The sequence below is a fragment of the Proteus sp. G2609 genome, from assembly GCF_963896135.1.
Lineage (GTDB): Bacteria > Pseudomonadota > Gammaproteobacteria > Enterobacterales > Enterobacteriaceae > Proteus > Proteus mirabilis.
This window is the reverse complement of sequence record NZ_CAWQNB010000036.1, coordinates 1-57,671: the sequence shown is the minus strand read 5'-3', so window position 1 is coordinate 57,671 and position 57,671 is coordinate 1. Positions and strand designations below refer to the sequence as shown.

Annotated in this window: 49 protein-coding genes, 5 tRNA genes, 1 rRNA gene and 1 other annotated feature (1 of these 56 running past the window's edge); of the genes, 42 read left to right on the top strand and 13 right to left on the bottom strand. The window is 39.5% G+C overall.

All coding sequences use genetic code 11. The features are described 5' to 3' along the window. A protein-coding gene (fadE, locus tag AACV01_RS11115) for an acyl-CoA dehydrogenase FadE (RefSeq protein ID WP_112842966.1) crosses the window boundary here: on the bottom strand, nt 1-2,183 show its 5' portion. It extends 265 nt beyond the left edge of the window; only the first 2,183 of its 2,448 coding nucleotides appear in the window; the start codon lies at nt 2,181-2,183; its stop codon lies beyond the left edge, outside the window. Nucleotides 2,184-2,421: 238 nt separating this feature from the next. On the opposite strand from fadE, the gene lpcA reads away from it, so the two are divergent. Then, on the top strand, nt 2,422-3,000 hold the full coding sequence (gene lpcA / locus AACV01_RS11110) for a D-sedoheptulose 7-phosphate isomerase (RefSeq protein ID WP_004244807.1): 579 nt from the start codon (nt 2,422-2,424) through the stop codon (nt 2,998-3,000). Nucleotides 3,001-3,058: 58 nt separating this feature from the next. Continuing rightward, on the top strand, nt 3,059-3,826 hold the full coding sequence (locus AACV01_RS11105) for a class II glutamine amidotransferase (protein WP_004244806.1): 768 nt from the start codon (nt 3,059-3,061) through the stop codon (nt 3,824-3,826). Here the strand turns inward: AACV01_RS11105 and AACV01_RS11100 are convergent. Beyond that, on the bottom strand, nt 3,797-4,549 hold the full coding sequence (locus AACV01_RS11100; protein WP_036919910.1) for a L,D-transpeptidase family protein: 753 nt from the start codon (nt 4,547-4,549) through the stop codon (nt 3,797-3,799). The two genes, AACV01_RS11105 and AACV01_RS11100, sit on opposite strands and share 30 nt — an antisense overlap. A 415-nt stretch (nt 4,550-4,964) precedes the next feature. Here AACV01_RS11100 and AACV01_RS11095 point away from each other — a divergent pair, with 415 nt between their 5' ends. The 8 genes from AACV01_RS11095 to nqrM all read left to right on the top strand — a co-directional run bounded on the left by AACV01_RS11095 (nt 4,965) and on the right by nqrM (nt 12,147). Beyond that, nucleotides 4,965-6,305 carry a Na(+)-translocating NADH-quinone reductase subunit A gene (locus AACV01_RS11095; RefSeq protein ID WP_004247390.1) on the top strand — a complete coding sequence of 447 codons (1,341 nt, stop codon included), beginning with the start codon at nt 4,965-4,967 and terminating at the stop codon, nt 6,303-6,305. A gap of 3 nt (nt 6,306-6,308) precedes the next feature. Further along, complete coding sequence (locus AACV01_RS11090; protein ID WP_004244803.1) at nt 6,309-7,547, top strand: NADH:ubiquinone reductase (Na(+)-transporting) subunit B; 1,239 nt, start codon at nt 6,309-6,311, stop codon at nt 7,545-7,547. Further along, nucleotides 7,540-8,325 carry a Na(+)-translocating NADH-quinone reductase subunit C gene (locus tag AACV01_RS11085; protein WP_004244802.1) on the top strand — a complete coding sequence of 262 codons (786 nt, stop codon included), beginning with the start codon at nt 7,540-7,542 and terminating at the stop codon, nt 8,323-8,325. The genes AACV01_RS11090 and AACV01_RS11085 overlap by 8 nt, the downstream gene beginning before the upstream one ends. Continuing rightward, a complete protein-coding gene (locus tag AACV01_RS11080; RefSeq protein ID WP_004244801.1) occupies nt 8,318-8,947 on the top strand; it encodes an NADH:ubiquinone reductase (Na(+)-transporting) subunit D in 630 nt (209 codons plus the stop codon). Before AACV01_RS11085 ends, AACV01_RS11080 begins: the two co-directional genes overlap by 8 nt. 5 nt (nt 8,948-8,952) lie before the next feature. Next, nucleotides 8,953-9,549, top strand: coding sequence for an NADH:ubiquinone reductase (Na(+)-transporting) subunit E (gene nqrE, locus AACV01_RS11075; RefSeq protein ID WP_004244800.1), 597 nt, complete (start codon nt 8,953-8,955; stop codon nt 9,547-9,549). A gap of 16 nt (nt 9,550-9,565) precedes the next feature. Continuing rightward, the gene (gene nqrF / locus AACV01_RS11070; RefSeq protein WP_004244799.1) at nt 9,566-10,792 is read left to right on the top strand and encodes an NADH:ubiquinone reductase (Na(+)-transporting) subunit F; all 1,227 of its coding nucleotides are present in this window, start codon (nt 9,566-9,568) and stop codon (nt 10,790-10,792) included. 85 nt (nt 10,793-10,877) lie between these two features. Continuing rightward, nucleotides 10,878-11,900 (top strand): FAD:protein FMN transferase, encoded by a 1,023-nt coding sequence (locus tag AACV01_RS11065; protein WP_004244798.1) that lies wholly within the window; start codon nt 10,878-10,880, stop codon nt 11,898-11,900. A gap of 19 nt (nt 11,901-11,919) precedes the next feature. After that, on the top strand, nt 11,920-12,147 hold the full coding sequence (gene nqrM, locus AACV01_RS11060; protein WP_004244797.1) for a (Na+)-NQR maturation NqrM: 228 nt from the start codon (nt 11,920-11,922) through the stop codon (nt 12,145-12,147). Between the two features lie 156 nt (nt 12,148-12,303). Here the strand turns inward: nqrM and AACV01_RS11055 are convergent, their stop codons facing one another. After that, the gene (locus AACV01_RS11055; protein ID WP_004244796.1) at nt 12,304-12,516 is read right to left on the bottom strand and encodes a CsbD family protein; all 213 of its coding nucleotides are present in this window, start codon (nt 12,514-12,516) and stop codon (nt 12,304-12,306) included. A 93-nt stretch (nt 12,517-12,609) separates the two neighbouring features. Then, on the bottom strand, nt 12,610-13,482 hold the full coding sequence (locus AACV01_RS11050; RefSeq protein ID WP_004244795.1) for a glycerophosphodiester phosphodiesterase family protein: 873 nt from the start codon (nt 13,480-13,482) through the stop codon (nt 12,610-12,612). Between the two features lie 235 nt (nt 13,483-13,717). Between AACV01_RS11050 and dinB the strand changes: the two genes are divergently transcribed. Continuing rightward, on the top strand, nt 13,718-14,773 hold the full coding sequence (dinB, locus tag AACV01_RS11045; protein ID WP_020945310.1) for a DNA polymerase IV: 1,056 nt from the start codon (nt 13,718-13,720) through the stop codon (nt 14,771-14,773). 75 nt (nt 14,774-14,848) lie between these two features. Here the strand turns inward: dinB and AACV01_RS11040 are convergent, their stop codons facing one another. Then, nucleotides 14,849-17,011, bottom strand: a complete 2,163-nt coding sequence (locus tag AACV01_RS11040; RefSeq protein ID WP_161682923.1) for a TonB-dependent siderophore receptor — start codon at nt 17,009-17,011, stop codon at nt 14,849-14,851. Nucleotides 17,012-17,260: 249 nt separating this feature from the next. Beyond that, nucleotides 17,261-18,718, bottom strand: a complete 1,458-nt coding sequence (locus AACV01_RS11035) for an aminoacyl-histidine dipeptidase (protein ID WP_004247394.1) — start codon at nt 18,716-18,718, stop codon at nt 17,261-17,263. A 354-nt stretch (nt 18,719-19,072) separates the two neighbouring features. Between AACV01_RS11035 and gpt the strand changes: the two genes are divergently transcribed. The 19 genes from gpt (at nt 19,073) to luxS (ending at nt 37,246) form a co-directional block, all read left to right on the top strand. Beyond that, nucleotides 19,073-19,534 carry a xanthine phosphoribosyltransferase gene (gpt, locus tag AACV01_RS11030; RefSeq protein WP_004244790.1) on the top strand — a complete coding sequence of 154 codons (462 nt, stop codon included), beginning with the start codon at nt 19,073-19,075 and terminating at the stop codon, nt 19,532-19,534. A 232-nt stretch (nt 19,535-19,766) separates the two neighbouring features. Continuing rightward, nucleotides 19,767-21,017, top strand: a complete 1,251-nt coding sequence (gene frsA / locus AACV01_RS11025; RefSeq protein ID WP_004247395.1) for an esterase FrsA — start codon at nt 19,767-19,769, stop codon at nt 21,015-21,017. A gap of 71 nt (nt 21,018-21,088) precedes the next feature. Further along, entirely contained in the window at nt 21,089-21,490 is a 402-nt protein-coding gene (gene crl, locus AACV01_RS11020) for a sigma factor-binding protein Crl (protein ID WP_004244788.1), read from the top strand. A 112-nt stretch (nt 21,491-21,602) separates the two neighbouring features. Continuing rightward, the gene (proB, locus tag AACV01_RS11015) at nt 21,603-22,706 is read left to right on the top strand and encodes a glutamate 5-kinase (protein WP_004247396.1); all 1,104 of its coding nucleotides are present in this window, start codon (nt 21,603-21,605) and stop codon (nt 22,704-22,706) included. Between the two features lie 11 nt (nt 22,707-22,717). Further along, nucleotides 22,718-23,971, top strand: a complete 1,254-nt coding sequence (gene proA, locus AACV01_RS11010) for a glutamate-5-semialdehyde dehydrogenase (RefSeq protein ID WP_004244786.1) — start codon at nt 22,718-22,720, stop codon at nt 23,969-23,971. Between the two features lie 144 nt (nt 23,972-24,115). Then, nucleotides 24,116-24,628: a shikimate kinase AroL gene (gene aroL / locus AACV01_RS11005; protein ID WP_004244785.1), complete on the top strand. Its 513-nt coding sequence runs from the start codon at nt 24,116-24,118 to the stop codon at nt 24,626-24,628. A 103-nt stretch (nt 24,629-24,731) separates the two neighbouring features. Beyond that, a complete protein-coding gene (gene aas, locus AACV01_RS11000; RefSeq protein WP_017628345.1) occupies nt 24,732-26,891 on the top strand; it encodes a bifunctional acyl-ACP--phospholipid O-acyltransferase/long-chain-fatty-acid--ACP ligase in 2,160 nt (719 codons plus the stop codon). Then, entirely contained in the window at nt 26,891-28,093 is a 1,203-nt protein-coding gene (lplT, locus tag AACV01_RS10995; protein ID WP_046335088.1) for a lysophospholipid transporter LplT, read from the top strand. Before aas ends, lplT begins: the two co-directional genes overlap by 1 nt. A 32-nt stretch (nt 28,094-28,125) precedes the next feature. After that, nucleotides 28,126-28,632 (top strand): nicotinamide-nucleotide amidase, encoded by a 507-nt coding sequence (gene pncC / locus AACV01_RS10990; protein WP_012367572.1) that lies wholly within the window; start codon nt 28,126-28,128, stop codon nt 28,630-28,632. 107 nt (nt 28,633-28,739) lie between these two features. Further along, on the top strand, nt 28,740-29,807 hold the full coding sequence (gene recA, locus AACV01_RS10985; protein WP_004247401.1) for a recombinase RecA: 1,068 nt from the start codon (nt 28,740-28,742) through the stop codon (nt 29,805-29,807). A 901-nt stretch (nt 29,808-30,708) separates the two neighbouring features. Beyond that, nucleotides 30,709-33,336, top strand: coding sequence for an alanine--tRNA ligase (gene alaS, locus AACV01_RS10980; protein WP_004244779.1), 2,628 nt, complete (start codon nt 30,709-30,711; stop codon nt 33,334-33,336). A 217-nt stretch (nt 33,337-33,553) separates the two neighbouring features. After that, the gene (gene csrA / locus AACV01_RS10975; protein ID WP_004244778.1) at nt 33,554-33,742 is read left to right on the top strand and encodes a carbon storage regulator CsrA; all 189 of its coding nucleotides are present in this window, start codon (nt 33,554-33,556) and stop codon (nt 33,740-33,742) included. A 465-nt stretch (nt 33,743-34,207) separates the two neighbouring features. Beyond that, nucleotides 34,208-34,300: transfer RNA gene (locus AACV01_RS10970), tRNA-Ser, on the top strand. A gap of 9 nt (nt 34,301-34,309) precedes the next feature. Further along, a tRNA-Arg gene (locus tag AACV01_RS10965) sits at nt 34,310-34,386 on the top strand. Between the two features lie 89 nt (nt 34,387-34,475). Then, nucleotides 34,476-34,552, top strand: a tRNA-Arg gene (locus AACV01_RS10960). Nucleotides 34,553-34,603: 51 nt separating this feature from the next. Next, nucleotides 34,604-34,680 (top strand) — tRNA-Arg (locus AACV01_RS10955). Between the two features lie 43 nt (nt 34,681-34,723). After that, nucleotides 34,724-34,800 (top strand) — tRNA-Arg (locus AACV01_RS10950). A 184-nt stretch (nt 34,801-34,984) separates the two neighbouring features. Then, nucleotides 34,985-36,565, top strand: coding sequence for a glutamate--cysteine ligase (gene gshA / locus AACV01_RS10945; protein ID WP_004244777.1), 1,581 nt, complete (start codon nt 34,985-34,987; stop codon nt 36,563-36,565). Between the two features lie 165 nt (nt 36,566-36,730). Further along, nucleotides 36,731-37,246: an S-ribosylhomocysteine lyase gene (gene luxS / locus AACV01_RS10940; RefSeq protein WP_004244776.1), complete on the top strand. Its 516-nt coding sequence runs from the start codon at nt 36,731-36,733 to the stop codon at nt 37,244-37,246. A 128-nt stretch (nt 37,247-37,374) separates the two neighbouring features. Here luxS and AACV01_RS10935 read toward each other — a convergent pair whose 3' ends face one another. Beyond that, on the bottom strand, nt 37,375-38,649 hold the full coding sequence (locus AACV01_RS10935; protein WP_049236330.1) for an HlyC/CorC family transporter: 1,275 nt from the start codon (nt 38,647-38,649) through the stop codon (nt 37,375-37,377). A gap of 35 nt (nt 38,650-38,684) precedes the next feature. Then, nucleotides 38,685-39,485, bottom strand: a complete 801-nt coding sequence (locus AACV01_RS10930; RefSeq protein ID WP_004244774.1) for a cytochrome C assembly family protein — start codon at nt 39,483-39,485, stop codon at nt 38,685-38,687. A gap of 172 nt (nt 39,486-39,657) precedes the next feature. Here AACV01_RS10930 and ffh point away from each other — a divergent pair, with 172 nt between their 5' ends. From ffh to tyrA, 7 genes are all read left to right on the top strand, one after another. After that, entirely contained in the window at nt 39,658-41,019 is a 1,362-nt protein-coding gene (gene ffh, locus AACV01_RS10925) for a signal recognition particle protein (RefSeq protein WP_017827485.1), read from the top strand. A gap of 137 nt (nt 41,020-41,156) precedes the next feature. Continuing rightward, nucleotides 41,157-41,405, top strand: coding sequence for a 30S ribosomal protein S16 (gene rpsP, locus AACV01_RS10920; protein WP_004244772.1), 249 nt, complete (start codon nt 41,157-41,159; stop codon nt 41,403-41,405). Between the two features lie 18 nt (nt 41,406-41,423). After that, a complete protein-coding gene (rimM, locus tag AACV01_RS10915) occupies nt 41,424-41,969 on the top strand; it encodes a ribosome maturation factor RimM (RefSeq protein WP_004244771.1) in 546 nt (181 codons plus the stop codon). 39 nt (nt 41,970-42,008) lie between these two features. Further along, nucleotides 42,009-42,761 carry a tRNA (guanosine(37)-N1)-methyltransferase TrmD gene (gene trmD / locus AACV01_RS10910; protein ID WP_004244770.1) on the top strand — a complete coding sequence of 251 codons (753 nt, stop codon included), beginning with the start codon at nt 42,009-42,011 and terminating at the stop codon, nt 42,759-42,761. 52 nt (nt 42,762-42,813) lie between these two features. Beyond that, complete coding sequence (rplS, locus tag AACV01_RS10905) at nt 42,814-43,167, top strand: 50S ribosomal protein L19 (protein ID WP_004244769.1); 354 nt, start codon at nt 42,814-42,816, stop codon at nt 43,165-43,167. A gap of 451 nt (nt 43,168-43,618) precedes the next feature. Next, a complete protein-coding gene (locus tag AACV01_RS10900) occupies nt 43,619-44,713 on the top strand; it encodes a 3-deoxy-7-phosphoheptulonate synthase (protein WP_004247405.1) in 1,095 nt (364 codons plus the stop codon). A gap of 35 nt (nt 44,714-44,748) precedes the next feature. Next, a complete protein-coding gene (gene tyrA / locus AACV01_RS10895; protein ID WP_094960251.1) occupies nt 44,749-45,873 on the top strand; it encodes a bifunctional chorismate mutase/prephenate dehydrogenase in 1,125 nt (374 codons plus the stop codon). A 104-nt stretch (nt 45,874-45,977) separates the two neighbouring features. Here the strand turns inward: tyrA and AACV01_RS10890 are convergent, their stop codons facing one another. After that, complete coding sequence (locus AACV01_RS10890) at nt 45,978-46,151, bottom strand: hypothetical protein (RefSeq protein ID WP_162837331.1); 174 nt, start codon at nt 46,149-46,151, stop codon at nt 45,978-45,980. Nucleotides 46,152-46,180: 29 nt separating this feature from the next. Beyond that, on the bottom strand, nt 46,181-46,336 hold the full coding sequence (locus AACV01_RS10885) for a hypothetical protein (protein WP_162837332.1): 156 nt from the start codon (nt 46,334-46,336) through the stop codon (nt 46,181-46,183). Between the two features lie 388 nt (nt 46,337-46,724). On the opposite strand from AACV01_RS10885, the gene AACV01_RS10880 reads away from it, so the two are divergent. Then, the gene (locus tag AACV01_RS10880; protein WP_036973372.1) at nt 46,725-48,065 is read left to right on the top strand and encodes an anaerobic C4-dicarboxylate transporter; all 1,341 of its coding nucleotides are present in this window, start codon (nt 46,725-46,727) and stop codon (nt 48,063-48,065) included. A gap of 93 nt (nt 48,066-48,158) precedes the next feature. Here AACV01_RS10880 and pheA read toward each other — a convergent pair whose 3' ends face one another. The 3 genes from pheA to bamD all read right to left on the bottom strand — a co-directional run bounded on the left by pheA (nt 48,159) and on the right by bamD (nt 50,966). Next, the gene (gene pheA, locus AACV01_RS10875) at nt 48,159-49,316 is read right to left on the bottom strand and encodes a bifunctional chorismate mutase/prephenate dehydratase (RefSeq protein WP_046335090.1); all 1,158 of its coding nucleotides are present in this window, start codon (nt 49,314-49,316) and stop codon (nt 48,159-48,161) included. 36 nt (nt 49,317-49,352) lie between these two features. Beyond that, nucleotides 49,353-49,471, bottom strand: a sequence feature (Phe leader region). A 155-nt stretch (nt 49,472-49,626) separates the two neighbouring features. Beyond that, entirely contained in the window at nt 49,627-49,962 is a 336-nt protein-coding gene (gene raiA / locus AACV01_RS10870; protein WP_004244763.1) for a ribosome-associated translation inhibitor RaiA, read from the bottom strand. Nucleotides 49,963-50,231: 269 nt separating this feature from the next. Further along, complete coding sequence (gene bamD / locus AACV01_RS10865; protein ID WP_012367573.1) at nt 50,232-50,966, bottom strand: outer membrane protein assembly factor BamD; 735 nt, start codon at nt 50,964-50,966, stop codon at nt 50,232-50,234. Nucleotides 50,967-51,096: 130 nt separating this feature from the next. Here bamD and rluD point away from each other — a divergent pair, with 130 nt between their 5' ends. The 4 genes from rluD to AACV01_RS10845 all read left to right on the top strand — a co-directional run bounded on the left by rluD (nt 51,097) and on the right by AACV01_RS10845 (nt 57,649). Beyond that, nucleotides 51,097-52,074 (top strand): 23S rRNA pseudouridine(1911/1915/1917) synthase RluD, encoded by a 978-nt coding sequence (gene rluD / locus AACV01_RS10860; RefSeq protein ID WP_004244761.1) that lies wholly within the window; start codon nt 51,097-51,099, stop codon nt 52,072-52,074. Beyond that, the gene (gene yfiH, locus AACV01_RS10855) at nt 52,075-52,806 is read left to right on the top strand and encodes a purine nucleoside phosphorylase YfiH (protein WP_046335091.1); all 732 of its coding nucleotides are present in this window, start codon (nt 52,075-52,077) and stop codon (nt 52,804-52,806) included. A gap of 145 nt (nt 52,807-52,951) precedes the next feature. Then, entirely contained in the window at nt 52,952-55,528 is a 2,577-nt protein-coding gene (gene clpB / locus AACV01_RS10850) for an ATP-dependent chaperone ClpB (RefSeq protein ID WP_004244758.1), read from the top strand. Between the two features lie 578 nt (nt 55,529-56,106). Next, nucleotides 56,107-57,649: ribosomal RNA gene (locus tag AACV01_RS10845) — 16S ribosomal RNA — on the top strand. The last annotated feature ends 22 nt before the right edge of the window (nt 57,650-57,671 follow it).

Genomic DNA, 57,671 nt, shown 5'->3' with positions numbered 1-57,671 from the left:
GCTTCTTCCATTAAACCATGAGGATTGTGCTCACTGGGTGTGAGGAATTGCCCTTTACCAATACGATCACGGGTTTCAGAAGGTTGTTGGATAATTTGAGCCACTTTACTATCTAACTTATCTGAAGGCAGTTTCTGCACTTTACCCAGAGGGAAAATAATGGCGCGCAGGGCTCCTGCAATAAAACGATTTGGGAAATTGCGTAATAGCTCATCAATGGCATTTTCTGCTTGGTATAAACACTCTTTAATACTCCAGTGTACCAGTGGTAAATCAGCGGTATTACGACCTTCATCCTCATAACGTTTTAGCACCGCAGAGGCGAGGAAAATATGACTTAAAATATCGCCAAGTCTTGCAGAAATACGTTCACGACGTTTTAAACTACCACCTAAAACCCCCATGGCAACATCAGAAAGTAACGCCATGTTGGCACTGAGCCGGTTAATTTGTTGGTAATAACGACGAGTTTCATCTTTTGTTGGCGCGGTACTTAAGCGACCATTAGTGAAACCTAACCAAAGGCTACGTAATGTATTACTGGCAACATGGCCTAAGTGACCAAATAAGGCATGATCAAAGTCGTGTAAGTTGTTATCTCTAGCCGCTGCAATTTCATCTAAAACATAAGGGTGGCAACGAATAGCCCCTTGTCCATAAATGATCATGCTACGAGTGAGAATATTAGCGCCTTCCACCGTAATGGCGATGGGGGAGCCTTGATAAGAGCGAGCCACAAAGTTAGAAGGGCCAAGACAAATCCCTTTTCCACCAACAATATCCATTGCATCAATAATCCCGCGTTGCGCTCTATGGGTACAATGATATTTTACGATTGCAGAAAGTACGGCAGGCTTTTCTCCTAACATAATACCTGTGGTAATTAAGGTTGAAGCTGCGTCCAAGAGATAAGCATTACCAGCAAGGCGCGCTAATGGTTCTTCAATTCCTTCCATCTTCCCGATAGGAAGCTTAAATTGACGACGAATTCGAGAGTAAGCACCTGTTGCCATTGCTGCACTTTTTAAGCCTCCAGTGGAGTTAGATGGCAGTGTGATACCACGACCGACTGAAAGACATTCCACCAGCATTCTCCAACCTTGGCCTGCCATTTTTGGACCACCGATAATAAAATCGATAGGAACGAAAACATCTTTACCACGAGTGGGACCATTCATAAAAGGAACATTGAGTGGGAAATGGCGATGACCAATTTCTACCCCTTTTACGTCGGTTGGAATTAAAGCACAAGTAATACCGGGATTTTCATTATCACTCAGTAGATGGTCTGGATCGCGAAGTTTAAAAGCGAGTCCTAATACTGTGGCTATAGGTGCTAAAGTAATATAGCGTTTATTCCATGTGAGACGAATACCAAGGACTTGCTCACTTTGCCACTCCCCCATACAAACCACACCACTATCGGGGATAGCGCCAGCATCAGAGCCTGCTTCAGGGCTGGTTAATGCAAAGCATGGAATTTCATCACCTTTGGCTAAACCAGGTAAGTAACGTTTTTTCTGCTCATCAGTACCATAATGTTGCAATAACTCACCTGGACCTAATGAATTAGGTACACCTACAGTGATGGCGAGAATACCTGAAACACCCGCGAGCTTTTGCAGTACACGAGATTGTGCATAGGCAGAAAACTCTAATCCGCCATACTCTTTTTTGATAATCATCGCAAAGAAGCGATGGTCTTTTAAATATTGCCAAATCTCAGGAGGTAAATCAGCTAGTTCATGTGTGATTTGGAAATCATTGGTCATGCGACAAACTTCTTCAACTGGACCATCGAGAAAAGCTTGTTCTTCAGCGGTAAGTTGTGGCTTAGGATAATTGTGAAGTTGTTTCCAATCTGGTGCTCCACGGAATAATTCACCTTCCCACCATGTTGTTCCCGCATCAATGGCCTCTTGCTCTGTCTTAGACATAGATGGCATCACTTTTTGGAAAGCCTTTAGTGCAGGGGCAGAAATATATGCTTTGCGAATAGAAGGAAGAGTGAATGGTAATAATATCAATGCAACGGGCAGTAATAGCCAGTAGCTCCAGATATTGGCTAAACCCATCACGAAAGTATAAGCAATAAGTAAGATACTGCTTACTACAAGGCTGTATTTTCGGTAACTAAGTATACCGATGAGAACTAAGAAAAGCACAATACTGAGTAGGGTCATAATAAAACTCCTGTATTTGCAAGACATCAGAGGTCAGACCTGTTATGTGTTATTTAGATCTAATGCAGTCACCAAGTTTTAGCAATATTTTTACATTCTAATTACAATGTAGCTCACAAATTATTCGTAAATGAGAGAAGTTAGCATTTGTAGGTAAAGAGGTGCTTCTTTCGTATCATTGGATCCGTTACACTGAGAAATAGATATTTTTTGATCCCTTTTCTGGAGTAAAAATCCTATGTACCAAGATCTTATTCGTGGCGAATTAACTGAAGCGGCAGATACACTCTCTCGTTTTTTACAAGATGATGCGAATATTGAAGCCATTCAAAAAGCAGCTGTATTATTAGCAGACTCATTTAAAGCAGGCGGCAAAGTTTTATCCTGTGGTAATGGGGGATCACACTGTGATGCCATGCATTTTGCAGAAGAATTAACGGGGCGCTATCGTGAAAATAGACCCGGTTATCCTGCTATCGCAATTTCTGATGTGAGCCATATTTCTTGTGTGAGTAACGACTTTGGTTATGAATATGTTTTTTCACGTTATGTGGAAGCGGTAGGTAAAGAGGGTGACGTATTACTGGGGATCTCAACTTCCGGTAATTCAGGCAATATTATTAAAGCCATTAGTGCCGCTCGTGAAAAAGGTATGAAAGTTATTACTCTAACAGGTAAAGATGGCGGAAAAATGGCAGGGAGTGCAGATATTGAAATTCGTGTCCCTCATTTTGGTTATGCCGACCGTATTCAAGAAATCCATATCAAAGTTATTCATATTCTGATCCAGCTGATTGAAAAAGAAATGGAAAAATAACGATATAGTAATATTGCCTTATATGAATAATTAAAGCGTGAGTAAGTAGGAGCGGGCGATGTGTGAATTGTTGGGCATGAGTGCAAATGTACCCACTGATATCAATTTTAGTTTAAGTGGCCTCATTCCTCGTGGTGGTAAAACTGGCCCTCATAAAGACGGCTGGGGTATCACCTTTTATGAAGGATTAGGATGTCGTACATTTAAAGATCCACAAGCTAGTGCCGTTTCACCCGTCGCTCGTTTTGTACAAGAATACCCCATTAAATCACATGCTGTCATTGCGCATATTCGCCAAGCTAATCGAGGTAATGTCAGTTTAGAAAATACGCATCCTTTTACCCGTGAACTGTGGGGTAAAAATTGGACTTATGCTCATAATGGACAACTTAAAGGTTATCAATCACTGGATACAGGGCGTTTTAGAGCGGTAGGACAGACTGATAGTGAAAAAGCCTTTTGCTGGATATTAAATCAGCTTGAAAAGCGTTACCAGAGAACACCATCTAATTGGCCGGCTGTCTTTCGTTTCATTGCTATTTTAGCTGATCAATTGCGGCAAAAAGGTGTGTTTAATATGTTGTTATCCGATGGCCGGTTTGTTATGGCATATTGTTCAACTAATTTACACTGGATAACCCGTAAAGCTCCTTTTGGTAAGGCCAAATTGCTGGATCAAGATATTGAAATTGATTTTCAGCAACACACTAAAGCGGATGATATTGTGTCGGTAATATCGACATTACCCTTAACAGGTAATGAATCTTGGCAAAAAATCCCTGTTGGTGAGTTTGTTTTATTTGATCGTGGGTTGCGAATTTTGTAACCATTTACTATCGATACTTTTAGCTAAATTTAATGTGGAAATAGCCTCACGATTATTCACCAAATAGCGACCGTTTTTTACACTAATTGCTGGGATCTTTTTGTATTCTTCCACATATTGGTAAGCAGGTGCTAACTGTTGCCAAAAATCCATATTGGCAGAGTATTGGAATTTTTTCATATTTTCGGCCGTCATTTTAAAAGGGAAAATATGAATATTAATGCTCTGTTGGCCATTTTTCAGCGCAAGTTCGGCATATTGGTAGATTTCATCCATCACAGTATCGGTCATTGCGTAGCAACCCACTGATTTACAAGCACCGTGGATCATCAAGAAATCACCGGTATAACCTTGCTCTTGATCGTATTGATTAGGAAATCCTAGGTTAATTGCTCGATAAAACCGACTATTTGGGTTAAGCTGAGTTTGATTAACTTGATAAAAGCCTTCGGGACTTTTTAAATCACCTTGATATTTCTTCGGACCTAATCCTCCCGAATAGCTACAAATGGGATAAGTACGTATTTTCTCTAATTGTCCATCCTGTTTTTCTATATACAGTTCTAGTAAGTTTTCTTCTTTAAATATTTGAATATAGATGGGCTCTCCTGTACTTTTTTTAACAGGTTTGATAAGAAATTTTGAACTATTTTCGGCATTAACAAATAATGAGGTTAATATTATTGTTAAAAATATGATTAATTGTTTTGCGTGACTGGTCATGGTTTTATCAAAAAAAAGGCTTAAAATTTGTTGATAAACTAGATTGTAGATTGCAATGAAGCAATCAATTTGTAAATTTAAATCTACTATGGTTTCTTTTCTATTACAAAATATTCTGTATAAAACTTAATCGTTGGTCGAGAAATGTGATATTTTAATTCGGTTTATGCGAATTGTTAACGTTTCAGTCAAAATAATATTCCCATTTGCTTGAGCTAAATCACTCGAATAGTCAGACAGGCTGAAACTGAGATGATAAAATTCAGATCGGCAGAATAAGAGAAAATAGTAACAATTATCGGAGATAAATAACTTAGGGTATCAAACTACCTTAAGGTGTTTTTATTACAGAGTCGCTACATTTTCGGGGTGAATTTGTAGCTTAGGGTTTAACTGATAAACTTGTGCAAATCTTATGATTAAAATTAAAAAAGGACTCGACCTCCCAATTGCAGGAGCGCCTGCCCAAGTGATAGAAGACGGACCCGCGATTCGACACGTAGCTTTGCTAGGTGAAGAATATGTCGGAATGCGTCCTTCTATGATGGTTTCGGAAGGTGAGCATGTTAAAAAAGGGCAGGTTCTTTTTGAAGATAAAAAGAACCCCGGTGTAATATTCACAAGCCCTGCGTGTGGTAAAGTTGTTGCCATTAACCGCGGTGAGCGCCGTGTACTTCAATCCGTTGTTATTGAAGTTGACGGCGATGAAGAAGTCACTTTCGACAGTTATGATAGCTCATCACTTTCAGAATTGACCCGTGAACAGGTAGAAACAAACCTAGTAAATTCAGGTTTATGGACAGCGTTAAGAACACGTCCATACAGTCGTTCCCCTAAATTAGGAACCACGCCGGTGGCAATTTTTGTCACTGCGATGGATACTAATCCATTAGCGGCAGATCCTACTGTGATCATTGAACAAAACGAGCAGGCTTTTAACGATGGTCTGATTGTTTTAAGTAAATTAACAGAGGGTAAGGTGCATGTTTGTCATGGTGAAAAAGCACCGGCTAAACTCAATGATGGACAAATTAGCTATAACCAATTTGTTGGCCCTCATCCTGCGGGATTAGTGGGTACTCATATCCATTTTTTAGAGCCAGTCAGCGCGAAAAAAATGGTATGGCATCTTAACTACCAAGATGTTATTGCGATAGGGTATCTCTTTACTACAGGCTCTTTATATACCGAGCGTGTTGTTGCATTAGCGGGACCTCAAGTTAAAGCCCCTCGATTATTACGTACCTGTTTAGGTGCTGATCTTTATGAATTAACGAAAGATCAATTAGTCGATGGTGATAATCGTATTATTTCTGGCTCTATTTTATGGGGTTGGAAATCGGACGAAGCGCATCACTATTTAGGCCGTTTTCATAACCAAGTCTCTGTATTACGCGAAGGTCGTGAAAAAGAGTTATTTGGTTGGGGTTATCCAGGTACTAATAAATTCTCCATTACACGTACCACAATTGGTCACTTCTTAAAGAACAAACGTTTTGCATTTACAACCACAATGAATGGTGGTGAACGTTCAATGGTGCCAATTGGTAACTATGAGCGTGTTATGCCATTAGACATTATGGCAACACATTTGTTACGTGATTTGATTGTCGGTGATACTGACAGTGCTCAAGCATTAGGTTGTTTGGAATTGGACGAAGAAGATTTGGGATTATGTACTTATGTTTGTCCAAGCAAATATGAGTATGGCCCAGCACTGCGCCAAGTATTGACCAAAATTGAGCAGGAAGGGTAACTCATGGGGTTGAAAAATTTATTTGAAAAAGTAGAGCACCATTTTGAGCCCGGTGGTAAATACGCCAAGTGGTATGTACTCTATGAAGCGGTCACAACGGTTTTTTATACGCCGGGTACGGTGACACGTAATGGTTCGCATGTACGCGATACCATCGATCTAAAACGTATGATGATCCTTGTTTGGTTATCTGTTTTCCCAGCGATGTTCTGGGGAATGTATAACGTTGGCCAACAAGCGATCCCTGCTCTTAATCAGTTGTATAGTGGTGCTGAGTTACAGCAAGTGATTGCTTCTGATTGGCACTATGCACTTGCACAGTATTTAGGTGCATCATTGACACCAGATGCTGGGTGGGGAAGTAAAATGCTCCTTGGAGCAACTTACTTTTTACCTATCTATCTTGTTGTATTTGCGGTAGGTGGTTTCTGGGAAGTGTTATTTTCCCTTATTCGCGGACATGAAATTAACGAAGGTTTCTTTGTTACTTCTATTCTGTTTGCGTTAATTGTGCCACCCACATTACCATTATGGCAGGCTGCTTTAGGTATCACCTTTGGTGTCGTAATTGCAAAAGAGATTTTTGGTGGAACAGGACGTAACTTCTTAAACCCCGCATTAGCAGGGCGTGCTTTCCTCTTTTTTGCTTATCCGGCACAAATTTCAGGTGATCTTGTTTGGACTGCCGCTGATGGTTTCTCTGGTGCAACCCCTCTCTCTCAATGGTCTGTTTCTGGTCAAAGTGCATTGTTAAATAATGTCACTCAGCAGCCTATTTCTTGGATGGATGCATTCCTTGGAAATATCCCTGGTTCTATTGGTGAAGTCTCAACACTGATGATCCTAATTGGCGGCGCAATCATTTTATTTGCTCGTATCGCATCATGGCGCATTGTTGCCGGTGTGATGGTGGGTATGATTGCAATGTCATATCTGTTTAACTTGATTGGTTCTGACTCTAACCCATTATTCTCAATGCCTTGGCACTGGCACCTCGTATTAGGTGGCTTTGCATTTGGTATGATGTTTATGGCAACCGATCCGGTATCAGCTTCATTCACTGATAAAGGCAAATGGGCTTACGGTATTTTAATTGGCGTAATGGCTGTGCTAATCCGTGTCGTCAATCCGGCTTACCCAGAAGGAATGATGCTAGCAATCTTATTCGCCAACTTATTTGCACCGCTGTTTGACTATGTGGTTGTTCAGGCGAATATTAAGCGGAGAAAAGCTCGTGGCTAAAGAAAAAAACAAAGATAGCGTCGGAAGAACGTTCCTCGTTGTATTTATTCTATGTCTTGTTTGTTCCGTGGTAGTGGCTGGCTCTGCTGTTGGACTTAAATCTAAGCAAGAAGAGCAAAAGCTACTGGATAAACAACGTAATATTCTAGATGTTGCTGGTTTATTGGTGCCTAAGATGAGCGCCAGTGAAGTACTCAAAGTTTACGATACACGCATTAAAGCTAAGATTGTAAACTTCAAAACTGGCGAATTGACAGACAGTAAAGGCGACTTTGATTTAAATAGCGAACTACGTAGCGATGAAACTTCTATCGCACTATCACCTGAAGAAGATATTGCAAAAATTCGTCGTCGTGCCAATACCGCAGAAGTTTACTTTGTTCTTGATGATCAAGGTAAAACCCAAGAAGTGGTACTGCCCGTCTATGGTTCAGGCCTATGGTCGGTCATGTATGCCTTTGTTGCGGTAGATATTGATGGTGTAACAGCGAAGGGGATTACCTATTATTCTCATGGTGAAACGCCGGGGCTAGGTGGAGAAGTTGATAATCCGCAATGGAAGGCACAGTGGAAAGGTAAACGCTTACTGAATGAAGAAGGTGTGCCTGCTATTAAAATCGTACGTGGCGGGGCATCAGATAGTCCTTATGGTATTGATGGCCTTTCAGGTGCAACCTTAACCTCTAACGGCGTTCAACATATGTTCGATTTTTGGTTAGGTGATAAAGGTTTCGGCCCATTCCTGAAAAAAGTTCGTGAAGGAGAGATCAATGGCTGATACAAAAGAGATCAAACGCGTTTTACTCGGGCCGTTGTTAGATAATAACCCGATTGCCTTACAGGTATTAGGGGTCTGTTCTGCATTAGCAGTAACAACCAAGCTTGAGACGGCATTAGTAATGACCATTGCGGTAACATTAGTGACGGCATTCTCAAACTTCTTTATTTCACTGATCCGCAACTATATCCCCAGCAGTGTACGTATTATTGTGCAAATGGCGATCATTGCTTCATTAGTAATTGTGGTAGACCAAGTTTTACAAGCGTACGCTTATGAAATATCTAAACAGCTTTCTGTTTTCGTTGGTCTTATCATTACTAACTGTATCGTGATGGGACGCGCTGAAGCCTATGCGATGAAGTCACCACCTATCGAAAGCTTTATGGATGGTATCGGTAATGGCCTAGGATATGGGGTTATCTTGATCCTTGTTGGATTTTTACGTGAGCTATTTGGTTCAGGTAAATTATTTGGCATTACGGTGATGGAATCTATCCAAAACGGCGGTTGGTATCAACCTAATGGCTTATTCCTATTAGCGCCAAGTGCTTTCTTTATTATTGGCTTGCTAATTTGGGGATTACGTACATTAAAACCTGCACAGGTTGAAGAGGACTAATTGCCATGGAACATTATATAAGCTTATTTGTTCGTGCTGTTTTTATTGAAAATATGGCACTGGCGTTCTTCTTAGGGATGTGTACTTTCCTTGCGGTATCTAAAAATGTAAAAACAGCATTTGGATTAGGTATTGCGGTAACCGTTGTTCTGGGTCTTTCTGTACCTTTGAATAACTTGGTTTACAACTATGTACTACGCGCGAATGCATTAATGGAAGGTGTTGATTTAAGTTTCTTAAACTTTATCACTTTCATTGGTGTGATTGCGGCACTGGTACAGATCCTCGAGATGATTTTAGATCGCTACTTCCCTTCGCTATATAACGCATTGGGGATCTTCTTGCCACTGATCACTGTTAACTGCGCTATTTTTGGTGGTGTGTCCTTTATGGCACAACGTGACTATAACTTTAGTGAATCTATTGTATATGGTTTCGGCTCTGGAATTGGCTGGATGTTAGCTATCGTATTACTGGCTTCTATTCGCGAAAAAATGAAATACGCGGATGTACCGTCAGGTATGAAGGGATTAGGAGTTACTTTTGTCACCACAGGGTTGATGGCATTAGGTTTCATGTCCTTCTCTGGTGTTCAGCTATAAAGGGTGAGAAGAACTCATGGATATAATTATTCTAGGTGTTGCGATGTTTACCCTGATTGTATTGGTGCTAACTGCATTGATTTTGTTTGCAAAATCAAAGTTAGTCAATACAGGGGATATTGAAGTTGAGGTGAATGGAGATCCTGAAAAAAGTTTCCATGCGCCAGCCGGTGATAAATTACTCAACGTATTATCAAACGAAGGTATTTTTATCTCATCTGCATGTGGTGGTGGTGGCTCTTGTGGTCAATGCCGCGTAAAAGTACTTGAAGGTGGTGGAGATATTCTTCCTACTGAGCTTTCTCATATTAATAAGCGCGAAGCTAAAGAAGGTTGCCGTTTAGCTTGTCAGGTTAACGTTAAAAATAATCTGAAATTAGAGCTACCCGAAGAGATCTTCGGGATTAAAAAATGGGAATGTGAAGTTATCTCAAATGATAACAAAGCCACGTTTATTAAAGAGTTGGTATTAAAAATTCCTGAAGGTGAAGTGGTACCTTTCCGTGCTGGGGGCTTTATTCAGATTGAATGTCCTCCTCACACAGTGCGCTATGAAGATTTTGATGTTCCTGAAGAGTATCGTGAAGATTGGGATAAATTTAATTTATTCCGCTATGTTTCTGAAGTTAAAGAGACCACAGTGCGTGCATACTCCATGGCGAACTACCCTGAAGAGCATGGCATTATCATGTTAAACGTGCGTATTGCGACACCGCCACCACGTAATCCTGATGTGCCACCGGGAATTATGTCATCTTATATCTGGTCATTAAAACCGGGTGATAAAGTGACAATTTCAGGACCATTTGGTGAATTCTTCGCGAAAGAAACTGATGCGGAAATGATCTTCATTGGTGGTGGTGCTGGTATGGCACCAATGCGTTCACATATTTTTGATCAGCTAAAACGCTTACATTCTAAACGTAAAATTAGCTTCTGGTATGGTGCTCGTTCTGTGCGTGAAATGTTCTATACAGAAGATTTTGATATGCTGGCTAAAGAGAATGAAAACTTTACTTGGCATGTTGCGCTGTCAGATGCATTACCGGAAGATAATTGGACGGGTTACACCGGCTTTATTCACAATGTGCTCTATGAAAACTACCTTAAAGATCATCCAGCACCAGAAGATTGTGAATTCTATATGTGTGGACCACCAGTGATGAATGCTGCGGTGATCAAAATGCTTAAAGATTTAGGCGTAGAAGATGAAAATATTATGCTGGATGACTTTGGTGGTTGATTTTTCTCATAAAGTAGATAAAGCATAACAGTATGAAATGACAAGCGCCCACTAATGTGGGCGCTCATGATCAGAAGAGAGATATATGTTAAAAAGAAAGATGATGCATGGGATCTTGATGCTATGTGCACTGGTTTTCTTATCAGCCTGTGGTGAAAAACAGCAGGTGTTAGAAGGCGAAACGATGGGAACTTACTATTCAATTAAATATGTTCCTAGTAGTGATTCACCTTCACAAAGCGTCTTACAAACAGAAATCGATCGTATTCTTGAAGAAGTGAACGATCAAATGTCAACGTATCGTCCTCAATCTGAATTAAGTCGTTTCAATCAAAGTCGTGAAATTAATACGCCATTCCCAGTTTCACCCGCTACTGCTAAAGTCGTTAGTGAAGCGATACGTATTAATAAAATTACGGATGGGGCTCTAGATGTTACTGTTGGGCCTTTAGTCAATTTATGGGGATTTGGCCCTGAAGGACGTTTTACTCATCAACCTTCAGCCGATGAACTAGCTAAACGTAAAAAATGGACGGGAATTGATTACCTTGCAGTGGAAGGTAATACATTAATTAAAAAAATACCTGAGCTTTATGTTGATCTCTCTTCTATTGCTAAAGGTTACGGTGTTGATGCTGTTGCCGAATATTTGATTTCTCAAAATATTACCAATTATATGGTTGATATTGGTGGTGAGGTGAGAACACAAGGTGTTAATGGTAATGATAAACCTTGGCGCATTGCGATTGAAAAACCTGCTAATGATGGCACCACACAGAGCGTACAATTAATTATTGAACCGGGTGATAATTCGATTGCGACATCGGGGGATTATCGTAACTATTTTGAAGAAGATGGCGTTCGTTTTTCTCATACGATTGATCCTACAACAGGTCGTCCAATCAAACATAACCTTGCCTCTATTACCGTAATTGTACCTACTTGTATGAGTGCTGATGGTTTATCAACAGGGTTAAATGTTCTGGGGCCTGAAAAGGGCTTAGAGGTAGCAAATAAATTAAATATTCCTGTTTTTATGATAGTTAAAACTGAAAATGGGTTTGAAGAGCGTTATAGTAAGGCATTCGCCCCATTCTTGAAAAAGTAGAATTTAAGGAGAGAAGGTTATGTTAAAAATATTTCTTTTTGCCTTCATCTTGTTCTTACTGGCATTCTTTGGAATGGCTTTAGGATATATTGTTAAACGTAAAAGTATTCAGGGCAGTTGTGGTGGTTTAGGCTCTATTGGTATTGAGAAAGAGTGTGATTGTCCTGAACCTTGTGATGCTCGTAAAAAAAGAATGGCGAAAGAAGCTGCTCGCCAAGAGCTATTGCAAAAAAACCGCATCTTATAGTTTGGTTATCGATGCATTTTTTTGCTAACGATAGATTTATCAAGTAATAGCTAAAATAAAAGAGTGACGTATATTTTATACGCCACTCTTTTTTGTTTAGAAAAATCGCTTTCAGATAAGGATATTAAGCTTTTTAATAGCGTGATTAAGTCGCTGCTACTTCCAAGGATAAGGGTTACTGCCTTCCCACTCTAATACTTCTTTTTTTGCCTCATCATAAGAATAACCATAATGCTCTTGGAGTTTCCCTATCAGTTGCTCTCTGGTTCCTTCAATAATATCCAGTTCATCATGGGTGAGTTTTCCCCATTTTTCTTTCACTTTTCCTTTAAATAAATTCCAGTCACCAGAAGCTTTATTATTTAACATCTTATTCCACCTAACTTATTTCTGTTTATTGACACTATTAAGTGTAGAAGAGAAATGTATTAAGGTAAAAAAGCGCCAATGTCGCAACGATGTTTACTCTTTTCTGAATGCTTTTATTTTAGCTGGAGAATCAACCATAACTGCATCAGCACCTAATTCTACTGCTTGCAAATAATCTTTCTCAGTATTGATACCGAATAAAACGATATGCGCATTACCCCCCGCACGAAAACAAGACATCGCATCTTTGTCCCAACTTAATACAGCCGCTGAACGAGCTTCACCTAAGGTATATTTTTCAACCACCTCAACTTTTCTGTGCAGTTCAAGGCCATACCAACGTGTGATATCAAGATTTTCTGGCAGTAAACAGATATGCCCCATAGTAATATTGGCTAAGATATCGCGGGTAACATCACGACTTTCAAAGCGTTGTACGTTATCAGGTAACGCATCTAAAAAAGCACTATTGGTAGAATAAACACGCGTTCTCTCTAACGCATTATGTTTGCTTAATACCGAAGCTAATGCTTTGCCTTGTATAACGGGATCGGCATCAGGTGATTTTAAGTCAATATAGAATTGTGTTTTAGGAAATTGAGTCAGAATATACTCCAATGTCGGGATAGTAACCCCTTTATTGCGATATGGAAATTGTTGTGCTTCCCCATATTTATATCCTGCATCCCATTGCGCCAATTCTTTGGCAGTAAAGGTTGAAATTGCCCCTTGACCATTAGTGAGGCTTTTTAGATCACTTGGACGATAAAGAACAGGGACATTATCTTTAGACAGTTGAACGGTTATCCAAATTGCATCAGCTTGATTGCTTAGTGCTGTTTTGATAGCAATTTCGGTATTTTCAGGTGCATCCGCTGTGCCACCTCTGTGTGCAATAATTTTAGGAGAAGCCATAACAAATACTGAGTAAAAGAGGAATGAAATTGCAATAAATATTTTGATCATATAACTCTATTTCCTTGTTTTATATTTGATTTTCAAATAATTACGATAAAAATAAAAAGAGCAGAATAAGTTAAAAGTAATCTATCATTACTGTGTGACATTTCTATAAACAAACGTACTTAATTAAAATAATAATCACTAATATCACTTAAAATAGGTATAGATCAGGGAATAAAAATTGTAGTTAATGGTTATTTACTGTATATTTAAACAGTAAATAGCGTGAGGTGATTGTATGCGGAAAATTATTCATGTCGATATGGATTGTTTCTATGCTGCGATTGAAATGAGAGATAACCCTACATTAAAAGAGATCCCTATTGCAGTCGGTGGTAATGCTTCTCGTCGAGGTGTTATCTGTACTGCTAATTATCCTGCTCGCCGTTTTGGTGTCCGTAGTGCCATGTCAACGGCTACGGCATTAAAATTATGCCCTCATTTAAAAGTATTGCCCGGTCGCATGGCATTATATAAAGAGACTTCAGCTAAAATTCGTCAAATATTTGCCCGTTATACAGATTTAATAGAGCCGCTTTCATTAGATGAAGCTTATCTTGATGTGTCTGATAGCAAACACTGTCACGGCTCTGCCACATTGATAGCGCAACAGATCCGCCAGCAAATTTTTGCTGAACTTAACCTCACGGCTTCCGCCGGTATTGCACCGATTAAGTTTCTCGCCAAAATAGCATCTGATTTAAATAAACCAAATGGACAATATGTGATCACCCCTGAGCAGATGGATGACTTTATTTTAAAATTACCATTAAATAAAATTCCAGGAGTAGGAAAAGTCACCTTTGCTCGATTACAAGAGATGGGATTAGAAACCTGTGCTGATGTTCGTCGTGCTGATGTTATTTCCTTAGTGAGAAATCTAGGTAAATTTGGGCAAAGCTTATGGGAGCGTAGCCATGGTATTGATGAGCGATTAATCAATCCTGAACGTTTAAGAAAATCTGTTGGTGTTGAGCGCACACTGGCTGAAGATATTGATTCATGGGATGAGTGTTTAGCATTGCTTGATGGATTATATGATGAATTAGAAAAACGATTAAGCCGAGTGAAACCTGATCTTAGAATTGCGAGACAAGGGGTTAAATTAAAATTTGATGATTTTCAGTTAACCACCCAAGAGCATTCTCATCCTATTTTAGAAAAAACGGATTTAATTGATATTGCTTATCAGGCATGGCATGAACGTCGAAATGGCAGGGGAGTAAGATTAGTCGGTTTTCATGTCACGTTGCAAGATCCACAAATGGAACGACAACTTCTTTTAGCATTATAAGTATTAAAAACCATAGCGAGCATCAAGGCGCACTATGGTTAATGTATTTAAATATACTTTTTAATTAATAGATGATCACCAGCGGTAATTTATTGTTGCTGTCATGGTTCTGCCAATGCCATAAAAACAGGCAGTTTCACCCGCACAAGAGGCAACATAGTGTTTGTTGGCAATATTATTCATATTTAGTTGAACTTCAGCCCCTTTTAAAGAGGAGGATAACTCGCCTAAAGAATAACCTACCATGGCATCATACAAAGTGACTGCAGGTACACTAATCGTATTTTTAGTGTCACCTTGAGATACACCGATATATCTCACACCAAAGCCCGCTTTAGCACCATTAAATAGCCCTGATGTTTCATCATACTGTCCCCAAAATGATGCCATATGTTTAGGAACCCGTGGTAATTCTTTTCCTTGTGTACCTGCGGTGATGGTTTTTCTCACTTCAGTATCGGTATAAGCATAGCTACTAATAAATGATATATTTTCAGTTAATTGGCTATTAATTTGCGCTTCAATACCACGGCTTCTAATTTCACCTACTGGCTCAAAATAGGCTTTTTCAGCGTTATAGTTAGTCACATTACGTTGTTGTAATTGGTAAATAGAGAGTGTTGCTAATGTCTGTTCATTTGGGGTGAGGTATTTTATTCCTGCTTCTAATTGACGTCCTTCACTTGGCTCAAATGGTGCACTACCCGGAGCTCTTCGTGTCTGTAAATTAGGTTCAAAAGAGGTGCTATAACTAATATAAGGTGAAATACCATTATCAAAGGCATAGAGTAGACCCACTCGACCGGTTAGCTTCTGGTCGTCTTGTTGGTCTTTGCTGCTTTTGATGTGATCATAGGTACGAACTTGCGCCCAATCTTGGCGTAATCCCCCTAATAAGATCCAGTTTTTCCATTGGATCTGATCTTGCAAATAGATCCCTAACTGGTCGTGTTTTTTTAATTGATTTGTCACCGGTTTTTGTAAACTGATATCAATAGGATAATGATAATTAGGATTTCGCCAATCCAAATCATATTCTGGGCCCATCGCTTGCAATAAATTGTCTTTATTTTTACTCCATTGATAATCAATACCTATAATTACTGTATGCGCTAATTTTTCAGTATCAAAATCAGCTTGTAGTCGAGTATCAATACCAAATGTATCTGTTTCTCGTTTTTCTTGTTGAGCTCGGCGTTCAAGAATATAAGGGTTATCTTTTCTTAATGAACCAAAAACAAGATATTTATATTTTTGTTTGATATGGCTATAACGGGCATTTTGGATCAATTTTAATCTATCATTAAATTCATGTTCAAATTCATAACCAACGCCATATTGTTGGCGCCATGATTGGTGATAATCAGCATTATTTACATTGAAATCAAATGGAATGGTGCCTTCGGGTGTTTTTTTGACCGTACCATAAGCTGGCAAAAAATTACGGTATCCCGCTTCGGGCTCTTGTTGAATAAAACTTAATAACGTTAAACGTGTCTGCTCATTTGGCAAAAAAGTGATGGCAGGGGCAAGGGCAAATCGTTCTTCTTTATAGTCTTTAATTTGAGTATGTTGTGTTTTTGCTAATCCATTAAGGCGATAGAGAATACGATTATCATCACTTAATGAGCCTGCAAAATCAAAAGCTGTCTCTGCTAATTTATCATTTCCTACACGTGCTTGAATATGATTAATGGTTGTTGAAGTGGGTCTTTTGCTGGTCATTGCCACAAGACCACCTGGATTTAATTGGCCATATAGAACAGAAGACGGGCCACGGATCAGCTCAACTCTCTCTAATAGCCAAGGGTCAATGGCTCCTGTAGAAGATGAGGCTCCCATACCATAACTAAGTCCATCAAGAAAACGGGGGGCATAGCTATATCCACGAATAAAGATTTCATCATTTCGGTTTGAACTGCCGCGATATTCAGTGAAAACGCCAGGTGTATACCGCAATGCTTGAGAGACAGAACTGACATCTTGCGCATCCATCTGGTCACGTGTAATGACACTGATTGATTGTGGTGTCTTATCTATATCACTAAGTATTTTATTTGTTGATAGTGTTTTTGTTGCCACTAAACCTGAAATTGGTCCTTGCGGATCTTGTGAGGGGGATGCGGTAACAATGATTTTATCAGGTGAATTTTGTGTCATTGCGGCATGAATTTGTAACGATAACAGACTGAAGGGGAGAGCAAGTAATAGGTTGGTAGCAATAATTTTTTTAGACACTGTTGATCCCTTTAAATTTTTAATTTTTCTTTACCTAAAATGCGGTAATGGTGAAAATACCATTATGTAAATATTAATACTAATGATAATTATTATTATTCTATAAATTATTTTTATTAGTATTAATTTTTTATCACAAAATAGTATAAGAATTGGCTTTTATAAGGTGGGTTGGGAATAAGTTATAGGGAGATAAAATAACAAAAAACCCGCCTATTAAGCGGGTTTGATAACTGTTTTTAAGTAGAATTATTTAGCCGGGATCGCTTTTAAAATGGCAGTCAGTAACTGCCAGTATTGGCCGACACTCTTAATGTGTACTCGCTCGTCCGGTGAATGTGCACCGCGAATGGTTGGCCCAATAGAAACCATATCCATATCTGGATAAGGTTTTTTGAATAGACCGCACTCAAGACCTGCATGGATCACCATAATATTTGGCACTTTATCAAATAGTTGTTGATAAGTGTCGCGTACTAAGTGCATAACCGGTGAATCCGCATCAGGTTTCCAGCCAGGATAACCACCTTTGGTTTCGATATCTGCTTGAGCAAGTTTGGCTAATGCTGTCAGCATGCTAACAACATAAGTTTTACCGCTATCAATCAGAGAGCGAATTAAACATAGGATTTCTACTTTATCGTCAACAATACTCACTACACCGACGTTTAATGAGGTTTCAACCACACCTTCTACATCATCACTCATGCGAATAACACCATTTGGCATGGCATTAAGTAAATTGATAGTGCGAGATTGACAATCAGCAGTAAATACTGGTTTTTCGGTGCTAGTATCTGTTAATTCGATAGCTAGATTTTTTTCAGCAATGGCTAATTCACTTTTTAATAGCGCTTCAAATTCTGTGGTAATGCTATTTAATTGAGTCGCTTTATCCGCAGGAATAGCAAAAATAATATGCGCTTCACGAGGGATAGCATTACGCAGTGTACCACCATGGAAATCAATTAATTTTAGTGCTAATTCATCCGCATGTTCAGCAAGGAAACGCGCTAATAATTTGTTTGCATTACCTAAACCTAAATGAATATCACCACCTGAGTGGCCGCCATTTAGGCCTTTTAGTACCAGTTTTTTGACGATATGGTTTGCAGGAATAGTTTCATAAGTGAGGTCTACCGTGGTTTTAACATCAATACCACCGGCACAACCCATATAGATTTCGCCTTCTTCTTCTGAGTCTGTATTAATCAGAATATCTGCTTGTAACCAACCAGGCTGTAGTCCAAAAGCACCATCCATTCCAGTTTCTTCTGTCATGGTTAACAATACTTCTAAGGGGCCATGTTTAACAGTATCGTCAGCTAATACAGCAAGTGCAGAAGCCATACCAACACCATTATCTGCACCTAATGTGGTGCCTTTCGCTTTTACCCATTCACCATCAATATAAGGTTGGATAGGATCTTTGGTAAAGTCGTGTTCGGTATCGTTATTTTTTTGTGGCACCATATCTAAGTGCGCTTGTAAAACGACTGTTTTACGATCTTCCATACCTTTGGTGGCAGGTTTACGGATTAAAATATTTCCTACCGCATCGCGCTCAACAGATAAACCTTTTTCTGTCGCCCAAGCCATAATGTGGGACGCTAAGGCTTCTTCATGGTATGAAGGGTGTGGAATTGAACAAATTTTTGCAAAAATATCCCATAATGGTTGTGGGGATAGAGTAGATAGTTCAGACACGATGGATCTCCTCTAACAGCATCTGTGTTATGAATAGCCTACCGCTTTCTTAAGGGTTAGCTTTATTATTCTGAGCGTTATTCGCCAAATATAATTGAGAATATCACTTTCTTTTGATGAATGCGTCATTCTCTTACGTATCTATCTAATAATTTGGATTTCTGTGTTGGTGTTCGCTTTTTTATTGCGTATTTTTTTAGACAAAAAAAATACATATCAGGAAAAATGAGGATTATCTCGACCATTTTTATGTTTTCTCTGGTTTTTGAACGCTCAAATCACTATAATCTCGCGCAACCTTTTTTTCCGCAAAAAAGCTTCTCTCGAATTTCAAGTAGCTAGGATCACAATATTATGAGCGAAAAATATGTTGTAACGTGGGATATGTTGCAAATACATGCCCGTCAATTGGCACAACGTTTGTTACCAGTCGAACAATGGACAGGCATTATTGCCGTCAGTCGTGGTGGATTAGTTCCTGCCGCATTACTTGCTCGTGAATTGGGTATCCGCCATGTGGATACTGTCTGTATTTCTAGCTATGATCATGACCATCAACGTGACCTCAAAATCTTAAAAAAAGCAGAAGGTGATGGTGAAGGTTTTATCGTTGTTGACGATTTAGTTGATACAGGTGGCACCGCAAAAGTTATCCGTGAAATGTATCCGAAAGCACATTTTGTCACTATCTTTGCTAAGCCAGAAGGGCGTCCGTTAGTTGATGATTTTGTGGTTGATATTCCACAAAACACCTGGATTGAACAACCTTGGGATATGGGCGTTATGTTTGTTCCCCCTGTTTGTGATAAAAAATAATTTATCTTAATCAGTTAATCCAAATATATTGATAAAATCCTCGTTTATTGAACTGACCCCAGTTCCTATGCGAGGATTTTTTATATCGGCTTTATTTTTGATGATCTTACGCTTTTCCTATCTCTTCGTGCTGATGTTGATCTGCTATTCCACTGTAGAAGTGAAATCCATGTTATGATATGAGCAGAATTTTGAGCCTCATTATACGATACACACTGATTTGAAGAGTGATATGGCAAATAATACAAATCTTTCTGAAACGTTATTTAAACCTCGTGCTAAACATGCGGAAACCTCAACGTTAATACAGTACACACACCCTAAATCTAATATTGATTCGTACTCTGTACTTAATGGGATGAGCCAGCAAAATTGGTATCGCACAATTCAACGTCTACAGTGGATCTGGCGAGGTATTTCCCCCATAGAGATCGAAGAAGTATTAAGTCGCATTGCTATTTTTGATGCGCCACGCAGTGATGATAAATTTATTGATACAGTCGTTGGTTATCGACGTGGCAACTGGTCATTTGAATGGTCTCATCAAGCAATGATTTGGCAACAAAAAGCGTTACGAGAGACCTCAGAGGAAGCAGCCGCTGATTGTTGGTTACGAGCGGCAAACCTTTATAGCATTGCTGCTTATCCATTTATTAATGGCGATTTTCTTGCTGATCAAGCGGTAGTATTGGCGATGAAAGCTTTTGAAAATGCCATGAAATTCTCTTCATTTGAAGTAAAAAAACTGACGTTTAAATTAACAGGTAAAGGAACTACTAGTGGATTTTTACATCTACCTAAAGGGTGTAAAGGACCTTATCCAACAGTCATTTTTTGTGGTGGATTAGATAGTTTACAAAGTGATTATGTTAACTTTTTTAGGCGCTACTTATCACCAAAAGGTATCGCGATGTTAACCGTAGATATGCCATCTATCGGTTATTCTGTTAAGCAGAAACTCAGCGAAAATACCTGTCAATTGCATGGCGATATTTTACAGCAGTTGGGAGATATTCCATGGATTGATCACACTCGGGTGGGCGTAATGGGATTTCGGTTTGGTGCCAATATTGCGGTGCGTTTAGCCTATCTTTATCCAAAATTGATTAAAGGTGTTGTGGCATTAGGGCCATTAATTCATGCCTTTTTTACTCAAGCGGAATTACAGAAGAAAATCCCCATTATGTATCTTGATGTACTGGCGAGCCGCTTAGGATTATTAAATATAGATGAAAACAATCTCAGACTATCGTTAAGTAGTTATTCACTGAAAAACCAAGGGTTGATTGGTCGTCGTATGCCAGTGCCGATGATGAGTGTTTATTGGAAAGGGGATGAAATTAGTCCTAAAGAGGATTCGCAGCTCATTGCTCGCTCTTCTATGGATGGCGATATAGTAGAAATAAAAGAAAAACCACTTTATAAAGGGCTTGAACAGGCATTAACTAAAAGCGCAGATTGGATCTATGCTAAATTAATATAAATAATTTCAAACAATAACTTGCTAATTATAATAGATTATATAACAGTAGAGGTGATAAGGAGACTGAATTTATGACTTCATCTTTGCACCCTACCCGAGGTAAGTTATTAAAGCGTTTTGCTCAAATAGGACCTTATATCCGTGAGCAACAATGCCAAGAAAGCCAGTTTTTTTTTGATTGTTTAGCTGTTTGTGTAAATAAGAAAGTCACACCAGAAAAACGAGAGTTTTGGGGCTGGTGGATGGAACTTGAACGTAATGGTGAACAGTTAATTTATTATTACCAAGTTGGCCTATTCGATAAAAATGGCGATTGGGTTAATCAAGTAATAAGTAAAAAAGATGTGATTGAATCAATACATGAAACACTTATTCGTTTTCATGATTTTCTACAAGTGGCGGTAAGTGAATTAGAGATGACGCTAGTTCCAGATGAAAAAATGAGCAATTTTCCTCTTCCCCTTAAGCCCTAATTTTGTGTTAGGGCAACTTTTCATAGATTTTGCGTTATGTCAGTTGGCATAACGCTTCTCTCCTGATAAAACAGTGTATGATCTTTTAAATCAACAAAAAATGGTAAATGTTATGAGTAGCAGCCAAACGCTGGTTGTTAAATTAGGGACAAGTGTACTGACTGGTGGTTCACGACGTCTGGATCAGTCTCATATTGTAGAGCTGGTTCGCCAATGTGCAAAACAACACGAAAAAGGGCACCGGATAATTATTGTCACGTCGGGAGCAATAGCGGCAGGGCGTGAATATTTAAACTACCCCGATTTGCCCGCAACAATAGCATCTAAACAACTGTTAGCCGCTGTGGGGCAAAGTGCTTTAATTCAGGTATGGAAACAGCTATTTGCTATTTATGGTATTCATATTGGGCAAATGTTATTAACTCGCGCGGATATAGAAGATAGAGAACGTTTTTTGAATGCGCGTGATACACTGCATGCATTATTAGATAACAAGATTATTCCTGTTATCAATGAAAACGATGCCGTTGCTACTGCAGAAATAAAAGTAGGGGATAACGACAATCTTTCGGCATTAGCTGCCATTTTAGGTGGCGCTGATAAACTCCTGTTACTTACTGATATCGAAGGTCTATATACGGCCGATCCTCGTAGCAATCCGGATGCGAAGCTTATTCCTGAAGTTTTTGATATCAACGATGAATTACGTCAAATGGCCGGTGATAGTGTCTCTGGTTTAGGTACTGGAGGTATGGCAACTAAGTTACAAGCGGCCACTGTTGCAGGGCGTGCTGGTATTGACGTTGTTATTGCCGCCGGTGTTAAGCCTGATGTTATCAGTAAAGTTATTGATAATGAACCTGTCGGAACACTCTTTCATGGTTTAAAAAGCCCCCTTGAAACGCGTAAACGATGGATTTTTGGTGCTCCAGTCGCAGGGGTTATCATTGTTGATAATGGGGCTGAAAAAGCGATTAAAGAGCAAGGTAGTTCTCTTTTACCTAAAGGTATTAAAGAAATTAAAGGTGACTTTTCTCGAGGGTGTGTTATTCGCATTCAAAGTTTGCAAGGAAAAGATCTTGCTCATGGTGTCGCGCATTATAATAGTGATGCGCTACGCTTAATTGCGGGGCACCATTCGCAAGAGATTAGTCAAATTTTAGGCTATGAGTATGGCAGTGTTGCGGTTCACCGTGATGATATGATTGTGAGCTAGGGAGTATAAATATGTTAGAACAAATGGGAAAAGCGGCGCGAGAAGCTTCTTGGCACTTAGCTCAGCTATCAACCGAACAAAAAAATCAGGCACTGTTAGTCATCGCTGATTTATTAGAACAGCAAGAAGCCATTATTCTTGCTGCTAATGAAAAAGATATGGTGGCGGCACGAGAGTCTAATATTAATGCTGCAATGCTTGATCGTTTATTACTCACATCAGAACGTTTAAAAGCGATCGCTGATGATGTTCGCCAAGTTTGCCATCTAGAAGATCCTGTAGGTCAAGTGATAGATGGTCGTTTATTAGACAGTGGCTTACGTTTAGAACGCCGCCGAGTCCCTTTAGGGGTTGTTGGCGTTATTTACGAAGCTCGTCCAAATGTGACTATAGATGTAGCATCTTTATGCTTAAAAACAGGGAATGCGGCTATTCTCCGTGGCGGAAAAGAGACTCACCATACTAACCAAGCCGTTGTCGCGGTGATCCAGCAAGCACTAGAAACATGCGCTATTCCTGCGGCTGCTATTCAAGCTATCGATAAGCCAGATCGTGAATTAGTCGCAAAAATGCTAAAAATGGATGAGTATATTGATATGCTTATTCCTCGAGGTGGTGCAGGATTACATAAGTTATGTCGTGAACAATCCACTATTCCTGTGATCACGGGGGGGATTGGTGTTTGTCACACCTTTGTTGACGAAAGTGCTGATTTAGACCAAGCATTAAATGTTATTATTAATGCTAAAGTTCAGCGTCCAAGCGCATGTAATTCGTTAGAAACGCTATTGGTACATGAAGCTATTGCGGAGAGTTTCTTGCCTCAATTAAGTGATGCGATGGCAGCACAAAAGGTTACTTTGCATGCCAGTCAACGCGCTATAACTGCATTGAAAAAGGGACGTGCGACGGTCGTCGATGTGACAGAAGCAGATTATTGTGATGAATGGTTATCACTGGATCTGAATGTTGAAGTCGTTAATGATTTAACGGCGGCAATTGCTCATATTCGCCAATATGGTACCGCGCACTCAGATGCTATTTTAACGCAATCTATCAGTCATGCTGATCGCTTTGTACGCCAAGTTGATTCTGCTGCGGTATATGTGAATGCTAGCACACGTTTTACAGATGGTGGACAGTTTGGCTTAGGTGCTGAAGTAGCGGTGAGTACACAAAAGCTACATGCACGAGGCCCTATGGGATTAGATGCTCTAACCACCTATAAATGGATTGGTTACGGCGACAATACATTACGTCGCTAATAATCCCTTAAATAGCTAAGCCATACTTTCATAAAGTGTGGCTTTATTTTTTTGTATTGTGAGGTATGATACTTAATACTTTACACATTGTAAATTTTAGATTACACCCATTTAGCAGGTTAACACAGCGGAGAGAGTGCATTTATGGAAAGTACAATTTACCTTATAGGACCTAGAGGTGCAGGAAAAACAACAGTAGGTAAAGCGCTTTCTCTATCTTTAGATTATCAATTTATTGATACAGATAATTGGATAACAGATAAATATCAACAAACTATTTCTTCTATGGTTGAAGCGGAAGGTTGGGATGTCTTTCGCCAACTTGAATCAGATGCGCTTATTCAAGTTAGCCAACCTAACCAAGTTATTTCAACGGGGGGAGGGATAGTGTTGGCAGAAAAAAATCGTGTTTATATGAAAAATTCAGGTGTAATTGTTTATTTACAAGCTTCACTTGAAACTTTAGTTGAGCGTTTATCTCAAGATCCTAATGAGGCACAAAGACCTAGCTTGACGGGAAAAACATTAGTTTCAGAAATACATGATGTTTTAATTAAGCGTGAGCCTTTATATATGCAATGCGCAGATATTATTGTTGATGCTGGATTATCTATTAATGATATTATTGAGGTCATTCTCGCAAAACTCGCTAAATAATTAGGAAGTTGTCCTATATAAAGACGAAAACAAAAGACAACTATTTTATTTTCATCATATCCTATTTATAGTAAGGCTAATTATAGCAAAATGAGATATGGATATGATGTTGATAGCGTTTTTTAAAACACTATTTAAATTCTTATTTCGAGTAAGAATTGAAGGACTAATTAATCAGTTTTCACAATATGAAAAATGCATTATTACGCCAAATCATACATCGTTTATTGATGGTATATTATTGCGTTTATTTTTACCGATTAACCCTGTCTTTGCTGTTTACACCTCAGTGGCTAATGCCAAACATACCAAATGGCTCAGTCGTTATGCGGATATTGTTCCTTTAGATCCCGCTAATCCAATGGCGGTTCGCCAATTAGTTAAAGAGGTCGATAAAGGCCGTCCTGTTGTTATTTTCCCTGAAGGGAGAATTACGGTAACTATTGGTTTGATGAAGATTTATGAAGGTGCTGCGTTTATTGCTGCTAAATCAGGGGCAAAAGTTATCCCTGTTAGAATAGAAGGTGCTGAATTTAGCTACTTTTCTCGAGTGCGTAAAACGTTAAATATAAAAGCAAAGCTCTTTCCTAAAATCACAATAAAAGTGCTACCTGCGGTTGATTTACCTATGCCTACAGCGGAAAAATCAGCAGAGCGCCGTCGCTTATCGGGAGAAAAGCTCCGTGATATTATGATGGATGCTATTATGCAAGCACGTCCTAATATCACGCTCTATGAGGCATTTTTACAAGGAATGTCTCAGTTTGGTCGTTTCAGTCCTCTTATTTCAGATATTAATATGAAAGAGGATAGTTATCAGGGCCTATTGAAAAAAATATTAGGTGTTAGTCGTATTATTGAACGCTATACCGAACCTAATGAACGAATTGGCCTTTTACTTCCTAATACTACCGTTACGGTTGCGGCTTTATTTGGGGCGACGATGCGCCAACGGGTTGTGGCGATGCTTAACTATACTGCGGGTAGCTTAGGTGTACAAAATGCCATGAAAGCGGCATCCATTAAAACGATTTTTACCTCACGCCAATTTTTAGAGAAAGGAAATTTATTACATATTCCAGAACAGACTCCGGATGCAAACTGGGTTTATCTTGAAGATCTCAAAGATAGCATTACTAGAGAAGATAAACGCTGGATTGCACAGCACTTACTCACTCCTCATAAAGCGATGTTAGCGCAAAAATCGACGGACGCAGCAGTTATCTTATTTACTTCTGGATCTGAAGGCACACCGAAAGGTGTTGTTCATAGCCACTCCAGTTTATTGGCGAATGTAGAGCAAATTCGTGCTATTGCTGACTTTTCACCCAGAGATAAATTTATGGCTGCATTACCGTTATTCCATGCTTTTGGTTTAACGGTAAGTGTATTAGCTCCTATCTGCTTAGGGGCACGAGTATTCCTCTACCCAAGCCCACTACATTATCGTGTAGTACCTGAATTAGTGTATGACCAAAATTGTACAGTATTGTTTGGCACTTCAACTTTCTTAGGTAATTATGGCAAATTTGCTCATCCTTATGATTTTGCTCGACTAAGATATGTGGTTGCAGGGGCGGAAAAACTGTCCGAATCGACACGAGTATTATGGCAGGATAAATTTGGTATTCGTATTTTAGAAGGTTATGGGGTCACTGAATGTGCTCCTGTTGTCTCCATTAATGTACCAATGAGTGCTAAGCCATATACCGTGGGGCGTTTATTACCAGGCATGGAAGGGCGTTTAATTCCTATAAGTGGTATTACGGATGGTGGAAGATTACAACTGCGTGGCCCTAATATCATGCTTGGCTATTTGCGCGTTGAGTCCCCTTATAAATTAGAACAGCCTACAGCAATAAATGCCGAAGGCATCGAAGAAGCGGGTTGGTATGATACGGGAGATATCGTTGCTATTGATAGCGAAGGTTTTTGCACTATTAAAGGGCGTGTAAAACGTTTTGCAAAAATAGCGGGAGAAATGGTTTCTCTTGAAAGTGTAGAGCAATTAGCGGCTAAAGCTTCAGAAGGCAACCATGCTGTGGTGGCGGTAAATGATCCACGTCGAGGTGAGTCATTAGTGCTTTTTACAACCGATAAGCAACTTGATCGCAGTATGTTATCGGCATTAGCTAAATCCACTGGTGTGGCAGAAATTGCGGTACCAAAAGATATTCGTTTTCTCAAAGAAATTCCTGTTTTAGGAAGTGGCAAAACGGATTTTGTCTCGTTAAAGCAACTCGCTGAACAGGAAAATAATTAATGTCAGAGAATATAAGTCAGCCCCCATTACTGAGTAAGGGCATGAAAGCAGTATTATTATCACAGTTTCTTTCTGCATTTGCGGATAATGCTTTGTTATTTGCCATACTCGCTCAATTTAAATCAGCACTTTATCCAGAATGGAGCCAGCCTATTTTACAAATGGTGTTTGTGCTGGCTTATATTCTCTTAGCTCCTTTTGTTGGACAAGTTGCCGATCGCCAGCCTAAAGGTAGGGTGATGCTTACTGGTAATGCGTTAAAATTTGCCGGTGCTTTTCTTATTTGTATTGGAACCGATCCATTCTTAGGTTACGCCTTAGTGGGGATCGGCGCCGCCATTTATTCGCCTGCTAAATATGGTATTTTAGGTGAGTTAACTGATGGCGAGCGTTTAGTCAAAGCAAATGGCTTAATGGAAGCATCAACTATTGCGGCAATTTTATTAGGCTCTGTGATTGGTGGGCTTCTTTCCGATTGGAGCATTATCTTAGCATTAGCTGTCTGTGCGATAATGTATGCTTTAGCTGTATTGGTTAATTTTAGCATTCCCAAGTTATCACCTGCTCAAATAGGTCGAGGCTGGAATATTAAGAAAATATTCAATCAATTCTTAGCTGCTTGTGGCTCTTTATGGCGAGATAAAGAGAGCCGTTTTTCTCTGGTAGGAACAAGTATGTTTTGGGGGGCCGGCGTCACATTGCGTTTTCTATTAGTGCAATGGGTGCCTATAGCTTTGGGAATGACTGATAATACAACACCAACAATATTAAATGCGATGGTGGCGATTGGTATTGTGATTGGCGCTGGTTTAGCCGCTAAGTTTGTCACATTAAAAACGGTCCGTCGTTGTATGCCTGCAGGGGTTTTAATTGGCTTAGGTGTTGTTTACTTCTCATTACAAACCACCATTATTCCAGCCTATTTTATCTTAGTTGTTATTGGCATTTTTGGTGGCTTCTTTGTTGTACCATTAAATGCTTTGCTACAAGATAAAGGAAAGCATAGTGTGGGAGCGGGGAATGCCATTGCTGTACAAAATTTAGGTGAGAATACCGCAATGTTACTGATGCTAGGTTTGTTCTCGCTAGTCACCAGTATGGGTATTTCCGTTATTACAATTGGTATTGGCTTTGGTGCTATCTTTGCGCTAGCAATTGGTGGATTATGGTTGTGGGATTGCACCAGAAAGAGAGCTGAATAACGTTAATTGAGAGTCGAGGTGAAACAACCTTCATGATAAATAATGATGAAATGACCCATCTGAGCATTGAAGTCGGTCAGGCACTGCTAAAACGAAAAAAAACGTTAACTACTGCAGAATCATGTACTGGAGGATGGATTGCAAAAGTCATTACTGATATAGCAGGTAGCTCAGATTATTATCATCGAGGTTTTGTGACTTACAGTAATCAAGCTAAACATGACATGATTGGTGTAGATGAGCAAACATTGTCTGATTTTGGTGCCGTGAGTGAACAAGTTGTCTGTGAGATGGCAAAAGGGGCATTGCTAACAGCAAATGCAGACTATGCTGTATCGGTTAGTGGTATTGCAGGTCCCGGCGGCGGTAGTGAAGAGAAGCCCGTTGGTTTAGTTTGGTTTGGCTTTGCAATAAAAACCCCAGAGGGGCTTCGAGTGGTTGCTAAACACTGTATTTTTAGTGGATCACGAGAGGAGGTGAGAGCCCAATCTGTGATTTTCTCTTTAAAATCAATTCTTAAAGAAATTATTAATAATTAACTTGATACTGTATGATTATACAGTATAATGAGTTTCAACAAGCAAAATCATATACGTTTTAATGGTAGTGACCCATCTTTATGCTTCACTGCCCAGAGGGAGATAACATGGCTATTGATGAAAACAAACAAAAAGCATTGGCCGCAGCACTTGGTCAAATTGAAAAGCAATTTGGTAAAGGTTCTATCATGCGTCTGGGCGAAGACCGTTCCATGAACGTAGAAACTATCTCTACAGGATCTTTATCATTAGACGTTGCTTTAGGTGCAGGTGGATTGCCACGTGGCCGTATTGTTGAAATCTATGGCCCTGAATCTTCTGGTAAAACAACCTTGACTCTACAAGTTATTGCCTCTGCTCAGCGTGAAGGAAAAATTTGTGCATTTATTGATGCTGAACATGCATTAGACCCAATTTATGCTCAAAAGCTAGGTGTCGATATCGATAATCTACTCTGCTCTCAACCTGACACAGGTGAACAAGCACTGGAAATTTGTGATGCATTATCTCGCTCTGGTGCGGTCGATGTTATTGTCGTGGACTCCGTGGCAGCATTAACACCAAAAGCTGAAATTGAAGGTGAAATTGGTGATTCACACGTTGGTTTAGCCGCACGTATGATGAGCCAAGCTATGCGTAAACTAGCGGGTAACCTTAAAAACTCTAATACACTGCTGATTTTCATTAACCAAATTCGTATGAAAATCGGTGTTATGTTTGGTAACCCAGAAACCACGACCGGTGGTAATGCGCTTAAATTCTATGCTTCTGTTCGTTTAGACATTCGTCGCATTGGCTCTGTCAAAAATGGTGATGAAGTCATTGGTAGTGAGACTCGCGTTAAAGTTGTTAAAAATAAAGTGGCTGCACCGTTTAAACAAGCTGAATTCCAAATTATGTACGGTGAAGGTATTAATACCTATGGCGAACTGATTGATTTAGGTGTTAAACATAAGTTAGTAGAGAAAGCGGGTGCTTGGTATAGCTACAATGGCGAAAAAATCGGTCAAGGTAAAGCTAACGCAACCAATTACTTAAAAGAACATCCTGAAATGTACAATGAGTTAAACACTAAATTACGTGAAATGTTGTTAAATCATGCTGGTGAATTCACAAGTGCTGCGGATTTTGCAGGTGAAGAGTCAGACAGTGATGCTGACGACACAAAAGAGTAATTAGCTGGTTGTCATGCTGTTTGTGTGAAAATAGACCTTAAATCATTGGCTATCATCACGACAGCATCCCATTGAATAACTTGTTTGTATAAATTTTATTCAGATATCAAAGGAAGCCTTAAAAAAGCTTCCTTTTTGTTTTATGTAAAAATTAACCACTCAGTGGTAGTGAAAAATTAGTTTATTTTTCACTAATTTTCTTTTTTTTTGCAATTTATTACTATTTTATCAGCAATAACAATATTTTTATCTTTGGGTGGTTTTACACTATGTAAGTGTTTATATAGTGAAGATTTGGTGATGTATTCTATTGGTTATTTATAACATCATATTTCTTTTACATGTTTGAAAAAACAGCATTAAAATAACTTGTTAGCATCTATCTATATAGATAATCAATCTCTTTGACTACGAGAGAAATGGATTTTTGCTACTTTATTATTTTAAATTTATCAGTAAATATATTTAGTTAAATGATTCTGGCGGGACTTTTATTCAGAAAAATTAAATATGTAATGGGAATATTGGCTTTTTTTGATAATACAGATTTAGGATAGCTGTTGCGAGCAAATGAGCAAAATGCTATTGATAATAAACTAAAAATGACGAAAAAATTATTTAATAGTTTTATTATGAAATTATCGTCATTACCTTCTCATATCTTACAAAATTCGCCTCGATTTGGTTAAAACGACCTATCTTGAAGTATGTTGCTACTTTCAGAAAACTACTAGACGATTTACAATGTCAACTCGAATAAGTTTATCGGGGGTTTTACTTCTGAGCGAAGAAATTCTATCTTATCCCTACTTATGTATTCGTTGGCTAAGTAGAGGTAAAACTAAACCTCCTCTAACTAGATTTCTAATTTCTGTTTTTCCAGCTTGATTTCGGGATAATTATGAGCAAAAGCACCGCTGAGATCCGTCAGGCGTTTCTCGACTTTTTTCATACTAAAGGACATCAAATAGTACCAAGCAGTTCTTTGGTTCCAAATAATGATCCAACATTGCTGTTTACAAACGCAGGGATGAACCAATTTAAAGATGTATTTCTTGGATTGGACAACCGACCTTATTCCCGAGCGACAACCGCGCAACGTTGTGTGCGCGCGGGTGGTAAACATAATGATTTAGAAAATGTGGGTTATACAGCACGTCACCATACATTTTTTGAAATGTTAGGTAACTTTAGTTTTGGTGACTATTTCAAACATGATGCCATTAACTTTGCCTGGGAATTATTAACTGGCAAAGAGTGGTTTAACTTACCTAAAGAGAGACTTTGGGTAACCGTTTATGCCACTGATGATGAAGCTTATGATATCTGGAATAAAGAAGTCGGTGTTCCAGCTGAGCGCATTATTCGTATTGGTGATAATAAAGGCGCACCATTTGCTTCTGATAACTTCTGGCAAATGGGAGATACGGGGCCTTGTGGTCCATGTACTGAGATATTTTACGATCATGGTGATCATATTTGGGGGGGACCGCCAGGGACACCTGAAGAAGACGGTGATCGCTATATTGAGATCTGGAATATCGTCTTTATGCAGTTCAACCGTAAATCAGATGGTACAATGGATCCATTGCCGAAGCCTTCTGTTGATACGGGAATGGGATTAGAGCGTATTACTGCTGTACTACAGCATGTTAATTCTAACTATGATATTGATTTATTCCGCGCATTAATTAAATCCGTTGCTGAAGTGACTAATGCGACAGACTTAGCAAATAAATCATTACGTGTGATTGCCGACCATATCCGTTCTTGTTCTTTCCTTGTTTGTGATGGTGTCATTCCTTCTAATGAAGGTCGTGGCTATGTGCTACGTCGTATTATCCGTCGTGCTGTACGTCATGGTTATATGTTAGGTGCGAAAGATACTTTCTTCTATAAACTCGTTGCACCACTTATTGATGTAATGGCTGAAGCTGGTAAAGAGCTTAAGAATCAACAAGAAATCGTTGAAAAAGTACTTAAAACGGAAGAAGAGCAGTTTGCACGTACTTTAGAGCGCGGTTTACAATTATTAGATGAAGAGCTAGAAAAATTAACCGGTGATACTTTAGCGGGTGAAACGGCTTTCCGTCTTTATGATACATACGGTTTCCCATTAGATTTAACTGCGGATGTTTGCCGTGAAAGAAATATCAAAGTTGATGAAGAAGGCTTTGAACTGGCAATGGAAGAGCAACGTAAACGTGCTCGTGAATCTAGCGGTTTTGGTACTGACTATAACGAACTGATTAAAGTCGATAGTCGCAGTGATTTCTCAGGTTATGACCATAATGAGCAACAAGGTACTATTAATGCGATTTTCCATAATGGTCAAACAGTCACTGAGCTTAAAGCAGGTGAAGAAGGGATTATCTTCTTAGATAAAACGGCTTTTTATGCTGAGTCTGGTGGCCAAGTAGGTGATAAAGGTCTTCTGATTGGCAAAGATAGCCAGTTTGAAGTTACCGACACGCAAAAATATGGCAAGGCTATTGGTCATATTGGTAAAGTCATTTCTGGATCTTTTATTGTTAATCATAAGATCAATGCAGTCATTGATGTGGCTCGTCGTGATGCTATTCGCTTAAATCACTCAGCAACGCATTTATTGCATGCGGCATTACGCCAAGTATTAGGCACTCATGTTACCCAGAAAGGCTCTTTAGTTAACGATAAATATCTGCGTTTTGACTTCTCTCACTTTGAAGCAGTAAAACCAGAACAGTTACGTGAAATTGAAGACATTGTTAACGCGCAAATCCGCCTTAACTCGCCGGTTGTCACCGAGTTAATGGATCTTGAAGATGCGAAGCAAAAAGGTGCGATGGCACTCTTTGGTGAGAAATATGAAGAACGTGTTCGTGTTTTAACCATGGGTGATTTCTCAACTGAACTTTGTGGTGGTACTCACGCAGCCAGAACGGGTGATATTGGTCTATTCCGCATTATGAGTGAATCAGGGACTGCGGCTGGTATTCGCCGAATTGAAGCGATTACGGGGGCTACAGCGATTGAAAGTGTTCATGAGCAATCGGATCTGATTTCTCTTGTGGCTCATGCACTTAAAAGTGATGGTAGTAATTTAGTTGAGAAAATTAAAACGGTTCAAGAAAAATACCGTTCATTAGAAAAAGAACTTCAACAACTGAAAGATCAGCAAGCAGCTCAAGAAAGCTCCTCGTTAGGAAGCCAAGCTAAGAATGTGAAAGGTATCAAACTTTTAGTTCGTGAACTGAATAATGTTGAACCAAAAATGTTAAGAACAATGGTTGATGATTTAAAAAATCAATTAGGTTCAGCAATAATTGTACTTTCTACTATTTCTGATGGTAAAGTGAGCTTAATTGTCGGTGTGACTAAGGATTTGACTGCTAAAATAAAAGCAGGTGAGCTAATTAGTTTTGTCGCTCAGCAAATCGGTGGTAAAGGTGGTGGTCGCCCTGATATGGCACAAGCTGGTGGTACAGATGTTGAAGCGTTACCCGCTGCTTTAGCGAGTGTTGACGAGTGGGTAGAATCGCATCTTTAAGCGATAGCTACCTGAAAAAACGTTATCCCTAGTTTTTAGGGGTAACGCTTTATGTAATATTGACAATCCGTTAAATAATCAATCACAAAATTTATATTTTGTTATGAAGTATGGGCTATATGTGATAAATAATGATTATACGAATTGACAATGTATGATGGATAATGGCCGGGAAATTCTAGAGACCCGACTCTTGTAAATTTTCAAGGAGCAAAGAATGCTTATTCTAACTCGTCGAGTTGGTGAAACGCTTATGATAGGCGATGATGTAACCGTAACCGTTTTAGGGGTTAAAGGTAATCAGGTACGTATTGGCGTAAATGCCCCCAAAGAAGTATCTGTCCATCGTGAAGAGATCTATCAACGAATTCAGGCCGAGAAAACTCAGCCCACAGATAACTACTAAGCAATCTCTTATTTTTAGCTAGTTACCCTTTCTTCGTAAGCGTCCACACTTTTGCCGGGTCTGGGCGCTTTTCTTTTCTATAAAACTTTCCATTTTCTTTCTCGTTCTTCACCTCGCTCTTTTGAACTGTATTTATTATTACACTATCCGCTTATTCTGATTGACAGAATTGAAAGTCTTTTTACTGCTTATCATTCGATTCATAATTATTAGTAGGGGGAATAAAATTATTCGTCGATGAGATAAAATGCTTGAATGATTTTTCATCAGCGATATCATGGTATTCAGTTCTTTTTTAGCCTTTCTTGCTGATAAACGCATCAGTTTGTTTGTGAAGTGTTCAAACGAACCTATATTCGTAAAAAGTTGAGAAAAATTGTTTGACTTCTCAGGCTGAGAAAGTAATATGTGCGCCACACAGAGACGAGATGTTCACAAAGAACTTCTTCGAGTGGTTCTAAATATGGTGAGATGGCCGAGAGGCTGAAGGCGCTCCCCTGCTAAGGGAGTATGCGGTCAAAAGCTGCATCGAGGGTTCGAATCCCTCTCTCACCGCCATTTAGATTTGCATCCTTAGCTCAGCTGGATAGAGTACTCGGCTACGAACCGAGCGGTCGGAGGTTCGAATCCTCCAGGATGCACCATATTCCAACCCCATGATTAAATGTATGGGGTTTTTATTTTGGTGCAAATAGTGAATAATTTGCATTAAAAGAGTAAAATTAAACAACGTGCATCCTTAGCTCAGCTGGATAGAGTACTCGGCTACGAACCGAGCGGTCGGAGGTTCGAATCCTCCAGGATGCACCACTTATTTCTCGACATTGCACAATGTAATGTGAGAGGCAAAAAGATAACGACGCATCCTTAGCTCAGCTGGATAGAGTACTCGGCTACGAACCGAGCGGTCGGAGGTTCGAATCCTCCAGGATGCACCATCTTTTTATAAAGTTAGCTTATCTTAGTTAAATTAGTACGACTGCATCCTTAGCTCAGCTGGATAGAGTACTCGGCTACGAACCGAGCGGTCGGAGGTTCGAATCCTCCAGGATGCACCATCTTTAAAGCCTCGCTTATCGCGGGGCTTTTTGCTTTTTCTCTTTCCTGCATTGTTTATATATTATCGATTTGTTTCGCATCAACTAATAACGCCGATATCATCTAATCAGCGACAATTTGGTGACTTTGCGATAAAGTAACTGTTATCTACTTATTAACATTAACCAACGCGGGAGGTCACCTTTGATCCCGGACGTATCTAAAGCGCTTTCTTGGTTGGAAGCCCATCCTAAAGTTTTATGTGGTATCCACCGTGGTATAGAGCGAGAAACCTTAAGAGTTACTCCTGATGGTCATTTAGCGGCTACAGGACACCCTGTCGAGCTAGGTAAGTCACTCACTCACAAATGGATCACGACAGATTTTGCTGAGTCTCTGTTAGAGTTTATTACTCCTGTTGACGATAATATTGATCACACCTTACATTTTTTAAGTGATTTGCATCGCTATACGGCACGTCATTTAACCAATGAGCGTATGTGGCCGATGAGTATGCCTTGCTTTATTGAAGCCGAAGATAAAATAACATTAGCGCAATTTGGTACCTCTAATGTTGGGCGTTTTAAGACGTTATATCGTGAAGGGCTGAAAAATCGTTATGGTGCGTTAATGCAAACTATTTCTGGTGTGCATTACAATTTTTCGTTACCTATCGAATTTTGGCAAGCGTGGGCAAATATCACCGATGAAGAAACAGGTAAAGAGGCGATTTCAGACGGTTATTTACGTTTGATCCGTAATTACTACCGTTTTGGTTGGATAATTCCTTTTTTCTTTGGTGCTTCGCCAGCTATTTGTGGTTCATTCTTAAAAGGTCGAAAAACCAATTTACCCTTTGAAAATACCCCTAAAGGCGCAAAATACTTACCTTATGCAACTTCGTTGCGCTTAAGTGATTTAGGCTATACCAATAAGTCACAGAGTGATTTAGATATTACTTTTAATCATCTAGAGACTTATGTGAAAGGTTTGAAAAAGGCCATTCATAAACCGTCAGAAGAATTTGCTAAATTAGGTGTAAAGAAAGACGGTAAGTATATTCAATTAAATACTAACGTATTACAAATTGAAAATGAATTATATGCGCCTATTCGTCCTAAACGCGTTGTCAAAGGGGATGAATCACCTTCTGATGCATTATTACGTGGTGGTATCGAATATATCGAGGTTCGCTCATTAGATATCAATCCATTTACACCTATCGGCGTTGATGAAACACAAATTCGTTTCTTAGATTTATTCTTGATTTGGTGTGTATTAGCGGATGCACCAGAAATGAATGCAGAAGAATTGGCCTGCTGTCGTGCAAATTGGAATAACGTTATTCTAGAAGGGCGTAAGCCAGGTCAAGTTATTGGCATGGGTTGTGGTGAAAGAAAAGAGCCATTAGCACAAGTGGGGAAAGCGCTTTTTGCTGACTTACAGCGCGTAGCTAAGGTATTAGATAGCTGTTCTGGAACTAAATATCTAGAAGTTTGCCTTAAGTTAGAGGAAATGTTTGATAATCCGCAATTAACCTTCTCTGGCAGATTATTAGAAAAAATTAAAGCACAGGGTATTGGCGGTTATGGTCTATCTTTAGCTGAAGAATATCATCAACAATTAGTCAATACCGCTTATGAAGTGTTAACAGATGATGCTTTTGAACATGAGAGAATTTCATCTATTAAACGTCAGGCAGACTTAGAAAAGAGTGATACCATTTCTTTCGATGAATATTTGAAGCTCCATGCTGGGCCAAATAATGATGGTGTGGCTTCTTAAAACTCAGATAGAAAAAAGCCACACTAAAATTTGTGTGGCTGAATAAATTCTATAGAGAAATAGGGATGATAACATTTTGCGCGTATTCATTACTAAGACCGAGGCGCTCGCAGAAAGTTTCATGTTCTCTTAAAAATATTTAAAAATTTTCTTAGGAGGTTTTTTATGCCGTTATTGGATAGCTTTACTGTTGACCATACACGTATGTCTGCACCTGCGGTACGCGTTGCTAAAACGATGAAAACACCCTCTGGTGATACTATTACCGTTTTTGACTTACGCTTTACTGTCCCAAATAAAAAAGCCATGCCTGAGAAAGGAATTCATACGTTAGAGCACTTATTTGCAGGTTTCATGCGTAATCACTTAAATGGTGAAGGTGTTGAGATCATCGATATTTCGCCAATGGGATGTCGTACAGGCTTTTATATGAGCTTAATTGGTCAGCCTGATGAGCAACGTGTTGCTAATGCATGGAAGGCAGCTATGGAAGATGTATTGAAGGTTAAAGATCAAAACCATATTCCTGAGCTTAATGTCTACCAATGTGGGACTTATGAAATGCACTCGTTAGCTGAAGCTCAAGATATTGCACGAGACATTTTATCTCACACTATTGGCATTAATCATAATGATGAATTAGCACTACCAGAAGACAAACTCAAAGAGTTACAAATCTAGTTACAGTTGCTTTATAGATAAAGAGACAATAACTCAAGCTATTTGATCTTGATTTGTTGTCTCTTTTAATTTGATGGGGAGTATCATAACGGTCAACGCCAATTGCATTGAACCGCTATTAATAATCGCTAGTGACGAGGGGGCGTAAGATGGCGGATCAAGGCTTTCTTAATCACATTGTCTTGCACTTCCAACACTTCAAATTCATAACCATCAATCGTTATTTTGGCACCTACTACGGGTAAATCACCTAACTCTTCAATAATAACCCCATTAATTGTTCGAGCTTCATTTTCTGGTAAATGGCAAGCAAAGGCTTTATTGATATCTCGGATATTGGTTGTGCCATCCACTAATAGTGAACCATCCTTTTGTGGGATCACTTCTTCTGCTAAAGAAGGAGACATTGAGGTAGTAAAATCACCGACAATCTCTTCTAGGATATCTTCAACAGTGACTAATCCTTGAATTTCACCATATTCATCGACGACAATACCGGCTTTTTCATTATTACGTTGAAAATTAACTAGTTGTAAGCTAAGTGGTGTACTTTCTGGGATAAAATAGATTTTATCAGCCGCTTTAATCAAAATTTGTTTAGTAAATTCTTTCTTCTCTGTCATAAGACGGTAAGCTTCGCGTACTCGTAGCATACCAATGACATCATCGAGGGTATCACGATAAAGGACAATACGCCCATGAGGGGAGTGAGTTAACTGTCTGACAATGGATTTCCACTCATCATTGACATCAATACCAAAAATTTCATTTCTTGGTACCATAATATCGCCAATGGTCACTTTTTCTAAATCCAAAATAGAAATCAGCATATTTTGGTTACGCTGTGACAGTTTCGATTTTGATTCATTCACAATGGTGCGTAGTTCTTCTTTTGATACCGCATTACCCTGTATTACGGGGGATTTAATACCGAAAATGCGCATAAACACTAAGGTAATTTGGTTAAAAAACCACACAACGGGCAACATGATTTTCTGTAAAGGTGACAAAAGAACGCTACTTGGATAAGCGAAACGTTCTGGATAAAGCGCTGCGATAGATTTTGGTAGTACCTCAGCAAAAATAAGAATGACAAAGGTTAATACACCTGTTGCAATAGCTACTCCTGCATCACCATATAAACGCATTCCTACAATAGTGGCGAGAGCGGAGGCGACAATATTAATCAGGTTATTACCAATTAATACTAAGCTAATCAATCTATCGGGACGCTGTAATAGTTTTTCTACTCTTTTGGCAGAGCGATTACCTTGCTTGGCTGCGTGGCGTAGCCGATAACGATTGATAGTCATCATGCTAGTTTCAGTGCCTGAAAAATAGGCTGAGGCAAAGATCATACCGATAAGTATGATAATGAGCGTTGTTGTCGACACATGCTCCAAAATTGAGTTCCTTTTGCTACCTTAAAATGAAAAGATTAATTAAGCATTAACTCTTGCAATAAACGATTACCAAAAAAAGCTAATGTCAAAATAATGGCACCGATCAGGTTAAAAATAACCACTTTTTTCCCACGCCAACCCTCACGGAAGTGTCCCCATAATAAAATGATGTAGACAAACCACGCAATAATAGAAAATATTGATTTATGGATATTTTCTTTACCAAAGATATTATCCATATATAACAGGCCGGTACACAAGGTTAATGTCAGTAATACTACCCCCACTTGGGTAATATGAAACATTTTACGTTCAATTGACATTAATGGTGGCATTTGTGGTGAAAATTTTAGTTTCTTATTTTTTAGTTGATAGTCGAGCCAGCTGAGTTGTAAGGCATATAAAGCAGCAATTAACAAAGTGGCGTAACTTAATAAAGCAAGCCCAATATGAATAAAGAGCGATGTGCTACTTTCAAGGTGGGTGACAAACTCACCTGGCATCAAGGCGGCAATAATGAGATTGACTATGGAAAAGCAATAAACAATAGGCAGCAAAAACCAAGCTCTACCACGGGAAGCAACAATGGTCATGATAACGCAGACCATTAAACTGACCACCGCCCCTAAATTGGTGAGTGACAGATTTTGCCCGCTATGTGGACGGAAAATCAAAAATTTTAATGAGATAGCATGGGTCACAAGGGCGACCACCGCAAAAAGCAGCGCTAATCCACGGTATCCATTTTGCTCTTTTCTCAGCAAACTGGGGAGAATAAACACCAGACTGAGTAAATAAGCGCAGACAGCAACGATAGAGATTGATATAACGGGCATAGTTTCGCTTACATAATAGGGTACATAATTGCTTAGTATAGCGCTAGGTGAATTCCGCTCCAACTATTGAAGTCATTAAGCGTAAATCTCTATGCAGAGATCTGCGCGTCATCGTGATATAATCGATGAAATAGACGACAGACAAGCCCAACTTTAACACTGAGCTAAGATAATGTTTGAGAATTTAAGTGACAGATTATCGCGCACATTGCGCAATATCAGCGGCAGAGGCCGACTGACCGAAGAAAACATTAAAGACACACTGCGCGAAGTGCGTATGGCTTTATTAGAAGCTGATGTGGCTTTGCCCGTGGTTCGTGAGTTTATTGCACGTGTCAAAGAGAGTGCAGTAGGTCATGAAGTTAACAAAAGTCTGACCCCAGGTCAGGAGTTTGTCAAAATTGTACAAAATGAGCTGGTAAATGCGATGGGAGAGGTCAATAACGATCTTGACCTTTCAGCTCAGCCTCCTGCCGTGGTATTAATGGCAGGTTTACAGGGTGCGGGTAAAACGACAAGTGTTGCTAAACTTGGTAAATTTTTAAAAGAGAAAAAGAAGAAGAAAGTATTAGTAGTTTCTGCTGACGTCTATCGTCCCGCAGCGATTAAACAACTGGAAACCTTAGCCGAAACGGTTGGTATTGACTTTTTCCCTTCAACGGTACAAGAAAATCCCGTCACCATTGCTAGCAATGCGTTAAAACATGCTCAGCTCCAATTTTATGATGTATTGCTGGTGGATACTGCGGGTCGTTTACATGTTGATGAAGGCATGATGGAGGAGATCCAACTACTTCATAAAGCAATCAATCCAGTAGAAACCCTATTCGTTGTTGATGCAATGACAGGGCAAGATGCTGCCAACACCGCAAAAGCCTTTAATGAAGCACTCCCTTTAACAGGGGTGGTATTAACTAAAGTTGATGGTGATGCTCGTGGTGGTGCAGCATTATCTATTCGTCATATCACAGGGAAACCAATTAAATTCCTCGGTGTTGGTGAAAAAACAGAAGCATTAGAACCTTTCCATCCCGATCGTATTGCCTCACGTATTTTAGGCATGGGCGATGTTCTTTCATTAATTGAAGATATCGAAAGTAAAGTTGACCGAGCGCAAGCTGAAAAGCTGGCAACTAAACTAAAAAAAGGGGATGGTTTTGATTTAAATGATTTCTTAGATCAGTTAAAGCAAATGAAAAACATGGGGGGTATGGCGAGTATGCTAAGTAAAATGCCCGGCATGTCTCAGGTGCCTGATGCGGTGAAATCACAAATGGACGACTCAATTTTAGTCAAAATGGAAGCTATTATTAGCTCAATGACGAAAAAAGAGCGTCAAAAACCTGAAATTATCAAAGGTTCTCGTAAACGTCGTATTGCGATGGGATCGGGAACACAAGTGCAAGACGTCAACCGCTTATTAAAGCAGTTTGATGATATGCAACGTATGATGAAAAAGATGAAGAAGGGTGGCTTGGCTAAGATGATGCGTGGCATGAAAGGTATGATGCCACCAGGCTTTCCAGGTCGCTAAAAGCAAAAAGTCCGAAAAAAACGTCGCTTTGGATTGCTTTTTTCGCCAAAGTGAGTAAACTTTTCGGGCTTTTTATATGACAACCGGACGCCATTCCTCGATGGGGTCTGGTTGTTTTGTTAACTAATGAGGATGTTATGGTAACAATTCGTTTAGCTCGTGGCGGCGCAAAAAAGCGTCCGTTTTACCAAGTAGTCGTGACCGATAGCCGCAATGCGCGTGATGGTCGTTTTATTGAACGTGTAGGTTTTTATAACCCACTGGCAACCGGTAATGCAGAAGAATTACGTTTAGACGTAGACCGTGTTGAACATTGGGTTGCTCAAGGCGCAACTGTTTCAGAACGTGTTGCTGGCCTGATCAAATCAGCGAAGAAAAGCGCTTAATCTGTCGCGGTGGTAACAATGAGCGAACAAAAAACCTTTAAAGAGCCTGTAGAACCTATTGTTATGGGTAAGTTGGGCTCACCTTACGGGATCCGTGGTTGGCTCAGAGTTTTTTCTTCCACCGAACATGCCGAAAACATTTTTGAATATCAACCGTGGTTTATTCAACGACATGGTCAATGGGAATCCATTGAGATAGAAACTTGGAAACACCACAATCAAGATATTATCGTCAAGCTAAAAGGTATTGACGACAGAGATGCTGCAAATATTTTGACTAATTTTGAAATTGTCGTAAGTGCTACACAACTTCCTGATCTAGACGGTGAGTATTACTGGAAAGATCTGATGGGTTGTCAGGTAGAAACTGACAAGGGCTACGATTTAGGTGTCGTTAACGACATGATGGAAACGGGCTCAAATGACGTCATGGTAATCAAAGCAAATCTGAAAGATGCATTCGGTGTCAGGGAGCGGTTAGTTCCGTTTCTTGATGGGCAGGTTATCAAGAAAGTCGATCTCTCAGCGAAAAAAATTATCGTTGATTGGGATCCTGGTTTTTAGATTCTCCGGTTAACGGTTCTCAACAGTGGGACAGTGCAAATGTGGATTGGGGTAATTAGCCTATTTCCTGAAATGTTCCGCGCTATAACCGAGTACGGGGTGACTGGTCGGGCAGTGAAGCATGGTCTGCTTAATGTGGAATGTTGGGATCCCCGAGATTTCACTTATGACAGACATCATACAGTAGATGATCGCCCCTATGGCGGTGGTCCTGGTATGTTGATGATGGTACAACCGTTAAGGGAAGCTATCCATCAAGCAAAAGCTGCGGCAGGTGATGGTGCAAAGGTGATTTATTTATCACCTCAAGGGCGCAAACTCGATCAACAAGGTGTTTGCGAATTGGCCACAAATGAGAAATTAATTCTGGTTTGCGGTCGGTACGAAGGAATAGATGAGCGTGTCATTCAGACCGAAATCGATGAAGAGTGGTCTGTTGGTGATTACGTATTAAGTGGTGGGGAACTCCCTGCCATGATAATGATAGATGCAGTAGCACGTTTTGTTCCCGGTGTTCTTGGACATGCGGCTTCGGCGAAAGAAGACTCTTTTGCAGAAGGATTACTGGATCATCCTCACTATACTCGTCCAGAGGTGTTAGATGGTATGGCGGTTCCGGCAGTGTTACTGTCTGGTAATCACGCTCATATTAATCGCTGGCGTATGAAACAATCGCTGGGCCGGACCTGGCTAAGAAGACCTGAGCTTCTGGAAAGCCTAGCTCTGACTGACGAGCAAAGAGTGCTGTTAGCAGAATTCCAGCAGGAACATTTGCAAAGAACAGCAGAGTAAGTCTGACACAAAGTGTCATTAATATCAGTTTACCTAGGGTAAGAGAGTTATTATGAGCAATATTATTAAACAAATCGAACAAGAACAAATGAAGCAAGATGTACCTTCATTTCGTCCAGGCGATAATGTAGAAGTTAAGGTATGGGTCGTTGAAGGTTCTAAAAAACGTCTGCAGGCATTCGAGGGCGTGGTTATCGCTATTCGTAACCGCGGTCTGCACTCTGCATTTACTGTTCGTAAAATTTCTAATGGCGAAGGTGTTGAGCGTGTATTCCAAACTCACTCCCCAGTCGTAGATAGCATCACAGTTAAACGTCGTGGTGCGGTTCGTAAAGCTAAACTGTACTACCTGCGTGAGCGTTCAGGTAAGGCTGCACGTATTAAAGAGCGTCTTAACGCTAAATAATACGCTTTCGCACATCCGAAAGTTATGGTTAAAAGGCCAGCATCAGCTGGCCTTTTTTTGACTATAACCCGCTCTATTTCCTCTAATGTCTTCTATCTTTTTATAAGCACTCGACAATAACTCACCTCCTTGCCTATTTTTCTCATCATTAAATAACATCTCTTATAAAGTCGTTTCATCTGCTAGATGAAAGCCAATTTCTTGCGGGTGTAAAATTAAAATTACAGTCTACTATTTTTGTTTTATCTTAATCACATTTTTTTGTATTGTTTTTATATTCATAATACACTGATTTATAAAAATAAATTTAATGGTATCTCTACAATGTAAACATATTATTACGTTTGTGCCTTTTTTATTGAAAATATGGATTGATTTCTTTACATTGCATGTTATCTTATCGTTTAGACACACAAAAATCACAATGACAGACATAAAAAAGGTAAAGATTATGATCATGCAAAAAGACGCACTCAATAATGTCAACATCAGCGAAGAGCTGGTGTTAATTACGCCGGAAGAGTTAAAACAAAAATACCCGTTGAGTCGTAATGATCTGCATGCCATTACTCAATCACGTCAAACTATTTCTGAAATTGTTCAACGTCGTGATCCGCGTTTATTAGTGGTATGTGGCCCTTGTTCTATTCATGATGTCGATGTTGCGTTAGATTACGCAAAACGTCTAAAAGTCTTAGCGTCTGAGTTAAGTGATAGTCTGTATATTGTGATGCGTGTCTATTTTGAAAAACCTCGTACAACAGTTGGTTGGAAAGGTTTAATTAGTGATCCGTTTATGGATGGCAGTTTTGAGATGGAAAAAGGCTTACATATTGCCCGTAAACTATTAACAGAGTTGGTTCAGTTAGGTTTACCTTTAGCTACGGAAGCCTTAGATCCTAACAATCCTCAATACTTAGGTGATTTATTTAGTTGGTCAGCTATTGGGGCAAGAACGACCGAATCTCAGACCCATCGTGAAATGGCATCAGGTTTATCAATGCCTGTCGGTTTTAAAAATGGTACAGATGGTAATTTAGATACGGCTATTAATGCGATGAAAGCTGCTTCTATGCCGCATCGTTTTATGGGCATTAATCAATCAGGACAAGTCTGTTTATTACAAACACAAGGCAATCCTGATGGACATGTTATTTTGCGTGGGGGTAAGAAACCTAATTACCATGAAGAAGATGTCGCGTTATGTGAAGCTCATATGATAAAAGCGGGATTAACACCATCATTGATGATTGATTGCAGTCATGGTAATTCAAATAAAGATTTTCGTCGTCAATCTGTCGTGGTTGATTCAGTGATTGAGCAAATTAAAAAAGGCAATCAATCAATAACAGGGATCATGTTAGAAAGCCATATTAATGAAGGCAATCAGTCATCAGAGCAGCCTCGTAGTGAGATGAAGTACGGTGTTTCTGTTACTGATGCATGTATTAGCTGGGAAACCACTGAATCGGTGTTAAGAAATCTGCATCAGCAAATTTCGCCAGTTTTAGCACAGCGTGCAGCGCAACTAAGAAAAGTTAGCTAACCCAATAACACTTTAATAAGAAGAGGCAAGCATAGATGGCTGAAGAATTACAAAATTTGCGAGAGCAAATTGATCAGGTGGATAAAACATTGCTTTCTTTACTCGCCAAAAGAATGCAATTGGTAGCAGAAGTGGGAGAAGTTAAAAATCGCCACGGGTTACCTATCTATGCACCAGATAGAGAAGCCGCAATGCTTGCTTCTCGACGTAATGAAGCAGAAAAAATGGGTATTTCTGCTGATTTAATTGAAGATGTTTTACGTCGAGTAATGAGAGAGTCCTATAGCAAAGAAAATGATAAAGGCTTTAAAACACTTAATCCCCAATTAGGCAAAATTGTCATTGTGGGGGGGAACGGAAAAATGGGGAGACTTTTTTCTCGTCTCTTTACACTTTCTGGCTATCAAGTGGAAAGTCTTGAAGCGGATGAGTGGCAAAGTAAATCTCCGGCTATTTTTGCGGATGCCGGTATGGTGATAATCAGTGTCCCAATCCATTTAACGGTTGATGTTATTGAGCAATTACCGCCCTTGCCAGAAAATTGTTTATTGGTAGATTTAGCCTCAATCAAGCAAGCGCCTTTAGAGGCGATGTTAAAAGCACATAATGGTCCTGTTTTAGGACTACATCCAATGTTTGGTCCAGATGTGCCAAGTTTAGCAAAACAAGTAATCGCTTATTGTGAAGGGCGAGATTTATCACATTTTGAGTGGTTGCTTGAGCAACTTATGGTGTGGGGAGCAAGAGTAGAGGCTATTACTGCACAAGAGCACGATAAAAATATGAGTTTTATCCAAGCATTGCGGCATTTTACTACTTTTGCATATGGGCAACATTTGGTGAAAGAGAATGTCGATTTAGCCAGTTTATTAAGATTATCTTCTCCCATCTATCGGTTAGAGCTAGCGATGATTGGTAGGCTCTTTGCTCAAGATCCACAATTATATGCCGATATTATTTTATCTTCACAAGAAAACATTAACTTGATCCGTAGATATCATCATTCATTAGGTGAAGCTATAGCCTTATTAGATATAAACACAAAAGATGAATTTATTCGCTCATTTAATAATGTAAGTGATTGGTTCGGTGATTATGCTTCACAATTTATGAAAGAGAGTGGTGCGTTATTACAAAAAGCCAATGATAGCCGGATTTAGTATAAATATACATAAACGCTATACCTAATACTTATAGTAAGAAAAACGAATGACAGATTATGTTATTCGTTTTTTATTTTATATGTCATATCTTGCGATAAATATTACCACTCATCATCACAAGGGGGCCAAACACAGCGAGTAGATTGTTGGGTATTGCTATTATGTGGACAATACTGGCTAACGATGACGGTATCTTTGATTTTATTACCCCAAGTATAAGCGCTAGCATAAAAAGCGAATAAACTTGATAGTATAAAAATAATTAATTTCTTCATTTTATTCTCCTAACGTTGATAGTTATGACCTAATAATCTTTCGGATCGGGGCATGGGCTTACGGTACAGCGAGTTGAACTTATATGGTGATCTAATGAATAGGAGTAATAGCCTTTTTCATTATGAGCACTATCAACGAAATTCAAATAACTCAAGCCTAGCAGCAACATGATAATTGTATGCATATCAATTCCTTATTTATTCAATATTTACAATGAATAAAACCAATATACATTTAGAAAAAATGAATGAAATTTCTATTTTTAGTAATCACCTAATAATGACAACATTATATTATTTTTAATTTATTTGTTATGTAATTGTTGTCTATGGGTTTAATTAGTTAATGATAAATGTTCAAGAATGTCTTTTCTTTTTAAGCTATTTGTCGGTGAGATCTTAAATTTGCATAAAATAATTAACGGATATTAAAACTATAACAACGATCAAAAAAATACCTATAACAGATGCCGTAAATTATATTGGTCGACGCTGTTTTTTTGCAAAAAGTGCTAACGATTTAATTGTATTATTTTTTATTTCTATTCCGATGCGTTTTTTAAGGGGTTAATGATGGATTTTATAATACAACTAGCCATTATATTAGTTTGTTTATTTTATGGAGCAAGGAAAGGGGGAATTGCATTAGGTCTATTAGGCGGAGTGGGGCTGGTTATTTTAGTCTTTATTTTTAATTTACCTCCGGGTAAACCGCCTGTCGATGTAATGTTAGTGATTATTGCTGTTGTCTCTGCATCTGCAACATTACAAGCATCAGGTGGTTTAGATGTTATGTTGCAAATAGCTGAAAAATTATTAAGAAAAAATCCGAAGTATATTTCTATTGTTGCACCTCTCGTTACCTGTACTCTGACTATATTATGTGGTACTGGACATGTGGTTTATACCATTTTGCCTATTATCTATGATGTATCGATCAAAAATAATATTCGTCCAGAAAGACCGATGGCAGCCAGTACTATTGGTTCACAAATGGGAATTATCGCAAGTCCCGTATCTGTTGCGGTCGTCACTTTAGTGGCAATGTTAGGTAATGTCACTTTTAATGGTAAGCATCTTGAATTTTTAGATTTATTAGCGATTACCATTCCATCAACCTTTATTGGTATTTTAGCCATTGGGATTTTTAGCTGGTTTAGAGGCAAAGAGTTAGATAAAGATCAGCGCTTCCAAGATTTTATTTCCGTACCAGAGAATCATGATTACGTTTATGGTGATACTGCAACATTGTTAGATAAAAAATTACCAATGAAAAATTGGGTAGCAATGTGGATATTCTTAGGTGCGATTGCGGTTGTTGCTGTATTAGGTGCATTTTCTGAATTACGTCCCGTATTTAATAATAAACCATTATCTATGGTATTAGTTATTCAAATGTTTATGTTATTAGCGGGCGCTTCTATTATTATTATTTGTAAAACTAATCCTTCACTTATTTCTAAAAATGAAGTTTTTCGCTCCGGTATGATAGCCATTGTTGCGGTCTATGGTATTGCTTGGATGGCAGAAACCATGTTCTCTGCACATATGAAAGAAATAGAAGCTGCATTAGGACAATTAGTTCGTGAGTATCCTTGGGCTTATGCCGTTGTCTTATTACTTGTTTCTAAGTTTGTTAATTCACAAGCCGCCGCATTAGCCGCAATAGTCCCCTTGGCTTTAGGTATTGGTATTGATCCTGCCTATATTGTTGCTTCAGCACCGGCGTGTTATGGCTATTATATTCTTCCTACTTACCCCAGTGATTTAGCCGCTATCCAATTTGACCGTTCAGGAACAACACGTATAGGTCGTTTTGTTATTAATCATAGCTTTATTTTACCGGGATTAATTGGTGTTACTGTTTCTTGTATTTTTGGCTGGGTATTTGCTGCTATGTATGGTTTTTTATAATTAGCTAAATTATCTTGAAAATAGAGTCATAAAAGTAGAAAAGCCAGATAACAATAAGCTATCTGGCTTTTGGTTATAAAGTAGGATAATAAACTATTGTATTTCAACGGGTACAATATTTTCTGAAGGATAGCATCCTAATACTTTGAGTGAACGAGATGTTTTTGATAAGTCATGTAATGCTTTTTGCATATTGATATCCCGTAAATTAGCTTGCACATCAATATAAAACATCTCTTCCCAAGGTGTACCATTTATTGGGCGAGACTCTAATTTAGTCATAATAATGCTGTATTGTTTTAAGGTAATCAAAGCATCAACTAATGCCCCTGCTTGTTGCCCCGTTGCCATTAAAAAGGTGGTTTTTGCAGGTACTTGTTCTGATACATCAATAGGTTTACGGGCAATCACAATAAAACGAGTAACATTAATTTGTTGATTAGCTAAATTACTAGCAAGTGATGTTAAATTATAAAGCGATCCGCCAGCTTCACTACCAATAGCGGCTACATGGGGAGATTGTGCTAATGCAACTTTTTCCATTGCTGCGGCTGTGCTTTCACAATATTCAATTTTCCAGTGAGGGTATTGATTTAAATAGTGACTGCACTGTTGGAAGGGTTGCGGATGGCTATAAATAGTGTGTAATTCTTCTAGGCTACTCTTAACCGCTGTTAATAAAGCATGATTTATTGGAATACGAATTTCGCCAACAATCGACAGCGAGGTCGTTTGTAGTAAATCATAAACATCATTAATTGCACCAGAGCTGGTGTTTTCAATAGGTAGTAAACCGTAATCTGCTTGTCCTGTTTCTACCAGTGTAAAAATATCTTCAAATTTATGGCAAGTGCAATCAACAAAAGTATCAAAATGGCGGGCTGCATATTGGCGAGCGGCAATATGAGAATAAGAACCTTTAGGGCCTAAATAAGCAATTCTTGCAGATTCATTTGCAGTCGCATTAAGGTGTTGCTGTAAAATGGCTTGCTGCGTGAGCACCGAATCTTCGATGATCATTTGGAAAATTCGGCTGATATAAAAGCCATCTAATCCAACGTTTTTCCCTTTTTCGATTAATAGCTCAAGCAGTTCACGCTCACGGTTTTTATCTCGAATAGGGCGGTGGGTATTTAATTTAAATTGGGCAACTTCAGTCGATAATTGGCGTCTTTGAGCTAATAGTGAAAGTAGTTCAGAATCTAGCGCAGTGATTTTATCTCTGATTGCTAATAAATCGAGTTTTTCCATGTTAGTGCCCTATACTTTTGTATCGTACCATTTTAAATAAAAAAAGCCTCCATTTTTGGAGGCTATTGTCGTTCTTACTTTTCTTTCTGAAATAAACAAAGCCTCTTTAAGAATAGAGTAAAAAGAAAAAGAAGAATGGCAAAAAAGAGTGAGTCATCATTATATGGATTGATTAACTATTTAACATATAGCTATCAAACATGATGATGGGTGAGGAGTCAAGAAAAATACAATAAAAAGCGCATCACGAGGATGCGCAGAGGCGTTTTGAGTCAGTGAATTATTCTAATTTTTAATCAAGCTTCACTACTTATATTTCATTTACGAGTAAGTTTTCTTCTTTTAAGCTATTGGCCGCACGTCGAGACTCATTTTTATGCTGAACTTTATTTAATTGACGTTCCAATTTTGCCAAGAGATCATTAATTGCCGCATACATATCAACATGTTGTGCGTTTGCTACAAGTTGTCCATTCGGAGTATGAATACTTGCATCAACACTAAAACCTTTTGGATCCTTAGTGAGAATAATATGAGGGTTGATTAAATTTACCTGCCATTTGTTAAGTTTAGTTAAACGGCTTTCAATGTGTTCACGTAGTGCTGGGGTAATGTCCATTTGTTTGCTAGTGATATTTATAATCATATAGTTACCTCTTTATTACTCCATCTTGGATAGGTTCAGAATATCGTGATACACAATTTAAAACATGATCAAGATCACTTTTTGTTAGAAGTTTATATAACAAGTAATAGAAACGTGACAAATGATAAATAGCTGAAAAAGAGTGCTTGTAGAGTTGTGTTTATTCGTTCATATTAAGAGGGTTGGTCTGATGAAAAGTAAGTTTTTAGCCTTTGAATTAGCATAAAAAAACAGCAGCGCTAGGCTGCTGTTTTTGATAGTAAAAACGTTTAAGCAGGGTTGGCTGCAATCAGTGAGGCAACTTTATCTGCTTCTTGAGTTAAGCCTAGTTTTTTGTAGGCATTTTCCATATACACAAGCGCTTCACGTGTAGCTTCGGTATCTGGATAATCACGCATCATTTGTTCAACTCGATTAATAACCGCGACATAAGCCCCTCGTTTGGTATAGAATTTCGCAACAGAGAGTTCATATTTCGCTAAACGGTTTTTAAGAAAAACAAGACGCTTTGTGGCATCTGCTGTGTAGAGGCTATCAGGATAGTAGCGAACTAACTGGCTAAAGTCTTTGAAAGCCACTCTTGCATGCTGAGGATCACGGTCTGAGCGATCAATACCAAAGAATCCTTGTAATGCACTATCATCTAATGCCTGAGCGGTTAACCCACGCATATATAGAACATAGTCAATATTCGGATGGGTTGGGTTTAATCGCATAAAGCGGTCAATAGCGGAAATCGCCATTGGTAACTCAGCTGATTTATAATAAGCATAAATCAGATCAAGCTGAACTTGTTGTGAGTAAGGACCAAAAGGATAGCGATTATCGAGAGACTCCAGTTGTTTGATAGCCGCTCCATAATTGCCATCTAGCAATTTTTCTTGGCTTGTTGCATAAAGCTCAGAAGGAGACATATCAGCAGTTGCGTCTTTGTCTGAACTAGAACAGCCAGAAAGTAACAGGCTTACAGTGGCCGCTGCCACTAGGTATTTCATGCGTCTCATCACGTATTGATTATCCTCTGAATAGGTTTGGGAGTCTCTCCGTGAAGCTCCCTGAAATCGGTTATACTATAACTCATTTTAAATGAAACGGCTGTGCCGTCAAAATACTAACTTAATATAGAAACTATTTATGTCTCAACAAATACGACTTAATGCTACAGTCGCAGATTCACAGCTGGGTCAACGCTTAGATCAGGCTTTGGCCGAATTGTTCCCTGATTATTCAAGATCACGCATAAAAGAGTGGATCTTAGACAATAGAGTGCAGGTTAACGATAAAATCATCAATAAGCCAAAAGAAAAAATGCTTGGCGGTGAAAAAATTGAAGTCGATGCCTTAATCGAAGAGGATGTTCGTTGGGAGCCTCAGAATATTCCGTTAAATATCGTCTATGAAGATGATGATATTTTGGTGATTAATAAACCAAGAGATCTTGTTGTTCATCCCGGTGCAGGTAATCCTGATGGCACCGTATTAAATGCACTTCTTTATCGTTATCCAGAGATTGTTAATGTTCCCCGTGCTGGTATTGTTCATCGTTTAGATAAAGATACAACAGGTTTGATGGTTGTTGCAAAAACAGTTCCCGCTCAAACTCACTTGGTAGAAGCATTACAGCGTCGCGAAATCACCCGTGAATATGAAGCGGTTGCAACAGGAAGGATGACAGCAGGAGGGCTGGTTAATGAGCCAATTTCTCGACATCCCACCAAACGTACCCATATGGCAGTGCACCCAATGGGAAAACCTGCGGTGACGCATTATCGTGTTATGGAACATTTCCGTGCCCATACCCGCTTACGTTTGCGTCTAGAAACCGGTCGAACTCACCAAATTCGTGTCCATATGGCTCATATCCATCATCCATTAATTGGTGATCAACTGTATGGTGGTAGACCGCGTCCTTTGAAAGGGGCTAGTGAAGAATTTCGTGAGACGTTACGTCGCTTTGACCGACAAGCACTACATGCCACAATGTTACGCCTTTATCATCCTATTACCGGAATTGAAATGGAATGGCATGCACCGTTGCCTGATGATATGGTAGAACTTATTCGCGTACTAAAAGTGGACGCAGAACAGTTTAAAGATGAAATGGACTGGTAAATGACCTCATTGATTTATCCTGATTGGCCACAGCCTGACAATATTGGCGCATGTAGCACATTAAGAACTGGCGGTGTCAGTTTGCCACCTTATGACAGCCTTAATTTAGGGGCGCATGTGGGCGATGATGCGCTATTGGTAGAACAAAATAGACGTATCATTTGTCAACAAGCTCAATTACCTGAAATGCCATTATGGTTAACACAGGTTCATGGTATTGAGGTGGTTAATTTGGATAATCAAGACAATCATACCGTTGAAGGCGATGCCCTTTACACCTCTAGTGCTAATAAGGTGTGCGCTATCATGACCGCAGATTGTTTACCTGTGCTATTTAGTACCATTGATGGAACGGAAGTTGGCGCTGCCCATGGTGGATGGCGCGGGCTTTGCCAAGGTGTATTACAACAGACACTCGCTCAATTTAAAGCCTCTAATGAGAAGATTATGGCGTGGTTAGGGCCAGCAATAGGCCCTAATGCTTTTGAAGTAGGAGCAGAAGTCCGTCTCGCTTTTGTAGAAAAAAATATTGCCTTTGATAGCGCATTTATTCCCCACAATGGCAAATACTTAGCTAATATTTATATGTTAGCGAGAATAATTCTGCAGGAAAGTGGGGTAAATCAGATTTATGGTGGGGACTTTTGTACTGTTAGCGATAAATCACGCTTTTTCTCCTATCGACGTGAACATACTACCGGACGTATGGCCTCATTAATCTGGATCAAATAGACGCTCTCCAACGTTTATTCTTCCTTATCCCAAATATAGGCAAATATTTTTGCTCAAAATTGTCATTTTGAGCTTGAATATTGTCTAAATGACCTCATCTATTCTCCAGTGATAAATTTTAAATCGAATTTTACTTGGAGGTGTTATGCGTCTGGATAAATTAACCAATAAATTCCAGCAAGCTCTCGCAGACGCCCAGTCATTGGCACTTGGGAACGATAATCAATTTATAGAACCCATACATTTACTGAGTGCGTTATTTAATCAACAAGGTGGCTCTATTCGCCCACTATTAACATCCACAGGTGTTAATGCCTCACAATTTAATGAAAGAATTAATGATGCATTATCTCGATTACCAAAAGTGGAAGGTGCTGGTGGAGAAGTTCACCCTTCAAACGATTTAATTAAACATCTTAATTTATGCGATAAGTTAGCTCAGAAAAAAGGTGATGAATTTATTTCATCAGAACTTTTTCTTTTAGCTGCCATGGAAAGCGGTGGTCAGGTTGCGGACATGCTAAAAGCAGCCGGAGCTAACAAAGCCAGTTTAGAATTAGCCATTGAAAAAATACGTGGTGGAGAAACAGTGAACGATCAAAATGCAGAAGACCAACGTCAAGCATTGAAAAAATATACTGTTGATTTAACAGAACGAGCAGAACAAGGCAAGCTTGACCCCGTTATTGGACGTGATGAAGAAATAAGAAGAACAATCCAGGTATTACAACGTCGTACTAAAAATAACCCAGTATTAATTGGTGAGCCTGGTGTAGGTAAAACCGCGATTGTTGAAGGTTTAGCTCAACGGATCGTTAATGGAGAAGTTCCTGAAGGTTTAAAAAATAAACGTGTGCTTTCACTTGATATGGGGTCTTTATTAGCAGGGGCTAAATATCGTGGTGAATTTGAAGAGCGTTTAAAAGCGGTATTAAATGATTTATCTAAACAGGAAGGTAGTGTCATTCTGTTTATTGATGAATTACATACTATGGTTGGTGCCGGTAAAGCTGATGGTGCGATGGATGCAGGGAACATGTTGAAACCTGCTTTGGCACGTGGTGAATTACACTGTGTCGGCGCCACTACATTAGATGAGTATCGCCAATACATTGAAAAAGATGCAGCTTTAGAGCGTCGTTTCCAAAAAGTTTATGTGGCGGAGCCTACGGTAGAAGATACCATCGCCATTTTGCGTGGTTTAAAAGAGCGTTATGAATTGCATCACCATGTACAAATTACGGATCCGGCGATTGTAGCAGCAGCTACTTTGTCTCATCGTTATATTTCTGATCGTATGTTGCCAGATAAAGCAATTGACTTAATCGATGAGGCTGGTGCAAGTCTACGTATGCAGATGGATTCAAAACCAGAAGCATTAGATAGACTGGATAGAAGAATTATTCAGCTAAAACTTGAACAGCAAGCACTGCAAAAAGAATCTGATGATGCAAGTAAAAAACGTTTAGCTATGTTAAATGAAGAACTTGCAGAAAAAGAGAAAGAGTATTCTAGCTTAGAAGAAGAATGGAAAGCAGAAAAAGCAGAGCTTACTGGTACTCAGCATATAAAAGCAGAATTAGAGCAAGCGCGTATTGCACTAGAGCAGGCTCGCCGTAGTGGTGATTTGGCAAAAATGTCAGAGATCCAATATGGTCAAATTCCTACTTTAGAAAAACAACTTGCTGAAGCCAATAAAACTGAAGATAAGCATATGAAACTGTTACGTAACAAAGTAACAGATGCTGAAATTGCAGAAATCTTAGCGCGTTGGACAGGTATCCCTGTGTCTAGAATGTTAGAAGGGGAGCGTGAAAAACTGTTAAGAATGGAACAGGAATTACATAGACGCGTTATCGGCCAAGATGAGGCGGTAAATGCAGTCTCTAACGCAATTCGTCGTAGCCGTGCTGGATTATCAGATCCAAATCGCCCAATTGGTTCGTTCTTATTCTTAGGGCCAACCGGGGTTGGTAAAACTGAATTGTGTAAAGCGCTCGCTGATTTCTTGTTTGATAGTGATGATGCGATGGTGCGTATCGATATGTCTGAGTTTATGGAGAAACACTCTGTTTCACGTTTAGTGGGGGCGCCTCCAGGATATGTGGGCTATGAAGAGGGTGGTTACTTAACAGAAGCTGTTCGTCGCCGTCCTTATTCTGTCATCTTATTAGATGAGGTAGAAAAAGCGCATCCTGATGTGTTTAATATTTTATTACAGGTATTAGACGATGGCCGTTTAACCGATGGACAAGGTAGAACCGTTGATTTCCGTAATACCGTAGTCATTATGACATCAAACTTAGGCTCGGATTTAATTCAAGAGCGCTTCGGTACCCTTGATTATCCGGCAATGAAAACTATTGTTATGGATGTTGTTGGTCACCACTTTAGACCTGAATTTATTAACCGTATTGATGAGGTAGTGGTATTCCATCCATTAGGTAAAGAGAATATTGCCGCTATTGCTCAAATTCAATTACGTCGTTTGTATCAGCGTTTAGAAGAGCGAGGCTATCACGTGACTATTACGGGAGCAGCATTAGAAAAACTGGGTGAAGTTGGATTCGACCCAATCTATGGTGCTCGTCCATTGAAACGTGCTATCCAACAAGAGGTTGAAAACCCATTAGCGCAAGATATCTTGTCGGGTAAATTAGTTCCGGGTAAAGAAATTATCTTGGACTTAGATGACAATCAGATCATTGCAAAACAGTCATAAAGTATCTTTATATATAGTAATGATATATAGAAGATGTCATTAAATTGAAAAAGAGGCCTGAATAGGCCTCTTTTTTATGCCTGCAGTTTTGTGTTTTTAAAGGTAAATGAACAGAACAAAGAGAAGAGTACCTATTTGATCTATTTTTTGAGCAATAAATGTTTATAAATAGCGCTAAAATTGATGCTCTGATTATTAAATATGCTGTTGAACATTTTTTTTCAAAAAACTATTGCCAGCCTCAGAAAACTCCCTATAATGCGTCCTCGTTGTCACGGCACAGGGCGCTAAGCGAACCGGCTGAGAGAACAAAAGAAAAAGTGAAAAGCCTGATAAATTAGCGCTTGACACTGAATGAGGAAGATGTAGAATGCACCTCCTCGCAACAACGCAGAAGACCGGAAACGGCAGCGATAGTTGCACTGCTCTTTAACAAATTATCAGACAATCTGTGTGGGCACTCGCAGAGACGATATCTTCTAAAAAATTAGATGTATCAAGTCTTGAAGAGTGACTAACAAGTTAATTCATATAATGAATAAGCTAAGTTTTCGATTTCTTTGAGCATCAAACACTTTTAATTGAAGAGTTTGATCATGGCTCAGATTGAACGCTGGCGGCAGGCCTAACACATGCAAGTCGAGCGGTAACAGGAGAAAGCTTGCTTTCTTGCTGACGAGCGGCGGACGGGTGAGTAATGTATGGGGATCTGCCCGATAGAGGGGGATAACTACTGGAAACGGTGGCTAATACCGCATAATGTCTACGGACCAAAGCAGGGGCTCTTCGGACCTTGCACTATCGGATGAACCCATATGGGATTAGCTAGTAGGTGGGGTAAAGGCTCACCTAGGCGACGATCTCTAGCTGGTCTGAGAGGATGATCAGCCACACTGGGACTGAGACACGGCCCAGACTCCTACGGGAGGCAGCAGTGGGGAATATTGCACAATGGGCGCAAGCCTGATGCAGCCATGCCGCGTGTATGAAGAAGGCCTTAGGGTTGTAAAGTACTTTCAGCGGGGAGGAAGGTGATAAGGTTAATACCCTTGTCAATTGACGTTACCCGCAGAAGAAGCACCGGCTAACTCCGTGCCAGCAGCCGCGGTAATACGGAGGGTGCAAGCGTTAATCGGAATTACTGGGCGTAAAGCGCACGCAGGCGGTCAATTAAGTCAGATGTGAAAGCCCCGAGCTTAACTTGGGAATTGCATCTGAAACTGGTTGGCTAGAGTCTTGTAGAGGGGGGTAGAATTCCATGTGTAGCGGTGAAATGCGTAGAGATGTGGAGGAATACCGGTGGCGAAGGCGGCCCCCTGGACAAAGACTGACGCTCAGGTGCGAAAGCGTGGGGAGCAAACAGGATTAGATACCCTGGTAGTCCACGCTGTAAACGATGTCGATTTAGAGGTTGTGGTCTTGAACCGTGGCTTCTGGAGCTAACGCGTTAAATCGACCGCCTGGGGAGTACGGCCGCAAGGTTAAAACTCAAATGAATTGACGGGGGCCCGCACAAGCGGTGGAGCATGTGGTTTAATTCGATGCAACGCGAAGAACCTTACCTACTCTTGACATCCAGCGAATCCTTTAGAGATAGAGGAGTGCCTTCGGGAACGCTGAGACAGGTGCTGCATGGCTGTCGTCAGCTCGTGTTGTGAAATGTTGGGTTAAGTCCCGCAACGAGCGCAACCCTTATCCTTTGTTGCCAGCACGTAATGGTGGGAACTCAAAGGAGACTGCCGGTGATAAACCGGAGGAAGGTGGGGATGACGTCAAGTCATCATGGCCCTTACGAGTAGGGCTACACACGTGCTACAATGGCAGATACAAAGAGAAGCGACCTCGCGAGAGCAAGCGGAACTCATAAAGTCTGTCGTAGTCCGGATTGGAGTCTGCAACTCGACTCCATGAAGTCGGAATCGCTAGTAATCGTAGATCAGAATGCTACGGTGAATACGTTCCCGGGCCTTGTACACACCGCCCGTCACACCATGGGAGTGGGTTGCAAAAGAAGTAGGTAGCTTAACCTTCGGGAGGGCGCTTACCACTTTGTGATTCATGACTGGGGTGAAGTCGTAACAAGGTAACCGTAGGGGAACCTGCGGTTGGATCACCTCCTTACCTAAGAGATACGTGTTATGTG

Excerpts from the sequence above, each read along its gene's own strand:
- lpcA (WP_004244807.1), top strand. The coding sequence starts at position 2,422 with ATGTACCAAGATCTTATTCGTGGCGAATTAACTGAAGCGGCAGATACA.
- AACV01_RS11105 (WP_004244806.1), top strand. The coding sequence starts at position 3,059 with ATGTGTGAATTGTTGGGCATGAGTGCAAATGTACCCACTGATATCAAT.
- AACV01_RS11100 (WP_036919910.1), bottom strand. The coding sequence starts at position 4,549 with ATGACCAGTCACGCAAAACAATTAATCATATTTTTAACAATAATATTA.
- AACV01_RS11095 (WP_004247390.1), top strand. The coding sequence starts at position 4,965 with ATGATTAAAATTAAAAAAGGACTCGACCTCCCAATTGCAGGAGCGCCT.
- AACV01_RS11090 (WP_004244803.1), top strand. The coding sequence starts at position 6,309 with ATGGGGTTGAAAAATTTATTTGAAAAAGTAGAGCACCATTTTGAGCCC.
- AACV01_RS11080 (WP_004244801.1), top strand. The coding sequence starts at position 8,318 with ATGGCTGATACAAAAGAGATCAAACGCGTTTTACTCGGGCCGTTGTTA.
- nqrE (WP_004244800.1), top strand. The coding sequence starts at position 8,953 with ATGGAACATTATATAAGCTTATTTGTTCGTGCTGTTTTTATTGAAAAT.
- nqrF (WP_004244799.1), top strand. The coding sequence starts at position 9,566 with ATGGATATAATTATTCTAGGTGTTGCGATGTTTACCCTGATTGTATTG.
- AACV01_RS11065 (WP_004244798.1), top strand. The coding sequence starts at position 10,878 with ATGTTAAAAAGAAAGATGATGCATGGGATCTTGATGCTATGTGCACTG.
- nqrM (WP_004244797.1), top strand. The coding sequence starts at position 11,920 with ATGTTAAAAATATTTCTTTTTGCCTTCATCTTGTTCTTACTGGCATTC.
- AACV01_RS11055 (WP_004244796.1), bottom strand. The coding sequence starts at position 12,516 with ATGTTAAATAATAAAGCTTCTGGTGACTGGAATTTATTTAAAGGAAAA.
- AACV01_RS11050 (WP_004244795.1), bottom strand. The coding sequence starts at position 13,482 with ATGATCAAAATATTTATTGCAATTTCATTCCTCTTTTACTCAGTATTT.
- dinB (WP_020945310.1), top strand. The coding sequence starts at position 13,718 with ATGCGGAAAATTATTCATGTCGATATGGATTGTTTCTATGCTGCGATT.
- gpt (WP_004244790.1), top strand. The coding sequence starts at position 19,073 with ATGAGCGAAAAATATGTTGTAACGTGGGATATGTTGCAAATACATGCC.
- frsA (WP_004247395.1), top strand. The coding sequence starts at position 19,767 with ATGGCAAATAATACAAATCTTTCTGAAACGTTATTTAAACCTCGTGCT.
- crl (WP_004244788.1), top strand. The coding sequence starts at position 21,089 with ATGACTTCATCTTTGCACCCTACCCGAGGTAAGTTATTAAAGCGTTTT.
- proB (WP_004247396.1), top strand. The coding sequence starts at position 21,603 with ATGAGTAGCAGCCAAACGCTGGTTGTTAAATTAGGGACAAGTGTACTG.
- proA (WP_004244786.1), top strand. The coding sequence starts at position 22,718 with ATGTTAGAACAAATGGGAAAAGCGGCGCGAGAAGCTTCTTGGCACTTA.
- aroL (WP_004244785.1), top strand. The coding sequence starts at position 24,116 with ATGGAAAGTACAATTTACCTTATAGGACCTAGAGGTGCAGGAAAAACA.
- aas (WP_017628345.1), top strand. The coding sequence starts at position 24,732 with ATGATGTTGATAGCGTTTTTTAAAACACTATTTAAATTCTTATTTCGA.
- lplT (WP_046335088.1), top strand. The coding sequence starts at position 26,891 with ATGTCAGAGAATATAAGTCAGCCCCCATTACTGAGTAAGGGCATGAAA.
- pncC (WP_012367572.1), top strand. The coding sequence starts at position 28,126 with ATGATAAATAATGATGAAATGACCCATCTGAGCATTGAAGTCGGTCAG.
- recA (WP_004247401.1), top strand. The coding sequence starts at position 28,740 with ATGGCTATTGATGAAAACAAACAAAAAGCATTGGCCGCAGCACTTGGT.
- alaS (WP_004244779.1), top strand. The coding sequence starts at position 30,709 with ATGAGCAAAAGCACCGCTGAGATCCGTCAGGCGTTTCTCGACTTTTTT.
- csrA (WP_004244778.1), top strand. The coding sequence starts at position 33,554 with ATGCTTATTCTAACTCGTCGAGTTGGTGAAACGCTTATGATAGGCGAT.
- luxS (WP_004244776.1), top strand. The coding sequence starts at position 36,731 with ATGCCGTTATTGGATAGCTTTACTGTTGACCATACACGTATGTCTGCA.
- AACV01_RS10930 (WP_004244774.1), bottom strand. The coding sequence starts at position 39,485 with ATGCCCGTTATATCAATCTCTATCGTTGCTGTCTGCGCTTATTTACTC.
- ffh (WP_017827485.1), top strand. The coding sequence starts at position 39,658 with ATGTTTGAGAATTTAAGTGACAGATTATCGCGCACATTGCGCAATATC.
- rpsP (WP_004244772.1), top strand. The coding sequence starts at position 41,157 with ATGGTAACAATTCGTTTAGCTCGTGGCGGCGCAAAAAAGCGTCCGTTT.
- rimM (WP_004244771.1), top strand. The coding sequence starts at position 41,424 with ATGAGCGAACAAAAAACCTTTAAAGAGCCTGTAGAACCTATTGTTATG.
- trmD (WP_004244770.1), top strand. The coding sequence starts at position 42,009 with ATGTGGATTGGGGTAATTAGCCTATTTCCTGAAATGTTCCGCGCTATA.
- rplS (WP_004244769.1), top strand. The coding sequence starts at position 42,814 with ATGAGCAATATTATTAAACAAATCGAACAAGAACAAATGAAGCAAGAT.
- AACV01_RS10900 (WP_004247405.1), top strand. The coding sequence starts at position 43,619 with ATGATCATGCAAAAAGACGCACTCAATAATGTCAACATCAGCGAAGAG.
- tyrA (WP_094960251.1), top strand. The coding sequence starts at position 44,749 with ATGGCTGAAGAATTACAAAATTTGCGAGAGCAAATTGATCAGGTGGAT.
- AACV01_RS10890 (WP_162837331.1), bottom strand. The coding sequence starts at position 46,151 with ATGAAGAAATTAATTATTTTTATACTATCAAGTTTATTCGCTTTTTAT.
- AACV01_RS10885 (WP_162837332.1), bottom strand. The coding sequence starts at position 46,336 with ATGCATACAATTATCATGTTGCTGCTAGGCTTGAGTTATTTGAATTTC.
- AACV01_RS10880 (WP_036973372.1), top strand. The coding sequence starts at position 46,725 with ATGGATTTTATAATACAACTAGCCATTATATTAGTTTGTTTATTTTAT.
- pheA (WP_046335090.1), bottom strand. The coding sequence starts at position 49,316 with ATGGAAAAACTCGATTTATTAGCAATCAGAGATAAAATCACTGCGCTA.
- raiA (WP_004244763.1), bottom strand. The coding sequence starts at position 49,962 with ATGATTATAAATATCACTAGCAAACAAATGGACATTACCCCAGCACTA.
- bamD (WP_012367573.1), bottom strand. The coding sequence starts at position 50,966 with ATGAGACGCATGAAATACCTAGTGGCAGCGGCCACTGTAAGCCTGTTA.
- rluD (WP_004244761.1), top strand. The coding sequence starts at position 51,097 with ATGTCTCAACAAATACGACTTAATGCTACAGTCGCAGATTCACAGCTG.
- yfiH (WP_046335091.1), top strand. The coding sequence starts at position 52,075 with ATGACCTCATTGATTTATCCTGATTGGCCACAGCCTGACAATATTGGC.
- clpB (WP_004244758.1), top strand. The coding sequence starts at position 52,952 with ATGCGTCTGGATAAATTAACCAATAAATTCCAGCAAGCTCTCGCAGAC.